The following is a 56797-nucleotide window of genomic DNA, read 5'->3' as shown; positions in this document are numbered from 1 at the left end:
GGCTATCTGGACGATCGGCGCCGCGCCCGGCGTTCGGACCGTGTCGTCGTCATTCTATCTGATCGTGCCGCCGTTCCGTGGCGGCGCGACGGAGGTTCTCACGTTCACCGACTGCGCCGTCATTCCCGATCCGACCTCCCGTCAGCTGGCGGACATCGCGATCGCGGCCGCCGCCGATCGCCGCCGGATCGTGGGCGATGAGCCTCGCGTGGCATTCCTGTCGTACAGTACGGTGGGCAGCGCCGATGGACCCAGCGTCAGCAAGGTGCGCGAAGCGGTCTCGATCGTGCGCGCCGAGGCACCGGGCGTGATCGTCTCGGGCGAACTCCAGGCCGATGCGGCGCTCCTGCCGGAAATCGCGCGTCGAAAGGCGCCGGGAGAGGGAGCGGCCGGGACAGCGAACGTGCTCGTATTCCCGTCGCTCGACGCCGGGAACATCGCCTACAAGCTGGTGCAGCGCCTGGCGCATGGCACCGCCATCGGCCCGATCCTGCAGGGGCTGGCGCGCCCGTGCAGTGACTTGTCGCGGGGGGCCACCTCGCACGACATTGTGCATGTTGCGGCGATTACCGCGTTGCAGGCTGGCAATCACGCTCGTTCCTCCACCGCTTCCTGAGCGCCTCATGAGCTTCATTCTGGATCGCAACGACGACGTGCTGCTGGTGGATGTGGAAGGGCAGCTGGTGGTGACCAATCGTCAGGAGTTCAAGCAGGCGATTCTCGACGCCGTCGAGCAAGGCGCCCGCACGGTGGTGATCGACTTCGCCCGGTCTGGTTATATCGACAGCTCCGGACTGGGGGCGCTGGTCTCGCTGAGCAAGCGCGTTCGGGATGCGGGCGGCGACTTGCGGCTCGCGGGCCTGAATGAGGATCTGCGCACACTCTTCGAGCTGACTCGCCTCGACCAGCTTTTCCCGCTCTACGCGACTCGGGCCGACGCGCTCGCGGCGCGCTGACCGCGTGGCGACTCGCCTCAAGTCGCAACCCCTGCGGGTCGCGACGGACCCCATGACCGGCCCCTCTGCGCAGCCTGTGGTGCACTCTCCGACGCCACTGATCCGTCGATGGACAATCGCGTCCGATCTGACCTTGATCGAGCCCGTCGTCGAAACGATCGTCGCGCTCTGCGAGGCCGCCGGCTTTTCGGCGCGTCACTGCAAGCTCAACGTGCCGGTGGCAGTCACCGAGGCGATGGCCAACGCGATGCTGCGCGGTAACCGCAGCGAGCGGTCGCGAACCGTGGAGGTACGCGTCGAGCTCGACACGCAGTCACTGCGTGTCGACGTCACCGATGAGGGCGTGGGATTCGATCTGTCGACGCTGCAACAGAGCCCCGATGAGGCCGACTGGTTCGAGCGCGAGGATGGCCGCGGTGTCTTTCTCATGCGCACGTTGATGGATCGCGTGGAAAGCTCGGGGCCCGACGCCGAGACCGGCCATTGCATCCGCCTGATTCTCCACCGGACATGATCGAGGTCGCTGCGCTCCTGGCCGCGTTTCTCGAGGCCACCGGACGCGAGGCGGCCATCTGGGAACGACGCGACGGCGGATCGCCGATCCTGCTCGGGACGTCATCGTCGGCGTTCGCAACTCGCACCGAGCCGGGTGTCGGGGCGTGGGATGCAATCACGTGGGCGCAATTGCACGGCCTGCGGGCGCAGTTGGTGACCACTGGCGAGAGCGTTGGCTGGCTCTTTTCGGAGACGGGCGACTCGCCTGACGCCGATCGATTGCTGGCGCGTCTCGTGCCGCAGGTGCGCCGTCTCACGCGCGAGCGTGACGGCGCCACCGGTGAGCTGATCGAGCGCTACGAAGAGATCAGTCTGCTGTACGCCATCGGTGAGCTATTGGGCGGCACCACGTCAGTGGAGAATGTCGCCGATACGTTGCTGCGCGAACTGGCGGTAACCGTCGGCGCCACGCGGGCGGTTTTCCTGCAGAACAATCGCAACACTGCCGCCCTTGCGCCGATCGCCACGCTCGGTCTCGACGACGTGGAGTATCCTACGATCTCGTTCGATCAGGTTGGCCATATCGCGGTGACGGCGTACGGGAGTGCGGGTGCGATCACGGAGGAGGGCGCGGCCGCGCGCGAGTCCGATCCCGTGCTCACCGCGCGTGGGGGCGCGTTGCTGGCCGTGGCGATCACGCGGCCCAGCACCGGGGTCGGCATCACCGGCACGCATCAGATTCCGGTGCGTCGTGGAAACGTCGTCGAGCCGCGCACGCCGGTACCGCTTGGCGTGCTGGTGCTGGGCGGACGCGCCAATGGGCAGCCGTTCAGTGCCGGTGACCGCAAGTTGGCCGTGGCGGTTGGCACGCAAATCGGGACGGCGATGCACAACGCGTCGCTCGTCCGGGCGGCCGTCGAACGGCAGCAACTCGTGCGGGAGATGCGGCTCGCGCACGATCTGCAGCTCAAGTTGCTCCCCAAGCCGGCCGTGGTCGGCCCCGAAGCGCGCGCGGCAGCGAGACTGGTGCCGGCCGAGAGCGTGGGTGGCGATTTCTTCCTGCTGGCGCGTCTCGACCGGGACCGCACCGGCGTGCTGATCGGCGACGTCTCCGGTCATGGCTATCAGTCTGCGCTGGTGATGGCGCTGGCGCTCAGCGCGGCGGCGATTCACGTGCAGGCCGCCTTCGATCCATCGATTGCGCTCGATGCCGTGCGGCGGTCGCTCGAGGACGAACTGACCTCCACGGAAATGTCGATCACGATGTGCTATGCGGTGATCGATACGCGGGCTGGTGAAGTACGCTTCGCCAACGCTGGTCATCCGCACGCGTTTCGTGTCGGTGCCGACGGGCAGTGCGTGCGACTCACGGCGGTCGTGCCGCCGATCGGCTTCAGCGATGCTCCCATCGAGGAGTGCGTGATGTCGTGGCGTCGCGGCGATCGGCTGGTGCTGTTCACGGACGGCATCACCGATGCCCGAGATGCGCTGGATCAGCGGCTGGGTGAAGGTGCCGTGCTCGGCATGCTCGCGACGATGACGCACGGCGAATCGCCCGACGCCATGCTCGATGCGCTGTTCACGCAGGTAGAATCACACACACGCCGCACGGCGTTGCGCGATGATCTCGCCGCCGTCATCGTGGATCGTCCATTTGAGGAACGCACGTGAGTCAGAAACATGGATTTGGAACGCGCGGCGCCCGGCCTCCGCGTCCCGAAGGGGCACTGCCCGCGGCGCGGAAGCGGTTCGGTCAGCACTTCCTCAAAGACGCACGCGTGCTCGACAGCATCGTGGAGGCGCTCGGTCCGCTGGACGGGCGCACGGTCGTCGAGATCGGACCGGGCCGCGGCGCGCTGACCGATCGTCTCGTCGAGCGTGCGGGGCGGGTGATTGCGATCGAACTCGATCGCGATCTCGTGCAGCATCTGCGCACCCGCTACGCCGACCTGCCGCACGTCGAGATCGTGGAAGCCGACGTGCTGACCGTGTCGCTGCCGACGGTCGCGGGCGGCCCGTACGTGCTGGTGGGCAACGTGCCGTATTACATCACGACGCCGATCATCTTCCATGCGCTCGAACTACCGCGCCCCGACGTCGCGGTGTATCTGGTGCAGAAGGAAGTAGCCGAGCGCATGGCGGCACCGCCGGGTGACAAGACCTACGGTGCGTTGAGCGTGAACCTGCAGGCGGTCGTCGACGTCGAGATGGTGCGGCGCGTGCCTCCGTCCGCGTTCAATCCGCCGCCGACCGTTGATTCGGCGGTGGTGCGGGTCACACCGCGCGCGGTGCCGTCGGTCGAGCCCGAGATCGAAGAGCGGTTTCGCAGCTTCGTGCTGGCGGCGTTCGGGTTGCGCCGCAAACAACTCATTCGCGTGGTGCGCACCGTCGCGTCACTCGATGCGGAACGCGCGGCGGCCGTTCTGCAGGAAGCGGGTCTGCCGAACGAAGTGCGACCGGAAACGCTGACGCCCGCCGACTTTGCCCGACTGGTGCGCGCGCTTACGCCGCGCCCTGACTCGCCATCGCGTTCGTAAGGGCGAACGAGAGTCCTTCCAGTTCCATCGCCATGTTCACCGACTTGAGTGACACATGTGGCGGAACGGTGATCTGCGCCGGGGCGAAGTTCAGGATCGCCCGAATGCCGGCACCGACGAGTCGATCCACGACGTCCTGCGCATCGTCGGACGGTATCGCGAGCACCGCGATGGGCGCTTCTTCCCGCTGAATATCCTGCGCGAGATCGGCCATGTCGCGCACGATCGCTTCGCCCCACGGCTTGCCGATCTTGGTCGGATCGTTGTCGTACACGCCCACAATCTTGAAGCCGCGCTGCCGGAAGCCACGGTAGTTCGCCAGCGCCGCGCCGATCTTGCCGGCGCCGATGATGACCACCTTCCATTCCCGCTCGAGCCCGAGAATCTCCCGAAGGTGCGCCGTCAGTTCATGGACCGGGTAGCCAAGGCCACGCTTGCCGAAGGACCCGAAGAACGACAGATCTTTTCGTACCTGCGCCGGGGTTGTCCCGCACAGGTGCGCGAGCTCGTCACTGGAGGCCGTTTGCTGGCCCTGAGTGTCGAGATCTTCGAGGTACCGCAGGTACATCGAGAGGCGTCGGACGGTCGAATCGGCGATGCGTTTCACGGCAGAGTCGGTGGCTTGTGAAATTCTTCACAAAGGTAGACCGCGAACGCACGATTTACCAGCGGGGCCCGGTCCCGTCGCTATCTTCCGCCGCATGTCTCGCCCCACCACGCTCTCGGCGCGCGCCGCTCAGCGATTGGCGTCCGGTCCCCTCGACCCCGTCACGCTCATGTGCGACGTGTGCAAGGTGGACCGCCTACACGCCGATGCCGCCGAACGCATGGCCGTCGCGCTGCTCTCGAGTCATCCAGAGTTCGTGCGGCTCCCCAGTGGCCATTGGGCGCTCGCGTCGACCACGGCCTCGCCAGGCGGCGTATCGGCTTACACCGTGCGGGACGTCGACTGCGCGGGCAGCACACCGTCGGGGTCGCTGCTCGACGTGGACTTTGCCGTCGTCGACGTGGAAACCACCGGCACGAGCCCGACAGCGGGCGACAAGATCACCGAGATCGCGATCGCGCGCGTACGGGGCGGCGAGGTCGTCGACGTCTTTGCGCAGCTGGTCAATCCGCAGCGACCGATTCCGCCGTACATCACACAGCTCACGCGGATTTCATGGGAGATGGTGCGCGACCAGCCCACGTTCCGCGAGATCGCGCCCGCCGTGGTGGATCGGCTGGCTGGCCATGTGTTCACGGCCCACAATGCGGCCTTCGATTGGCGCTTTGTCGGCGAGGAACTCGACCGAGGCATCGGGCATCTGCTGGCCGGCCCAAAGCTGTGCACGGTGCGACTGGCGCGCGTCCTGCTGCCGGCGTTGCCGCGCAAGTCGCTCGACCACGTCACGCGTTACTTCGGCATCGAAATCGAAGCGCGGCACCGGGCCGAGGGCGATGCGGTGGCCACGGCGCAGGCGCTCGTCCGCATGCTGCGCATTGCCGAAGACGAGGGCGTGCGTTCCTGGCCCGCGCTCGAGAAAATGCTTTCCACGCCCACGGCGAAACGTCGGTCGACGGCGAGCGATCGCCGACGCCGTGCGTTTCCTCTTCCCGCCTCCGAGGACCACATCGCGTGAGTTTTCCGCATCCGCTGCTTGACACCCGTACGCTTGGTCGCTGGCGCATTCACGCCATTCAGGCCGGCGGACAGCAACTCGATGGCGGCGCCATGTTCGGCGTCGTCCCCAAGACCTTGTGGGAACGGCGCCTCGCGGCCGATGGCAAGAACCGCATACCGCTCGGGATGCGCTGTCTGCTCGTCGAACACGATGATGGCCTGGTCCTGATCGACACGGGGCTGGGCAACAAGGAGAATCCGAAGTTCCACGAGATCTACGGTGTGGAGAACGACGGCTCCGAAGGACGCACGGCCTTGGAGGATGGGATCCGGGAAGCCGGCTTCACGCCGGACGACGTGCGGCTCGTCATCAATACGCATCTTCATTTTGACCACGCGGGCGGCAACACCTGGCGAAATGCCGCCGGTGAAGTGCAGTCGACGTTCCCCAACGCGCGATTCGTGGTGCAGGCCGGCGAGCGCGCCTACGCCGAGCATCCGAATGAGCGGACCTCGGCCAGCTACTTCCCGGCCAACTGGGCGCCGATCGTGGCCGCCGACCGTTTCGATTGGATTACTGGCGACCGGGAGATCGTGCCGGGCATCTCGGTGCGGCTCACACCGGGACATACGCCGCACCACCAGAGCGTCATCCTGCAGTCCGGCGGCGAGACGGCGTGCTTTCTCGGGGATGTCGTTCCGACGTCGCATCACCTGCCGCTGCCATGGATCATGGGGTACGACGTGGAGCCGCTGGTCACGCTCGAGTCCAAGCGGTCCTTGCTGGCCGACGCCCTGCGCGACGACTGGCTCCTGATCTTCGAGCACGATGCGACCGTGGGGTTCGGGCGGGTGATGCACGACGGTAAAAGCTACCGGCTGGCAGAGTGAATCGCGCACGGAACCGGTGGCGCCCCTTGACGTTGCGCCCTGGGTGTCTACGTTTCTGAGGTTATCTCTGCCCTAGCAGCTCTTGGGCAGGTCCGAACACGGAAGTCGTTCCGTGTTCACAATTGAGAAGTGGACCGGCAGCGACGCCGGTCCCACCCTTCGGCCCTCACGTCAGGTTCAATCCTGCGGAGGTGTGCTGCTGGAGTCGATCGACACCGTGTCCCTCGTTCGCGCCCGTATTGGGTGTTGGACTGGGAGCCACACGGTGTGCGACGCGGACTCCTCCAGGGGTTCGCGTTTTCTGTTTCTTCTACTGGAGCACGGCCTATTCAGGATTCGACGAAGCGTCCGCCACGGGTGAACCGGCAGATCCGGATCAGCCCCGTTCGCGTGATCGGCGCCGACGGAAGTCAGCTCGGTATCATGGAAGTCGACGTGGCGCTCGCCCAGGCAGTCGAACAGGGGCTGGATCTCGTCGAAGTGGCGGCTGCCGCGCGGCCGCCCGTGGTCCGAATCATGGACTTCGGGAAGTTCAAGTTCGAGCAGGCCAAGCAGGCACGAATCGCGAAGAAGAAGCAACATGTGATTCATCTGAAAGAGGTCAAGTACCGACCGGGCATCGATGATCACGACTTCGAAACGAAGACCCGCCACGCGCGGCGCTTTCTCGAGGAAGGCAACAAGGTGAAGGTGACGCTGATGTTCCGCGGTCGACAGATCGCCCATCCTGAGCTTGGCAGGCAGGTGGTCGATCGGGTGTCTCAGGAACTCGCCGATCTCGCAAAGGTCGAGAGCGCGCCGTCCATGGAAGGAAAATCGATGACGATGATTCTCGCGCCGAAGTAAACAGCGCGTGATCGCATGCAGAGCCGCTTCCGCATCGGAGCGGTTGACCGTAGCCGTGAGCAGAACATGCCAAAGATGAAGACCCACAGTGGCGCCAAAAAGCGCTTCTCCGTGACGGGATCGGGGAAGATTCGGCGTCTGAAGGCGTACAAGAGCCATATCCTGACCAAGAAGACGTCGAAGCGTAAGCGCAATCTCCGCCGTCCGACTATCGTCGCGACCAACGGCGAAGTGAAGCGTATCAAGCGTCTCATCTTGTCATAAGGAGCCACCATGCCTCGCGTAAAATCCAACGTCGTCCGCCTCAAGCGGAAGAAGCAGATTCTCAAGCACGCCAAGGGTGCCTTTGGTGGCCGGTCCAAGCTCTGGAAGGCCGCCAAGGAAACCGTGGAGCGTGGCTGGCGCTATGCGTACCGCGACCGCAAGAACAAGAAGCGCGACTTCCGTCGCCTCTGGATCGTGCGTATCAATGCCGCGGCGCGCATGCACGACATGTCGTACAGCGTGTTCATCAACGGGCTCCACGCCGCTGGGATCGAGATCGACCGTAAGGTCCTCGCCGACCTCGCCGTGCGCGAGCCGGAAGCGTTCGCGCTCATCGCTGAGCAGGTGCGCAAGGCGATCGAAGCCAAGTCGGCCGCCGCGTAACGAATTCGTGCAGCACGCCGTGAACGGCCGCGCCGTTCGTGGTTAAGTTGCAGGGCCGACATCGACGCGATGTCGGCCCTTCGTGCATCCGCGGCGGACCCGTTCCGCCATCCGTCGCGATTCCCCGATTTCCGATTTCGTCTCGTGCAACTTTCCGAGTACCTCGCCCAGGCGAATGCCCTCGCTCACGACGCGCGCGCGCTCCTTGATGGGCTCGATCCCGACACGCGCCTCGACGTGGCCAAGGGACAGCTCAACGCCCTCAAGGATGACCGGCTCGCCGCCCTGCAGGGCGCGCTCCGCGCGCTGCCCGCCGACGATCGCCGCGCGGCCGGCACCGCCTTCAATACGCTCAAGCAGGGCATGCAGGAAGCACTCGACGTCTTCGCGGCGCGACAGGCCTCGGCAGCCGGTGCCTCGACGTTCGATGCGACCATGCCGGCGCGCAGTGTGTGGCGTGGCTCGCTGCATCCGGTCACGCTCGTAATCGACGAGATCTGCGAGATCTTCCGCGAACTCGGATTCACGATCGCGCTCGGTCCGGAAGCGGAGACGGAGTGGTACAACTTCGGTGCGCTCAACTTCCCGCCTGACCATCCGGCGATGGAGCTGCACGACACGTTGTATCTCGGCAAGGACACGTTGCTGCGCACGCATACGTCGCCCGTGCAGGTACGCACACTGCAGCAGTACAAGCCACCGGTGCGAGTGCTCGCGCCGGGGCAGGTGTATCGCCGCGACTTTTTCGATGCGACGCACGCGCCGGCCTTCATGCAGCTGGAAGGACTCGCTGTGGATGAAGGTATTTCCTTCGTGGATCTCAAGGCCACGCTTGCCGAGTTCGCTCGTCGCTTCTACGGGGCCTCGCGTCGCGTGCGCTTCGGCCCCTCGTATTTTCCATTCGTCGAACCCGGCGCGCAGATGGATGTCGAGGTCGATCTGAACGACGGAAAGGGCCTGCGTTGGGTCGAGATTCTGGGCTGCGGCATGGTGCATCCGCACGTGCTCGATGACGCGGGACTCGATAGCGAGAAGTTCATGGGATGGGCGTTCGGTATGGGACCGGCGCGCATCGCGATGTCGCGCTACGACATCAGCGACATCCGCGTGCTGTACGATTCCGACGTCCGTTTCCTGGAGCAGTTCGCGCGATGATCGTTTCTCATGAATGGCTCAAGCAGTTCGTGCCGCACACGCGCTCCGCGCAGGACATCGGCGATGCGCTCAGCCGCCACTGCGTCACGCTCGACAACATCGAGCGGCTGGGTGCCGAACTCGCGTCGTTCGTCGTCGCGCAGGTCGTCGAAGCGGGTCGGCATCCCAATTCCGATCATCTCTGGGTGACCAAGGTAGACGACGGCAGTGGGACGCTGCTCGATGTCGTCTGCGGCGCGCCAAATGTCGTCGTGGGCACCAAGTATCCCTTCGCACGGACTGGCACGGTCATGCCGGGTGGCCTCAAGATCGAAAAGCGCAAGATTCGCGGGGAGACGAGCAACGGCATGCTCTGCTCGTCGCGGGAACTCGGCCTTGGTCAGGAGCACGACGGCATCCTGGCGCTCGAGACCGACGCGGTGCCGGGCACGGCGCTGCTCGACGTGCTGCCGATCGCCGATGCCCGATTGGATCTCGACGTGTTGCCGAACCGCCCTGATCTTCTATCGCACGTCGGCGTGGCGCGCGAAGTCGCCGCCGTGCTGGGCGTGCCGATGTCCGAGCGACCGGCCGAGATCTCGCCGGCGGCGCCGAACGTGCCGGTGCACAGTGCGCCGTCGAGTGCTGCCGGCGCGCACGCGACCGTACGGATCGACGATGCCGTCAGCTGCCCGCGGTACGTTGCGGCCGTGATCACCGGCGTACAGGTCGGGCCGAGTCCCGATTGGCTGCGCCAGCGTCTGGAGAGCATCGGCCAGCGCAGCATCAGCAACGTGGTCGATGCCACGAACTATGTGCTACACGGCCTCGGACAGCCGGTCCATGCCTTCGATCTCGCCAAGCTGTCGGGCAAAGGCATCGTAGTCCGGCCAACGGTCGATGGCGAATCGATTGTGACCCTTGATGGCACCTCGCGCGCGCTCGCGGCCGGTACCACCGTGATCTGCGACGGTGCACGCCCAGTCGCTCTGGCTGGTGTGATGGGTGGCCTCGACAGCGAAGTCACCGCGTCGACCACTGACGTGCTGTTGGAAGTCGCCGTGTTCGAGCCGAGGTTCGTACGTCGCGTGCGTCGTGTCGTGCATTTGTCCACCGATGCGTCGTATCGCTTCGAGCGCGGTGTGGACGGTGGCAACACGCTCGAGGTGGCGCGCACGGCTGCTGCACTTATTGCGCAAGTCGCCCATGGACAGGTGGTCGAGTTTATCGATGTGGGCGTGCCGACGGCCGCGCGGAATGCGGTGACGGTGCGTCCGTCGCGGCTCGCGCGCGTGCTCGGCGTCGTCGTCGCGCCGTCGGAGATTCGCCACCGCCTCGAGTCGCTGGGCTGTACCATCGTCGAGGACGCCCACGGGTTGGTCGTCACGCCGCCAACGTGGCGACATGACTTGCTCATCGAAGTCGACCTGATCGAAGAAGTCGCGCGACTGGTGGGATTCGACACGCTGCCCGACGAACTGCGGCCGTTCCGACCGGGCAATGCACCTGATCATCCGTTGCATCTCGCCGGTCGTCGCGTGCGCGATCTATTGGTGGGTATGGGTCTCGCTGAGACTCGTCCGATGCCGTTCACCAGCACCGGCAACGAGCACACACCGCGCGTGCGCAATCCACTGGCGGATGACGAACCGTTCTTGCGCGCGTCGATTCTCGACACGCTCGCCCGTCGTGCGGAGTACAACCTCACGCGTATGCAGGGCAATCTGCGCCTGTTCGAAGTCGGAAACGTGTTCATCGGCACGTCGGACCGACTTCCTCGTGAGGAGGTCCGCGTCGCGGCGCTGATCATGGGCGGTCGTCGTCCGGCCCATTTCACCGAGCCACAGCCGCCGGCGTTCGACGTGTGGGATGCGAAGGAGATCGCCGTGCGCGTGCTGGCCGCGGCGTTCCCGGGCAAGGCGGCTACAGCAACGGCTGGCGCCGGGCCGGCCATCTGGACGCTCGCGGTCGAGGGCCTGGGGGAAGTTGGTACGGTCGAAGCGGTCACGCTGGACCGTCCGGTCTGGGCGAGTGAGGCATTCGGTATCGAGGTCGTCTTGGGTGTGATGCCGTCGGCCGACGTGGCGCCGCCGCGCGCCCACGAACACACGGCCGCTCCGATCGAGCGGGAATCTCCGGCCTCGGCCGGGATCCGATTCACGTCGCTCCCGACCACGCCAGCGGCCGAGATCGATCTGGCCCTGCTGGTGCCGGACGGCGTCGCGGCCGCCACGGTCGAGCAGGCGCTGCGCCGTGCCGGTGGTGAACTGCTCGAGCAGGTCGCGCTGTTCGACGAATTCCGCGGAGCCGGCGTGCCAGAGGCGCATCGGAGCCTGGGTTGGCGGTTGACGTTCCGCCATCCGGAGCGCACCCTGCGGGACAAGGAAATCGAAGGTCGGCGCGCCCGCCTGCTGGATCTCCTCGATAAGGAACTCGGTATCCGTCCACGTGCGTCCTGAAACTGCCGCGTTTCGCGAACTCGATACGCTCGTTCGTAACCTCAGCGACCAGCTGGCGGGGTACCGCCGGCGGGCGCTGTCGGCTGAGTCGCGCACGCGTGAACTCGAACAACTGGTGGCCGAGCGGGACGGGACACTGATCGAGGTGCGGGCGGATGCCCAGCGATCGAATCAGACGCGGGCGCTGCTCGAAGCCAAGGTTCGAGAGCTCGAGGCCAAAGCTGAGCTGGCCAGGGCGGAAGTGGTGCGTGTGCAGGCAGCCTTCGCGGCGGCGGCGGAGGCGGCCACGCCGCAGGCGGTCGACAGTGAACTGGCCCGTGAAAATGAGCGGCTGCGGACCCGCCTCGCCGAGGCTGGGGAAAAAACCACCCAACTGGGCGAGCGCGTGCGCTTTCTCCGTCAGCAGATCGGCCACGGAGCGGAGCGATGATCGACAGCAAGCTGGTGGTCAAAGTCCGGATCGTCGGCGAGGAGTACACGCTTCGAACCGAAGCCTCACCGGAGCATACCAAGGCGGTGGCGGAACACGTCGATCGGACAATCCGAGCCATCATGGGCGGGAGTTCCACGATGGAAACGCAAAAGGCGGCGATCCTGGCCGCGCTGCAGATCACCGACGAGCTGTTCCGCGAACGCTCGGCCGTTGAGTTGCTGACCACGGACATCAAACAGCTGGCCACCGATATTCGACCGCTGCTGCCTCCCGCCAAGCGTGGCGAGGACGGCAATCTGGTCTGAGCAGCGGCCCGTCAGCCGACAATGCGTGGGCGAGACGGTGGTCGTCTGGTGCTCCCCGTTGCGGGTCCCCCGACGCGTCCGTACGTTCTGAAAGTCAATGGCATGCGCGCACCCCTGTGCCGCGGCAGCGGAGGTCGCTCCCTCTCCGCCGGCCGCGGCGCATCGTGATAGTCGCCCGTGCCGTGCGCACGATAGATCTGCTGGAAAACGATCAAGAACCCGCGATCAACCGCGGTGGAGCATAGATCCTCATGGGCGAGATTCCCGCAGCGGCGCTAGTTGGCGCCCTTGGGTTTATCGCGGCTGTCGTCGCGTACGTTGTCGGACGACAGTCGTGGCGTAAAGTGGAGACGACCGAGCAACAGCGCGCCCTCGTCGTCGCCGAAGAGGGTGCAGTCCGCGTCATCGATGAGGCGAAGCGCGAGGCGGAGACGCTGAGGCGGGGCGCGATCGTCGCCGGTAAGGAGGAAGTCCTCCAGCTGCGGGAGTCGCACGAGCAGGATGTGCGGCAGCGCCGCGTCGAGCTCGAACGCGAGGAAAAGCGGGTACTCGAGCGCGAAGCCCAGCTGGATCGTGCGCGCGAGTCGCTCGAGAGCCGCGAGCAGGAAGTGCAGCGTCGGGGATCGGAGCTGGGGCGACGAGAGGCGGTCGCTACGTCAAAAGAACAGGAAATCGACAAACTCGTCGCTGACGAACGGCGCAAGCTCGAGCAGTTGGCGGGTCTCAGCGCGGATCAGGCGAAGGCCGAGCTGATTCGCCGGCTTGAGGACGAAGCGCTGGCGGATGCGGCCAGTCGGCTGCGCGAGATTCGCGAGTCCGCCAAGCGCAACGCGGACCGGGAGGCCAAGAAGATCGTGGCGCTCGCCGTGCAACGTGTCGCGGCCGAAACCACGGCCGAGACCACGGTATCGGCTGTATCCCTGCCGAATGACGAGATGAAGGGACGTATCATCGGCCGCGAGGGGCGGAACATCCGCGCCTTTGAATTGGCGACCGGTGTGGACGTGATCATCGATGACACGCCGGATACGGTGGTGGTGTCCTGCTTCGATCCGGTCCGTCGCGAGACGGCGCGCCTCGCGCTCGAGAAGCTCGTGAGCGACGGGCGCATCCATCCGGGGCGCATCGAAGAAGTGGTCGCGAAGGCTCGCAAGGAAGTCGAAGTCGCGATCATCGAGACCGGCGAGCAAGCCGCGTACGATGTCGGAGTGGCGGGACTGCACCCCGAGCTCATCAAGCTCATCGGCCGCATGAAGTGGCGTACCAGTTATGGCCAGAACATTCTGTCGCACTCCAAGGAAGTCGCGTGGCTGGCCGGCATGATGGCCGCGGAACTCGGGCTCGATGTCGCGCTCGCGAAGCGTGGCGCGCTGTTGCACGACATCGGTAAAGTGCTCACGCATGAGCACGAAGGCACCCATGTGCAACTCGGCGTCGAAGTCGCCACCAAATACGGAGAGAATCCGTTGGTGGTGAATTGTATCGCGGCCCACCACGACGACGTGCCGCACGAGAGTGAAGTGTCGGTGCTCGTGCAGGCCGGCGACAGCATTTCCGGTTCTCGCCCCGGTGCGCGGCGCGAGGCCTTCGAGACCTACGTGAAGCGGCTGGAGGGACTGGAGAAGATTGCGTCGAGCTATCGCGGTGTGGAGCGAGTGTTCGCCATCCAGGCCGGCCGGGAGATTCGCGTCGTCGTCACGCCGGAACAGGTGGACGACACGCGCATGACAGCGCTTTCGGAAGAGATCGCGCGTCGCATCGAGTCCGAGCTTCAGTATCCTGGGCAGATCAAAGTCGTGGTCATTCGAGAGAGCCGGGCGGTGGATTTTGCCCGCTGAACTGATCGACGGCAAAGCGATTGCGGCGAACGTGCGCGCCGATGTGGCGCGCGACGTGGTCGCGTTGCGCGCGCATGGGGTGGTGCCCGGGCTCACCGTGGTCCTTGTTGGCGACGACATGGCCAGCGCGACTTATGTGGGAGCCAAGGAGAAGGCGTCTCGCGAGGCCGGCATGACGGGAGGCACCATTCGTCTCCCGGCTGACACGACGCAGGACGCCTTGCTCGCGCTCGTGGCGCAGTTGAACGCGGACGAGGCGGTGCACGGGATTCTCGTGCAGATGCCCCTGCCGAAGCACATCGATCCCGATACGGTGATCCGGCATATCCGTCCCGACAAGGATGTCGATGGCTTCCACCCGGAGAACGTCGGCAAGCTGCTGATTGGACACACCGACGGCTTCGTGTCCTGCACCCCGGCGGGTGTGATCGAGCTGTTACTGCGCAGCGGCGTGCAGACGCGCGGCGCCGAAGTGGTGGTGGTCGGTCGCAGCAACATCGTCGGGAAGCCGATGGCTGCGCTGTTGGTGCAGGCGCGGGCCGGTGGTGACGCCACGGTCACGGTCTGTCACAGCCGCACGAAAGACTTGGCATCGCACACGCGTCGCGCCGACATCTTGATCGTGGCGGCCGGCCGCGCTGAAATGATCAGGGGGGACATGATCAAGCCCGGCGCGGTGGTGATCGACGTCGGCATGAACAGCGTGCCCGATGCCACGCGCGCCAAGGGCAGTCGCTTGTGCGGTGACGTGCATTTCGCGAGCGCCGTAGAAGTCGCGTCGCGGATCACGCCCGTTCCCGGTGGTGTCGGGCCGATGACCATCGCGATGTTGCTCCGCAACACCGTGCGTGCGGCCGAACGCACGGTGAGCTGAGTCTCGTGGCCGGGCGCCGCACGAGCGGATATCAGAGTTACGGTCCACCGGTGCCCTCCGACGAGGCACCGGGAAGCGCGCCGGAGTCGGCAATTGCCGTGCACACGCTGACCAGTGCAGCCAAGGATCTGATCGAGGGCGCCTTCCCGCCATTGTGGGTGCGCGGTGAGGTCAGTGATTTCAAGGCGCACCGGAACGGGCACTGGTATTTCGCCCTGCGCGATGCCGAGGCGCAGGTGAAGTGCGTCATCTGGAGTTCGGCCGCCAAGCGTATTCCGGCGCCGCCCGACGACGGCATGCAGGTGCTCGCCTACGGCCAGATGACGGTCTGGCCCGTGCGTGGAGACCTGCAATTTTCCGTGCGCGCGCTCGAGGCCGAAGGGGATGGCCTCTGGCGAAAGGCGCTCGAACGCACCCGGCTCAGCCTCGAAAAGGACGGCCTGCTCGATCCTGCCCGGAAGCGCGCGCTGCCGCCGTTCCCGCGGCGAATCGCCGTCATCACGAGCCCCGATGGCGCGGCGATGCACGACATCATCACCGTCGCGCGAGCCCGCAGCGCCGACGTGGAGATCGTGATCGTGGCCGCCAAGGTGCAGGGCGAGGGCGCGCCGGAATCGCTGGTGGCCGCGATCGAGCGCGTGAGCCGGTGGCAGGACGCCGACGTGCTCATCATCGGGCGCGGTGGGGGGGCACGGGAGGATTTGTGGGCCTTTAACGACGAGCGCGTAGCGCGGGCGCTGGCGGCGTGTCCGATCCCCACAGTCTCGGCCGTCGGCCACGAGGTGGACGTGACGATCTGTGATCTGGTTGCCGACGTCCGCGCGGCAACGCCGTCGGCGGCGGCCGAGCTGGCGGTTCCGTCGCGTCGTGAAGTCATCGCCCGGGTCGAGTCGCTCGGTAGTCGACTGGCGGCGGCGGCGAGGCGGCGTGAGGAGCGCGCCATCGCCGCGCTGGCACAGGTGCAGAAGCGGTTGGGGCTCGCGGCGACGCGCATCGTGGAGCGCCGTCGTTCCCGCGTGGAGTCACTCGCCGGTCAGCTCAACGCGCTCTCGCCATTGAGCACGTTAGCGCGTGGGTTTGCGGTGGCGCGAACGCCCGAGGGCGCTACTTTGAGCGGACGGGATCAGTTCGTGCCGGGTGCCCCATTTGACCTGTGGCTGCGGGACGGCATCGTGTCGGCGATCGCAGGGGCGGGGCGTCCGCTCCCCGAGTCGGTTCCGGGATTTCCATCTGAGGAGGGCGTATGAGCTTCGAACAGTCACTGACCCGCCTGGAGGAGATCGTGCGCGAGCTCGAACGCAACGACGTCGATCTCGAACAGGCACTTCGCCTCTTCGAGGAGGGCATCACGCATCTGCGTACGGCGGGTGAGGCGCTCAAGATGGTCGATGCCCGTGTACAGCAGCTGGTCGAGGCGGCCGACGGGTCGTTCTCGGTCGTCGAGCTGGGCGGCTGACGCGATGACGCCGGTCGGAACCAGTACCGAGACGTCGGCGCCGTCGTTTGCGACCGAACGCGCCGCGGTGCAGCAGGCGCTCGACGCATTTTGCGCACGCTGGCTCGGCGAGATCGCGCCGCTGACCGCCGAGGCGATCCGGTACTCGCTCCTCGGGGAAGGGAAGCGGCTACGCGCCATCCTGCTGATGGAGGCCTACCGCGCCTGTGGCGGGGCCGGCGATGCCAAAGATCTCGCCGCCTCGGTCGAGGTCGTCCACGCGTACTCGCTGGTACACGACGACCTGCCGTGCATGGACGACGATGACGTCCGGCGTGGCCGGCCCACGGTGCACCGGGTCTACGGGGTTTCCGTGGCGACGGCGGCCGGATTGGCGATGGTGCCGATGGCAGCGCGCAGCGCGTGGCACGCCTCGAAAGCGATGGGACTTTCCGACGCCGTCTCGGGCGATATCGTGCGCGATCTGATGGACGCGTCTGGTGCCGGGGGGATGATCGGCGGACAGCTCCTCGATCTCGAGGCCGAAGGTGTGCACCTTACCCTCGAGGCGCTGGAGCGCGTGCACCGCCTCAAGACGGGTGCGCTGATCATGGCGTCCGTCACGCTGGGGGCAAGAGCCGCGCTGGCGCCCGAGTCGCGCCGTCGGGCGCTCGCCCAGTACGGTGCGGCCATCGGTCTGGCGTTTCAGATCGCCGACGATGTGCTGGACATCACGGCGACAACGGACCAATTGGGAAAGACGGCCGGGCGCGACATTGCCCTGCACAAGAGCACCTATCCGGCCCTGCTGGGTGTGGATGGAGCGATTGAGCGTGCTGTGGCGTTGGTCGAAGAAGGATGTCGTGGCCTGGCGGACGAGGGGCTGCTCACGCCCACGCTCGATCAGTTGGCTCGCTATATCGTGGAACGGCGTTCGTAGGCTGGCGCCGGTGGTCGAGAAGTCCGTATTGCTGCCGTTTCGCATTTCCCCGTACCTGCTGGTCGTACCTGATCGCCGCGGATGTCTGCCGCGACGCACATCCTGACTCCGTCATGTCAATTCTCGAAGGCATCAACTCACCCGCGGATCTGCGCGGCCTGTCGCGCGACGAGCTTCGCACTCTCGCGCAGGACATACGCGAGCGCCTGATCGACGTCTGCTCACGCACCGGCGGCCACATCGGCGCGGGTCTCGGCGTGGTCGAGTTGACGATCGCGCTGCACACCGTCTTCGAAACTCCGAAGGATCAGCTGGTGTGGGACGTCGGACATCAGGCGTATCCGCACAAGTTGCTGACCGGACGGAACGCGGACATGGAGTCGCTGCGACAGGAAGGCGGATTGTCCGGCTTCCTCAAGCGCACCGAAAGCGAATACGACACCTTCGGCGCCGGTCATGCCGCCACCGCGATTTCGGCGGCGCTGGGAATGGCCGCTGGACGCGACGTGCTTGGCGAGCAGTTCAAAGTGGCCGCGATTATCGGCGACGGCTCGATGGGCTCCGGACTGGCCTACGAGGGCCTCAACAACGCCGGCCATTCGGATCGCGACATCATCGTGGTGCTCAACGACAACGAGATGTCGATCGCGCCGAACGTCGGCGCGATGCACAAATATCTCACGAGCATTCAGCGCAACCCGCTCTACAACCGCTTGCGCTCGCGCATCGGTGACATCGTCGACAACGCACCGGCGCCCTTCGCCGGCGTAAGCACGCTGGTGCGGAAGTGGGAAGAAAGCGTGAAGTCGCTGCTGACGCCCGGCGTGCTCTTCGAAGAGCTCGGCTTCCGCTACTTCGGCCCGATCGACGGACATGATCTGGACGCATTGCTGGAAACGTTCATGGCCGTGCGTGCCATGAATACGCCGCGACTGGTGCACGTGATCACGAAAAAGGGCAAAGGATTCCCGGCTGGCGATCACGGGGAGAAGTGGCATGCCCTGCCGCCCGGCCACGACCCGGCCACCGGCAAGCAGCTGGCGGTGTCCACGGCGAATCCCGCGTACACCACGGTCTACGGTAAGGGCCTCGCCGAACTCGGTGACGAGCGGAAGGACATCGCCGTGATCACCGCGGCCATGCCGACCGGTACCGGCACGGTGCCGTTTGCCAAGGCATTCCCCGAGCGCTTCTTCGATGTCGGTATCGCCGAAGGACACGGCGTCACGTTCGCGGCCGGTCTCGCGACGCGCGGCGTCCGTCCGATCGTGACGATCTACTCCACGTTCCTGCAGCGCGGCTACGACAACATCATTCACGATGCGGCGCTCCAGAAGCTGCCGGTGGTGTTCGCGATGGATCGCGCGGGACTCGTTGGCGAAGACGGCGAGACGCACATGGGTCTCTACGATATCGCGTACATGCTCACGATTCCGGGCATGACGGTGACCGCGCCGAAGAACGGTGCCGAGATGCTCGGACTGCTGCGCGCTGCCGTCGACCACACGGATGGGCCGTTTTCGTTGCGCTATCCGCGTGATGCCTCGCCCGACATTCCTGGCGCGATGTCGCAGATCGCCGCTACGCCGTACGCGACCTGGGAAGTGCTACGTCATGGCCGTGATGTCGCGATTCTCGCCGTTGGTACGATGGTGAATCAGGCGCTCGCTGCCGCCGACCTGCTGGCCGCGGACGGCATGGACGTGACCGTCGTGAACTGCCGCTACCTCAAGCCGTACGATGAAGTCACGTTGAACGCGATTCTCGCCAGCCACACGCACGTGCTCACGGTTGAGGAGGGTACGGTCGTGAATGGATTCGGCGCATTCATCAGCTCGGTCATTCACCGACAGGCACCGACGGTTCGCACGGCGGTGCACGGCGTACCTGATCGCATCATCTACTCCGCGCCACGGCAGAAGCAACTGTCGTCGCTCGGACTCGACCCGGCTGGCATCGCGGATCGCGTGCGCGCGCTGCACGAATCCGAAGCACTCGCCGGTTGATGCGCGTCGGCGTCATCGGCCACAAGGGATACGTCGGACTTCCTGCGATCCTCGGCACACTGCTCGACATCGCGCCGGACCTCGGGCTGACGTTGCTCTTCGAACAGGATCTCTGGGAGATTGCTGAGGAGGGGGAAAAGCTCGAGACGCCCGAGCAGGTCGACGCGCTCTTCACGCTCGGCGGGGACGGTACGCTCCTGCGCGGCGCGAGATTCTTGAACGGCCGCACGGTGCCGATTCTCGGGATCAATCTCGGTCGACTCGGCTTTCTCACGGCGTGCAGCGGTGAAGAGTTCGAAACAGGCGTACGCCGCTTTGCGGCCGGGGATTTCGTCTCCGAGCCGCGCATGGCGCTCGAGTCGTGTGCGCTCGATCGTGATGGTGTCGAACGGTGCAGCTGGCTCTCGTTGAATGACGTTGTCCTGCACAAGGGCGGCTTCGCGCGCGTGGTGAAGTTCACGGTGTTCGTGGACGACGAAGCCATTGGGTCGTACTCGGCTGATGGGCTGGTGGTGTCTACGCCGACCGGCTCTACGGGCTACTCGCTGTCCGCAGGCGGGCCGATCGTCGTGCCGACCGTGGAAAGCATCGTCCTGACGCCGGTCTCACCGCACACGCTGGCCATGCGGCCGCTGGTGCTGCCACCTCATGTCGAGGTCAAAGTGCGTGCGGATGATGGGCCTGAAGAACTTTTGGTGACGATCGACGGGCAGGTCGGGACTACGTTCACCGGTGGTGAGACGTTGGTCGTCCGCAAGGCGCGCAGTGCGGTACAGATTGTGCGCTTTCCGGGCACGACGTTCTTTACGCGATTGCGCCGGAAGCTCGGGTGGGGCGGACTGTCCGAGCGCGACGGCGAGACGATTTGAGGAGGTAGGGCATGCTCGTCGAGCTGCGCATCCGCAACGTGGCGGTGATCGACACGGTGGCGTTGCCGCTGGCGGCGGGGCTGAACGTGCTGACGGGCGAGACGGGCGCCGGGAAGTCGCTCATCGTCGGGGCCTTGGGCATGCTGCTGGGCGAGCGCGCCGCGACCGACCGCGTTCGCAGCGGTGCCGACAAGGCAACCGTTGAGGGCGTATTCGAGCCGGGATCCATGCCAGCGTTGCGGGCGATGCTCGACGAGCGTGGTATCGACGCCGACGAGGACACGTTGGTGCTCAAGCGCGAGATCGGCAGCAACGGGCGATCGCGCGCGTGGATCAACGGGTCACCGGTGACCGCGGCCGTGCTGGCCGAGGTTGGGGCGCAGCTGGTGAGCGTACTCGGACAGCATGACTCGCGGCAGCTGGTCGATGCTGAACATCAACGCGATGTACTCGACGCCTTTACCGGCGCGCTCGACATTCGGGCGCGCGTCGCCGACGCATTCGCGCAACTCGGCGCGCTGCGATCCCGCGAGCGCGAGCTTGACGTGCGCCGTCAGGATGCGGCCAAACGCGCGGACTATCTGCGTTTCGTTGCGCGTGAGATCGATGACGCGAATCCGGTGGTCGGTGAAGACGAGACGCTCGATGGCGAGATCCGACGCCTGTCGCACGCCGAAGAGTTGCAGACGCTAGCGGCGCAGGCCGCGACCGCGATTTCCGGTGATGAACGCGCGGCGCTCACGCGTCTCGCGAGCGTGCGTCGTGCGCTGGTCTCGCTCGAGCGCATCGATCCTGACACCGGACGCTGGCAGGTCGGCTTCGACGCCGCTGTCTACGCGCTCGATGAGTTGGTCCGTGAGCTTGAAACGTATGCGGAGTCGATCGAGGCCGATCCGTCGCGGCTGCGCACGCTGGAGCGGCGTCGTGATCAGCTCTTGTCGCTCATGCGGAAGCACGGGCCTACGCTGCAGGAAGTGATCGATACGGGATCGCAGGCCCGCGCCGAACTCGATCTGGTGGACGGCGGCACGCTCGATCTCGCCGCCATCGCGGATGCGCGCGCGGCAGCGGAAGGTGCGCTGGTGGAAGCCGCGGCCGAACTGACGCGCCGCCGGCAGTCGGGCGCGCAGCAGCTCGCCCGTGCGGTCACGCAGCTATTGCCCGAACTCGGTATGCCCGAGGGACGCTTGCAGGTGGTGCTCACGCCGGTCGACCAGATCGGCGCGTTCGGGGCGGAGCAGGTCACCTTCGTGGCCGCGCTGAATGCCGGCGGCGAGGCGCGTCCGCTGGGACGTCTCGCGTCGGGCGGAGAGCTTGCGCGCGTGATGCTGGCGCTCAGCACCGTGCTGGCGCGCCTGCAGCAGGTGCCGACTCTGGTGTTCGACGAAGTGGATGCCGGCATCGGCGGCGCGGTGGCGTGGCAAGTCGGTGCGCTCATGCGACGGGTGGCCAAGCATCACCAGGTGCTTGCCATTTCGCATCTCGCCCAGATCGCCGCTCGCGCGCATCATCACGTCGTCGTGCGCAAGAGCGCGATCGGTACGGTCACCACAGCGGATACCACGGTCGTTCGCGACGAGCCGCGCGTGATCGAGATTGCGCGCATGCTGGGCGGCGACGCCGAGCGTGAGATCAGCCGGGCACATGCGCGGGAACTGCTGGAGCGCGGTGAGGATGAGGATAGCAACGGGTCGCCAAACGCGGCCCCGGTGCGTCAGCGACGCGGAAAGCCCGTATAAATCCGAAGTTCGAGCCGGTCGCTGGTGGCCGACGGAACCGTCCCTCCCGAGCCCGACACCGGAATGGTGTGCGAATAAATGACTTCGGCGGGGAAGCGGGAACGACCGCGCACATAGCTCGCCAGCGTCGAGAAGCTCGCGCCGAATGCGGCCGCCTGCATGGTGCGCGACGGCATCGCAACATCGCTCATGAGCGTCGCGCTCGACATTGGATCGCCGCCCTCGTACCGGTCGGCCCCCCATCGTCGAACCAGATAGGCGGCGGAGAGTCCGAAGAACTGTCCGATGGACACGCGCGGTGCGACCTCGAGCTCGAGTCGGGTGCCCAGGGATCGCGTGGCCGTTCCCACGGTGAATGCGTCGAAGACGTTTGCGTCGGTTCGGAAGGGGAGCGCCACAGCGATCTGGTCGGACAGCGGCTTGACCGCACGTACCGTCGTGCTCATCCAGAAGGCCTTCGTCAGCACGAGATCCGTGGTGCTGCGCACCAGAAGCGCGTTCGCGCCCTCGCCGATCGGCACATCGAACGGATCGTCGGTACGGTCAGCGCCCGCGGTGCCAAAGCGCCAGCCGGCGGTGAGCATACTGCGTACGCCGCGCGACGGCGTCAGCAATCGACGTACTTGATCCGCCTGAAAGCTGTCGAACAACAGGTATGACGCCGTGAGGTCGATGTCGCCGATACCGGCGCGACGGGTGTTGCCCAGTCGGGTGTAGCCCAGCTTCCACGCCGTGTCACTGACGATGCGCGTCATGCCGCCCGGGCCGTAGACGGTCGTGGCGCCAGCGGGTGCGGCTCCCTCCACGATGTTGGTGATCCCCAAGGCGGCGAACTCGGAGCGCAGGGTGGCGATCGTGGTCCGCACCGCGGCTTGTGCGCTCCCGTTATCGATCGGGACCACCGGCGCGCCTCCCTTCGTCGCATCGCCGTACACCGACGCAATGGTGGTGCGCGTTGTTCCGGCGCGGATCAGCAATGACTGCGCGGCGGCGCCGTTGGCGCGGATGGCGTCGCATCCGGTGGCTGTCCCTAATGCGCACCGAGCGATCTCGGCGGTGAGCTGCGTCCGCGCCAGATCGAGTTGTGACAGCACCGCACCGTTCGCGGAACGCGCCGCGGCGCCTGTACCCGACGCATACGCGGGGTTTATGCCGACATTCGCCGTTGAGCCCACGCGATTCAGCAGGAGCTGCGACACATCGCGCGACTCGACGTACGGTACGAGGAGCCGCAACGACAAGCGGCGCGTCAGTCCGAGGCTCACACCAAGTGGGGCAATGCTCTGACGCACTTCGCCGGCAGCGTCGAGCGCGCCAAGCGAAAGCGCGAACGCAGACTGGCCGGTCAGCGTTCGGACGCCCGCCTCGGCGGACACGAGCTGGGGGAAAATCGCCACGCCCGCCTGCGACGTGGCCAATGACGCGAAGAGCGGCCGCGTGGTCGTGCCGCCACTCGCGGTCGGCGCATACACGGCATCCCAGTCATTCCACAGCCCCGAGATCAGGAACCGCTTGCTCCCCTTCGGCAGGGGAATCGCGTCATCCCCGAGCCCCGCCACGGTCTGCGCATGTACGGAGCGCGGTCGCGCGACAGCGCCGGCCAGCAGTGCACCGCCGAAGGCGACCAGCGTGCGGAGCGAAACGGCGAAGCGAAACGCGGACGGCAATCGGTGTAAGGCCAAGGCGAGTTGTCATGTACGAGGTGAAGCAGCGCGTCTCAGCCGGACGCCCTCGTCAGGCATCGGTCGGAAGCGTCGTGCGCCGAACCGGCTAGATTAGCCCTGATCAGAGGGGGCGTCAACGAAACCCCTCGTCCCGTCACTTGAGAGCGTGCTGTGCATCTTCCTCCTGTCCCTTGGCAACTCACCGGAAATCACTGGCTGACCCTGCCTTGTATCAACCCGACGGACGGCGCGATTCACGCGGTCGGGCTGCTGCATCGTGGAGCACGGGCCGCGATCGAGTTCGCCGGATCGCCGGATTTCATGTCGGGGCAGGGTACCCCGCTCATGGGGCCGGTGTTGCGTGTGGACGGAAATGTCCGTGTGCTCGCGGCCGAAGGCATCGCCTGGGAGCGTGCGGTGGGCTGGCTGCCGACGTTCACCTGCACGATCGGCTCCCTGGTCGTGCGCGGGACCATCTTTGCGCCGTACGGCCGCGACGCCGACATGGCGGGCGCCGTGTACACGTTCGCCGTGGAGAATCGTGGGGCGACTGACGTCGATTTGGAGATCGCGCTCGAGGGAGCACTAGGCCATCGCCAGCAGCGCGTGCGGACCCCGCGCCCCTTCGACGACGACCATCTGGTCAGCATTGGTCCCGATGATGTGGTGTTGCTCGAGGGGGCGGCGATTCCGGGTCTTGCCGCCATCGCGATCGGCAGCGACGGACCCGCGACACTCGAGGTTCCCACCGAAGCCTCGCGCGATTCCCGGCCGTTCGCCATTCGGCGCACACTCATCGCGCCGGCGAATGGAGCCGTGCAGGCCGCGTTCTACATTGCGGTCGGCCCCGAGCGTGACGGGGCGCAGGCCACGGTTGCGGTGTTACGGCGCCGCGGATGGCGTGCGTTGCTGACGGCGACCCGCGAAGCGCTGTCGGCGCTCGAACAGACGACCGGCAGCGATGTGATGGATCGCATCGTAAACCGGAATTTGCTGTTCGCGTACTTCTACGGCGTGGGGCGCGGCCTCGATGATGCACACTATTACCTCGTGCGGTCGCGGGCTCCCTGGCACTCGATGGGCTGCACGGTTCGCGACTGGGAAGCGCTGATGTGGACGCTCCCCGCGGTCCAGTTGGCCGATACGGGCTTGGCGCGTGAACTGTTGGTGCGCGCCTGCGAGCTGCATGGCTACGCCCCCGGTCAGGGCGTGCATTACATCGACGGCACACTGTTTCAGCCGGGATTCAGCATTGAGGGGCCGGCGGCGTTTGCCATTGCCACCGATCGCTACATCCGCGACTCGGAGGACGACCAGATCGTGGAGGATCCTGTCGTCGCGGATACGTTGTATCTCGCATCGGAGGACATCACGGCGCGCCGCGATGAACGGGTTCCGCTGTATTCCACCGAAGTGATGCCCTCGGGCGCGCCCGCCAAGTATCCCTTCACGTTGCACGGGAACGCGGTCGTTGCCCTCGCCTTGGATGTGTTTCGCCGGACCCTCGACGAGGAAGCGGCGGCGGGCGTCGAAGACCCGGCCGCCGTACGCGCGGCCATCCGACGGCATTTTGCCGTCGATCGCGGTGAGAAGGCGCGGCTGGCCGTCGCAGTCGACCTCACGGGCAACGCGTCGCTCGACGACGATGCCGTCGGCTCGTTGCTCTGGTTACCGCTCTACGAAGCCCTCGATCGGGATGATTCGCTGTATCGCCGCTCGGTCCGCGCGCTGCGCGCCGAGGGTGCCGCTCCCGAAGCGACGGCGCTGTTACCGCAGATCGCGCGTCTACTGGGCCCGGAGGCACAGGAGGTGTTGGCGTGGCTCCGTCGGGCACCCCTCGACAACGGGATCGCCGCCGAATTCGTGGATGCCGAGGGACGTGCGCTCAGCAATGGCGGTGACGCCGCGCTGGCCGGACTCCTGGCTCACACCGTCTGGTACGCCGCACACGCACTGGGACTTCGGGCGTGATTGCCTCGCGCCGCTTGTCCGCGTCAGGCCACCCTGCTAAAATCCGGTCTGTGCGGGAATAGCTCAGTTGGTAGAGCACAACCTTGCCAAGGTTGGGGTCGCGGGTTCGAGTCCCGTTTCCCGCTCTGATCGGTGTTGCTGGTGCACACGGCACCCTGCAGTGTCGTAAAACGGGAGCGCTTCGGCGTTCCCGTTTTGCGTTGCACCGCCGGGCGCACTAAGCTCTGAGGATCACCCGCGCAGTACGATCGCAGTGCGGTCGTACTGCGACGGGGAGCCGACGACGGCGCGATACCCGGATGGCGAAACCGGTAGACGCGTGAGACTTAAAATCTCCTGCCTCACAAAGGCGTGCGGGTTCGAGTCCCGCTCCGGGTACGTTGCCGTCGTCACTCTCACGCGCGCTGTATGTCGTCGCCCGTGCGAGATTTTCGCGTAGACCGAGTACTCCCAATGGCCTGGAGCCCAGATGCGAACAGTGCGCGACCCGCGCGGTACCACATGGATTTGCCTCGAATTGCCGGAAGTGCCGGTCGATCAGCGCGACGCGGCCTCGGCGCTCCCCGCCGACACGGTGGCGATCGAGTGCAACTCAGGGGCCGAGCGGGTGATTGCACTGGTGGCCCCGGGCTGGGACGACGACATGGACGACGCGACGCTGTCTAAGACGATCGCCGAGTTCATGCAGTAGGAGGCGAGCGGCGTCGATTGTATGTTTCGGCTATGTCCGACGTCGTCACGCTCGCTACCGAATTACTCTCCGTCGAATCCACCACCGGCCGCGAACGGGACGCGGTGGATCTCGTCGCGCGCTGGCTCATCGCGCGTGGCTGGAACGTGTCACTCCAGGAAGTCGAGCCGGGTCGCTCGAATGTCTGGGCCACCCTCCGCGGTGGCGGGGTGACGCTCTCCACGCACCTCGACACCGTTCCGCCCTACGTACCGCCTCGACTCGAGGGCAATCGGCTCTACGGTCGCGGGTCCTCCGATGCGAAAGGCATCGCGGCGGCCATGATGATCGCCGCCCAGCGATTAGCCGATGCAGGCGAGGAGCGCGTCGACTTGCTCTTCGTGGTCGGTGAGGAGAAAGGGTCGCCAGGCGCGCGCGCCGCGAACCGCCTGCCAGCCACCAGCAGATTCCTGGTGAATGGCGAGCCGACTGAGAGCAAGCTCGCGTCGGGTTGCAAAGGCGCGCAGCGCGTCATCGTGCGGGTGCGCGGACGCGAGGCGCACTCCGCCTATGCGCACTTGGGCAGCAGCGCGCTCGAACCGCTGCTCGATCTGCTCCCGCAACTGCGCGATCTGGAGCTTCCCGTCGATCCCATTCTCGGCGAGACCACCTACAACATCGGCGTCCTGCGCGCGGGCACCGAGGCCAACATCGTCCCGGGACTCGCTGAAGCCGAGATCATGATTCGCCTCGTTGGCGACATTGCCCCGGTGAAGCAGGCGTTCACCGAGTGGGCAGGCACACGCGCCGAGTTGATCTGGGGCTCGCACATCCCTGCGCAGTATTTCCACGTGCTCAACGGCTTCGAGGTGATGCCCGTTGCATACACGAGCGACATCCCGCTACTCGATCGCTGGGGGACGCCGCTGTTGTTCGGCCCGGGATCCATCCACGTGGCCCACACGCCCATCGAATACATCGATGTGGTGGAACTCGAAGCGTCCGTCGGCGCTTACGAACGAATCGTCCGCACTCTGCTCGCATGAACACGCCCGTGACACGCTGGCCGGTCGCCGTTCTCGGCGCGACCGGCGCCGTCGGCCAGGCCTTCATCCGCCTGCTCGAAGGCCACCCCTGGTTCGATCTCGTCGAAGTCGCAGCTTCGGAGCGCAGCGCCGGCAAATCGTACGCCACCGCGACCCGTTGGCTCGAAGGCACGATGCCATCGGCGGTCGCTGGTCTCGAGGTGAAAGCGTGCACGCCGGAGCAGGTGAGCGCGCCAATCGTGTTCTCTGCGCTCGACTCGTCGGTCGCCGGTGAGGTGGAGGCTGCCTTTGCGGCCGCAGGGCGGCTCGTGCTCAGCAACGCGAAGAACTACCGGATGGAATCCGACGTGCCGCTCGTGATTCCCGAAGTGAACGGGGATCACCTCGAGCTGCTCACCCAGCAGCGCGCCAACCGCGGATGGCCCGGAGGCATCGTCACCAACGCGAACTGCGCGGTCACCGTCGCGGCACTGGCGCTGGCGCCGTTGCATGCGGCGTTCGGTGTCACGAAGGTGTTTATCACCACCATGCAAGCCGTGTCGGGCGCCGGGTATCCGGGCGTGCCGTCGCTCGACATCCTTGGCAACGTCATTCCGTACATTGGCGATGAAGAGCCGAAGATCGAGACGGAACTCGTGAAGCTGCTCGGCACGTACAACGGCGAGACGATCGTATCCGCGCCCATCGTAACGAGTGCGCATGCCAACCGCGTCGCGGTTGAACACGGCCACACCGTGTGCATGTCGGTCGCCTTCGAACGCGCGCCAACGCCGGAGCAAGCCCTCGAGACGTTGCGCTCCTGGAAGGGCTTCTCCGCCGTGCAGGGACTGCCGTCGGCGCCAGTGCCGGCCCTGATCGTGCGCGACGAGCAGGATAGGCCGCAAGCGCGTCGCGATGTCAACGCCGGCAACGGCATGGCCGTGACTATTGGCCGCGTGCGCGCGGACACGCTGTTCGACCTGCGACTCGTCGCCATGGCGCACAACGTGGTGCGTGGTGCCGCCGGCGGATCGATACTCAACGCCGAACTATTGGTGACCACCGGTCAGCTCGACGGGCTGGTCGCGTCGTGATCGTCGCCAAGTTCGGCGGCACCTCGGTGGCCGATGCCGCCGCGATCAACCGCGTGGTCGACGTCATCGTCAGCAAGCAGTCCAGCGGTCCAGTGGTGGTGGTCTCGGCGCTGGGTGGCGCCACCAACGTCCTGCTCGATGTCGCGCACAAGGCGGCGGGTGGTGAGTTGCTCGGCGCGCTGCAGCTGGTCGAACAGCTACGCGATCGCCATTTGCGCGAGGTACAGGCGCTGCTGGGCGGTGCGCCGGAAGCCGTCGAGTTGGCCCTCGAGATCAGCGCCAGCTTCGATGAGCTGGCGCATCTGGCGGAAGCCTTCCGGACGCTGGGTTATCTCACGCCGCGCTCACTCGATACGGTGGCGGCGATCGGCGAGCTGCTCTCGTCGCAGATCGTCGCCGCGGCATTCCGACAGCGTGGGTATCCGTCCGTCTGGATCGATGCGCGCGATGTGATGAAGACAAACGATTTTTTCACGCGCGCCGAGCCCGATGTCGAGGCCATCGCGCTCGCGACGCAGGAACATCTCCTCCCGCTCCTGCAGCAGGGAAAGATTCCTGTGATGGGCGGCTTTGTCGGGTCGGCACCCGGGCGCGTGACCACGACGCTGGGCCGCGGTGGGTCGGACTATACGGCGTCGCTGATCGGGGCGGCCATCGACGCGACGGCGATCGAGATCTGGACGGACGTGGACGGCATGTTGACGGCCGATCCGCGTGTCATTCCCGGTGCGCAGCTGATCGAGCGGATCAGCTTCGACGAGGCGGCGGAACTTGCCGCGTTCGGCGCGAAAGTGCTGCATCCCGCCACGATTGCGCCGGCGGTGCAGCGTGGTATCCCGGTGTTCGTGTTCAATTCGCGCAAGCCGGAAGGGAAGGGTACCATGATCGCATTCGACGCCCCCCGACTTCCTGTGCGTGCGATCGCGGGCAAGCGCAGCACGACGCTCGTGAAGCTTCGCTCCTCGCGCATGCTGCTGGCACCGGGCTTCCTGCGTCGTGTGTTCGAGGTGTTCGAAACGCATCGCACCTCCGTTGACGTGGTGACGACCTCAGAAGTGTCGGTGTCGGTGACGCTCGACGATGCCACGAATCTTGGCGCCATTCTGCAGGATCTCGCGGCGTTCGGCGACGTGGCGGTGGAACGTCGTAGCGGCATCGTGGCCATTGTCGGCGCCGGGATTGCCGACGGCAGCCGGGCGATCGCCGACGCGCTGATCGCCCTCGGACCGATTCCGGTGTACATGGCGTCGCTCAGTGCCACCGGTATCAACTTCACACTGGTGATCGACGACGAGCAGGTAGTGCCGGCCATGCAGCGACTGCACGCCGCATTCTTCGAGCGGTCGTCATGAGCATCCCATCCACAGTCGGCGCACCGACCGTCGGTCTGCCGGTGCGCGTGGCGCTGATCGGCATGGGACGCATGGGGCACGCGCTTGACGCGCTGGCTCCCGAGCGGGGCTGCACGGTCGTGGCTCGCCTTGATGCGGCTGAGATGTCGAACGGGATCACGGCCGCCGATCTGCACGGCGCGCAGGTCGCCATCGAGTTTACGACGCCGGAGTCGTCGGTAGCCAACGCCATCGTGCTGCTTGGTGTGCGGTGCCCTGTGGTCATCGGCACCACCGGATGGTCGGCGCAATTGCCGGCGGTCGAGGCCGCGGCGCGTGAGGCACAGTGTGCCGCCCTGTGGTCGCCAAACTTCAGCATCGGCGTGCAGCTGTTTCTCGCGATGGCGGAAGACGCGGCCCAACGCGCGCGACAGGTGTCTGGGTTCGACGCGCACGTGATCGAGACGCACCACATGGCGAAGCTCGATGCGCCCTCGGGAACCGGCATCGCCATCGCCGACCGTTTGCGCGAGGGGCTCGGGCGTGAGGTGCCGATCACCAGCGTCCGCACCGGCTCGGTGCCGGGCACGCACGAGATCATCTTCGATGCTCCCTTCGAGCAGATTCGTCTCGTGCATGAGGCGCGCGATAGGCGCGTGTTCGCCGACGGCGCGCTTACGGCAGCCCGGTGGCTCGCGGGCGCGCGCGCGCCCGGGGTGTACACGATGCGTGACGTCCTGGCATCGAGCCAGGCGATGTCCTGACCTCTCAGCGCGGAACGACGATGGCGCAGCGGCTCTTCGGGTGCGGTACCGCACTCGTCACGCCATTCCTGGCGGATGGTTCCATCGACGAAGTGTCCCTCCGGGCATTTGTCGAGTGGCAGGTCACGGAAGGGGTGCACATGGTGATACCGTGCGGCTCGACGGGGGAGGCGGTCACGCTCGCGCCGGCGGAGCATCGTCGCGTGGTCGAGATCACCGTGGAGCAAGTGAACGGGCGCGTGCCGGTGATTGCCGGCGCCGGCTCGAACGATACGCAGCGCGCGATCGCGACGTCGCTCGAGATGAAATCGATCGGTGCCACGCACCTGTTGCATGTCACGCCGATGTACAACAGGCCGCCGCAGCGTGCGATGCTCGCGCACTTCCGCGCCATCGCCGACGCGTGCGACCTGCCGATCGTGATCTACAACGTGCCCGGTCGCACGGCGATCAATCTCGAGGCCAGCAGCTGTCTGGAACTCGCGGCAGATCCGCGCTTCGTCGCCGTGAAGGAAGCATCGGGCAACCTTGCGCAGATCACGCAGATCCTTCGTGAACGACCCGAGCATTTCGCCGTGCTGTCCGGCGACGACGGGCTCACGCTCAGTGTCATGGCGCATGGAGGCGACGGCGTCATCTCGGTGATTTCCAATGTTGTTCCGGCCGTGATGTCGGCTCTCTGCGAGGCAATGGCGCGTGGCGATCTGGCGGACGCTCGGCGTCTCGATGCCGTGCTGGCGCCGGTCACGCATGCCGCCTTTATCGAGTCGAATCCCATTCCGGCAAAGGCGATGCTCGCGATGATGGGACGTATGCGGAACCAGCTGCGCCTGCCGCTGGTTCCGCTGCTCGCGACACACCACCCACTGCTTCGCGCGGCGCTCGTGCAGGCCGGCGCCCTCGCGGCGTAACGTCGCACCCGTCGATCTTCACTTCTACCCGATTCTGTTCTCATGGCCTTCTCGCTGACCGATCTCGAATCGCGCTTCAACGATCCGCACCTGCTCGATGGCGGCGCGGCACTACCGTCCGACGCGCAGACGCTGTTCGATCACGCATTGGCGCTGATGGAGCGCGGTGAGATTCGAGCGGCGCGGCGCGACGCAGACGGGACATGGCACGCGGTGCCGTGGGTGAAGCGCGCCATCCTCCTCGGCTTCCGCATCGGTCGTGTGATCGAGATGCCAGGGCAGGCGCCGTTCCACTTCCTCGACAAGCACACGTATCCCACGCGTGAGTTCCGCGTCGAGAATCAGGTGCGCATCGTGCCCGGTGGTTCCACGGTGCGGCGTGGTGCGTACCTCGCGCCGAACGTCGTCTGCATGCCGCCGATGTACATCAACGTCGGTGCATATGTCGGTCGCGGCACGATGGTCGATTCGCACGCCCTGGTTGGATCATGCGCGCAGATCGGCGAGCGGGTGCACCTGAGTGCGGCGGCGCAGATCGGCGGCGTGCTGGAGCCGATCAACGCGTCCCCCGTCGTCATCGAGGACGATGTGATCGTCGGCGGAAACTGCGGGGTGTACGAAGGCACCGTGGTGCGGGCGAAAGCTGTGCTGGGCGCCGGCGTGATTCTCACGCGCGGCACGCCGGTGTACGACCTCGTGAAAGAAACAGTGCACCGCGCCACCGCCGACCAGCCGTTGATCATTCCCGAAGGCGCGGTGGTCGTGCCCGGTGCGCGTCGCGTCAGCTCGGCGTTCGGCGAGGCGCAGGGGCTGTCGCTGCAGACGCCCGTGATCGTGAAGTACCGCGACGACAAGACCGACGCCGCGACCGCGCTCGAGGCGTGGTTGCGGTGAGCACGTCCCGCTCGCCATTGGCGGTACGCGGTATCATCCGCGCTCCGGGTGACAAGTCGATCAGCCATCGGTCGCTGATCTTCGCCGCCATGGCGAGCGGTCCCACCCGTATTCGCGACATCCTCGCGTCGGCCGACGTGCACGCTACGGCCGGCGCCTTGCGCGCCATGGGCGCAGACATTCCGGCACTCAGCGACGACTTTGTGGTGCAGGGACGTGGTGTCGAGGCGTTGCATTCGCCCGAGTCCGCACTCGACTGCGGCAACAGCGGTACCACGACCCGGTTGATCGCCGGACTCGTAGCCGGACTCGCCGGTCGTGTCGCGCGCTTCGAGGGCGACGCGAGCCTGAGTCGTCGCCCCATGCGCCGTATCGCCGCGCCGCTCACGCAGATGGGCGCGCGAGTCGACTTTGAAGGCGCGAGTGGACATGATGGGTTGCCGATGCGCGTGCATGGCATGCCGCTCTCGGCGATCACCTTTGTGAATACGCACGCCAGTGCGCAGGTGAAGGGGGCGCTGATGCTCGCCGGACTCGCCTCTGGGTCGGGCGTTACGGTGCAGGAGCCGCAGCGCTCGCGTGATCACTCGGAACGCATGCTGATCGCACGTGGTGTGCAGCTGGCCGTCTCCGACGACGGTGTAATGCTCCCACCGGGGCAGACACTCACGGCGGTCGATGTCGTGGTTCCCTCCGATCCGTCGTCGGCGACGTTTTTCGCCGCACTGGCCGCACTCGCCGACGAAGGGGAGCTGCGCCTCGAGAATGTGTGCCTCAATCCGACGCGCACCGGTGCCTTCGACGTGCTGCGGCGCATGGGCGTGCGGATCGACACCGAGGAGGCGCGGACGATCGGCGGCGAGTCGATCGGTACGCTCGTGGTGTTTCCGGCGTTGCTGCGGGCGACGTCGATCGGCGGTGCGGAAATTCCGCGGTGTATCGACGAGTTGCCGATGCTGGCCTGTGTCGCGGCGCGGGCCGTGGGCGAAACGCGCATCACCGATGCCGGCGAACTGCGCGTGAAGGAAAGTGATCGGATTCGCGCCGTGGTCGAGAACTTGCGCCGACTTGGCGTGGACGCCGAGGAGCTCCCCGACGGCATGCGCATCGTCGGGTCGCAGGCGTCATTGTCCGGACATGTGGTCACGCATGGCGATCACCGACTGGCCATGGCCTTCGGAATTCTGGGCGCGATCCCAGGAAATCGCATCACCATCGATGATCCCGGTTGTGTGTCGGTATCGTATCCGACGTTCTGGCGTGATCTTGCGCAGGCGATTGGCCCGGCCACCGCGAACGCCGACCAAGCGCCATCGCCCCCCGGCGGCCCGAGGCCGTTGGTCATCGCCATCGACGGGCCGGCGGCCAGCGGCAAGAGCTCCACGGCACAGTGGGTCGCGCAGCTCCTGAACGTGCATCACGTCGATTCCGGGGCGTTCTACCGTGCGGTCACGCTCTTGGCGCTCGGCACCGGCGTGGCCCCGGACCAGTGGACGCCGGAGGCCGTACTGGCGCAGGCATACCGGATTACCTGGCGCCTGACGGAACGGTCGGTGCTGCCGGTGGTCGACGGCACCGTGCAGGACGAGGCCATGCGTGACGCGCCGGTCACCCGGCAGGTGTCACGCGTGGCGCAGATGGCGGCGGTTCGACACTGGGTCAACGATCAGGTTCGGGCGGCTGGCGCGGCCACCGATGTCGTGGTCGATGGTCGGGATATCGGCACGGCGGTGTTTCCGACGGCGGCGCTCAAGGTGTTTCTGGTCGCCGATCCTTGGGAGCGCGCGCGACGCCGGCTCATTCAGCGGCTCGGCCGCCGACCGAATGACGCCGAGATCGCTGAGGAGACCGAGGCGCTCGTGGCCCGGGACGCCCTCGACGCGGCTCAGAGCGCCCCGGCGCGGGATGCCATCACGATCGACACCACGACCGTGACGCAGGAAGAGCAGGTAGAGCGAATTGTGGCGCTCGCCAAGGCCACCCGGGACCGGCTGCGCGGGCACTGAGCGCGCGGTCGCCGTGAGACGGAACGGGGACCCCATTGCCGCCGGGGCTTGATCCCTCTACGTTTCTGGGTTCCCGCTGTTAATCCGTTCCACCCTCATCTCGGCGCGGCGAGTGCAGTTCCGCGATTCGGAGATACCCACAAGTATGAGCACTGAACTGAGCCCTGAGCTCGCCGCCGAGCTGAACGCCGCCCTCAACGCGGACATGGACGAACTCGACGCGGAGCCGGCGCACAATAAGCTCACGCCGCGCGAAAAGCGCGACTTGCAGAAGAGCCAGCTCCGCCCCCTCGCGAACCGTCGCCCGGAACTCTACGAAGAAGACGAGTTCACGTCCGACGAATACGAGCGGATGTTGGAGCTGTACAACGGCACGCTGGCGTCGATCGAAGAAGGTGAGATCGTCAAGGCGCACGTTCTTGAGATTCGCGAGAACCTGGTCGTCCTGGATATCGGCTTCAAGTCCGAAGGGACGATCCCGCTCGAAGAGTTCAAGGACATGCCCGACCTCAAGGTCGGCGACGAAGTCGAAGTGCTCCTCGAGCACCTCGAGGACCAGGAAGGATCTGTCGTCCTGTCCAAGAAGAAGGCCGACTTCATGCGCGTGTGGGAGCGCATCCGCGTGGCCTACGAGAGCGACATGCCGGTCGAAGGCACGCTCGTCAAGAAGATCAAGGGTGGCGTGGTCGTCGACCTCATGGGCGTCGATGCATTCCTTCCGGGTTCGCAGATCGCGCTCCGTCGCGTGCCGAACATCGACGAGCTGCTCGGGCACAAGTACGAGTTCAAGATCATCAAGCTCAACAAGCGTCGCCGCAACATCGTGGTGTCGCGTCGTGTGATCCTCGAGCAGGAACGCGCCGGCAAGCGCGAGAAGCTCATGAAGGAGCTCTCGAAGGATCAGGTGCGGAAGGGCGTCGTCAAGAACATCACGGACTTCGGTGCATTCATCGATCTCGGTGGCGTGGACGGCCTGTTGCACATCACGGACATGTCGTGGGGCCGTATCTCGCATCCGAGCGAGATGGTCCAGATCGGCATGGAGCTCGAGATCAAGGTCCTGGATATCGATTGGGAGCGCGAGCGCATCTCGCTCGGCCTCAAGCAGCTCCAGAGTTACCCGTGGAAGGACGTGGCGGCCAAGTACCCGGTCGGCACGCGCGTGAACGGCAAGGTCGTGTCGATCACGAACTACGGCGCGTTCATCGAGCTCGAGCCGGGCATTGAAGGCCTCGTCCATATCTCTGAAATGAGCTGGACGCGCAACGTTCGCCACCCGTCGAAGATCGTGTCGATCGGCGAAGCGATCGAGGCGGTGGTGCTCAAGGTCGACGAGACCGAAGAGAAGATTTCGCTGGGTATGAAGCAGACCGAGCAGGATCCGTGGGTTATCCTGCCGCTCAAGTACCCGGTCGGCACGCGTATCAACGGCAAGGTCCGCAACCTGACCTCGTTCGGCGCGTTCGTCGAAATCGAGCCGGGCATCGACGGCCTCATTCACATCTCCGATATGTCCTGGACCAAGCGCGTCCAGCATCCGTCGGAAGTCGTGAAGAAGGGCGACGCGGTGGACGTGGTGATCCTCAACATCGACAGCGAAAACAAGCGCATCTCGCTCGGCCTCAAGCAGGCCGAGGAAGATCCGTGGCTTCGCATCGGTGAGACGTATCCGGTCGGCACCGAGCTTCCGGGCAAGGTTGTCCGCCTGATGGACAAGGGCGTAGTCGTCGATCTCGGCAACGACATCGAAGGCTTCGTTCCGGTGAGCCAGCTCAACCCCGAAGGCACGGTCACGAACCCGGCCGACTTCGCGTGGGAAACGATGAACCTGGTGATGCGCGTGTTGGAGGTGGATCCCATCCACCGCCGTATCGTGCTGGCAGTGACGTCGGTCCCGGAAGAGCAGCCGCCCAAGCCGGCCGAGCCGAGCAAGGTGCATAGCTCCGAAGACGAGATCGGACTGTAAACCGCACGCGGTGAGCAGAAGGACGAAGGCCCCGGCAGCGATGCCGGGGCCTTCGTGTATTCGGGCGTTGCCACGCGGCGGGATGCAGAAAGCCCCGCCTTGCGACGGGGCTTCTGTGCACGACTTCGCTCAGCTCGTAGTGTTACGCGTTACGGTTGCGGCGACGTGCGAATCCGAAAATGCCGAGAAGGCCAGCGCCCATGAGGGCGTAGGTCGACGGCTCGGGAACGGTCTGGATGTTGGGGGACGAGACCCTACGGAACTGGCCACAGAGCTTACCGCCGATGGCACCGCTGGTCGCATCTTTGTAGGAACCGGAGTTGCTGTTTGCACTCGCTGCAGTCGGAACCGCGTCATAGCTCGAGCAATACTCTGACGAACTACCCGGGTGCGGCCAATCGTAACCCACGACGGCGAACTCGAACTGTTCAGCACCGACAGTGAAGGCGCTTGACCAACCTGCTCCGGTGAACTTGTACCGCTCGTCTTGATTCCCTTGATACAGCCAATTCACGGTCAATGCGTTGTACGAGACGCCGACACTGGCGCTGTTGTTCAAGTAAAGGTCGAAGGTAAGCTTCGCGGTCTGATTTGCCGTCGTCGTCCAGTCCGATCCATTGTCGAGGCGGAACCAGCCGAGGTTGAACACGTTGGACGTGTTTCCGGAAAAGGAGATTCCCTTTTGGCTTGAAGTGCCCTGTCCTTGAATGTCGGGCGCGCGATCAAACATGAACTTGTCGTTGGGAATGGTCCATGACGTCGAGTTGGAATTACACCCGGCCACGCTGCCGGCCGTCTGTCCGGAGAAACAGGCGTTGATGCCGTTCACCGCGGTGATTTGCGCCTGTGCCGGAGCCGTAACACCCGCCAGCGCGATCGCTGCGCCGACTGCCATCGAAATCTTTTTCATAGTCACCTTGCGCTGCGCGCCGGGGAGTGAGGGGAGGATTTCCGTCTCCCCTCACATGAGGCAGTCTTCATGCCAGTGATGAAGAGCACGCCACCCGCTTGAATCCCGCCTTTTCTCGAGAGAAGTCGCGATTCATCCCCATCTTGAAGATCAGCTCGCCAGACTTGTCGCGGGCGAGTGTGGCAGGTGAACAACACTTCATAATTGGTCCAGCCACGTCGCAGTTGTGATTCAGGCGCCTCGCACGAGTCCCGCCACGACTAAATCCGCGCGGTCGAGGATCGGGTGATCGCTCGCCGATTGCCGAGGTTGTGACAGGTCCAACGCACGCCTCGGCTCAAATCGACCGCTGAAGCCGCGCACAGCCCGTCACAGCCGCAAAACGATGAAGCCCCCGAGTGCAGAGCACCCGAGGCTTCTCATTCGATCTGCCGGGCAGCAGGGGCGGGTAGCCCCCGCGCGGTCGTTACCGGCCTACGATCAAGCCGACGCCTTCTTCCGCCTGCTTTTCGCCCTTTCTCGCGGGTGCCGCCTTGCTGGTCCGCGGCGTCTTGAAGCACGCAAGCGCCATCAGCGAAAACGCGATCAGAAACAGCGTAGTCACCAGACCCACTCGCACCGAGGTCGTATTGAAGGTGTTCATCATCGCCGAGTTCACGATCTTCTTGAGCTGCAGGGCGTCAAGGGCGAAGAGCGCCAGTGAGCCCAGCAGGCCGAGCGTGAACACGGCCGCGGTCACGCCAACCGTGCGGGCCAACGCCCGACTGTCGAGCGCACGCGACATGAGGACCAGCAGCGTCATGCCCAAATAAGGAAGCAGGAGCACACTCGAAAGGGCGTTCGCTGCGCCGAAGCGCCACTGAATGTTACTCAGCTGCAGCGGCCACAGCTGCGACCCCGCCTGGAGAAACGGAACGGCGACCAGAAGGATGGCGCCGAGATACAGCACGCGGCGGACAGAGGGATCGTCGTGAAGATCGAGGAATTCGGCCATGGCGGGTGTGGGAGCGTCGGCAAGGGAAGGCTTCAATGGCACCGCATCAGTGCAAACCGCGTTCCAGCAAACTCGACTGGATGACTCGGTGCGTCACGTAATACGAATAGTGTTCAAGGACGGCAGCAAGGTGAAGCCCGTCACACACGCCGCGTCACGAAACAGCATGCGAAAGCTTAGCCTATGGGCTGCCCGAGCCGCGAGGGCCGGGGGTGTGACGGAACTAGCAGAATTTGTGAGGAACGCTTCAGAGTCCGGGACCATGGACCGATAGAAAGGGGGTGCCGATTCGAGCCGCGCGCCACGCGTGGCGACGAGGCAATGGCTCATCGCCCCGATGACGGGGCCGATAGCATAACGAATGCCCATCATCTCGCACCCGAGAATCGCTTCCATGTCGCTGACCCTTCGCCGCTCCCTGATCCCTGCTATTGCGACGCTCCTGTTCGCCGGTCCGTTCGCTCGTACCGCCGCGGCCCAGGACGACAAGGTGTATCCCATCTCCGAGCTGACCAATCCGCCGAAACTCTCGTCGGCGGTGCAGGCGGCCCGTTTGATCTCCGAGTCCTATCCGGCCGATCTCAAGAGCCGTGGTGTGGGCGGCATGGTCGAACTGCAGTTCGTCGTTGACAGCAAGGGCAAGGTTGAAGCGGGTAGCGTCGAAGTGGTCGACGCGACGCAGACCGCGCTGGGTGAAGCCGCGAAGAAGGTTGTCGCCAGGCTCGACTTTCAGCCTGGCAAATTGAATGGCGCAGCCGTGAAGACCAAGGTTGTGCTCCCGATCATCTACAAGCCGTAACGGTCCATCCCTGGAAGGTCGAGGAGCCGGTCCCCTATCGGGGATCGGCTCCTCGTTTTTCTGTGATTACGCGCTAGCTTCCCGCGCCATGTCACAGTCTTCGACCATGCGCCAGAAGCTCGAGCGGTTGGCCATCGCCCGCGATGCCTCCGAACAGGGAGGCGGCGCCGTTCGCCTCGCCGCTCAACACGCCAAGGGTAAGCTCTCCGCCCGCGAGCGTCTCGATGTCCTGCTCGACGAGGGAACCTTCGTCGAGATCGACCGGTTCGTTACGTCCCGTTCGCTCGCCGACGGCGAGGCACCGATTTACGGTGACGGCGTCGTGGCCGGTCACGGGCGGATCGAAGGCCGGATCGTCTACGTCTTTTCGCAGGATTTCACGGTCTTCGGCGGCTCGCTGTCTGAAGCACACGCCGCGAAGATCTGCAAGATCATGGATCTCGCAGTGCGAAACGGCGCCCCGGTCATCGGTCTGAACGACTCGGGCGGCGCACGCATTCAGGAGGGTGTCGTGTCGCTCGGCGGATACGCCGACATCTTCTTGCGCAACACCATGGCGTCGGGCGTGGTGCCGCAGATCTCGGCCATCCTCGGACCGTGTGCGGGCGGTGCCGTGTATTCACCGGCAATCACCGACTTCATCTACATGGTGCGCGGCACGAGCTACATGTTCGTGACCGGACCAAATGTCGTGAAGACGGTGACGCACGAAGACGTCACGATGGAGCAACTCGGTGGCGCCGACACGCACGCGGGGACGAGCGGGGTTGCGCATTTCGCCTGCGATTCGGAGTTGGCTTGCCTGCAGCAGATTCGGGAGCTGTTCCGCTTCGTGCCGTCGAATAACGTGGACGATCCGCCACGTGGATCCGGACGCGATCCTCGCGATCGACGCGAAGAGTCGCTGCTCGACGTGATCCCGGACAATCCGAACAAACCGTACGACATGCACGAAGTCATTGGGCGCATCGTGGACGACGGCGAGTTCTATGAAGTGCAGCCGGACTACGCGGGTAACATCCTCATCGGCTTCGCGCATCTGGGCGGCTACAGCGTCGGGATCGTGGCGAACCAGCCGGCCGTGCTGGCCGGTGTGCTCGACATCAACGCGTCGCTGAAGGCGGCGCGTTTCGTCCGCTTCTGCGACTGTTTCAATATCCCGCTCGTGACGTTCGAAGACGTTCCCGGGTTCCTGCCTGGTGTAACGCAGGAGCACGGTGGCATCATCAAGCACGGCGCGAAGTTGCTGTACGCCTACTGCGAAGCGACCGTGCCCAAGCTCACGGTGATCACGCGCAAGGCATATGGTGGCGCCTACGACGTCATGAGTTCAAAGCACATTCGCGGCGATTACAACGTGGCCTGGCCCACGGCGGAAATTGCCGTGATGGGCCCCAAGGGCGCCGTGGAAATTCTCTACAAGAAGGAGATTGCCGAGGCGAGTGATCCGCAGGCGGCGATGGACGCGCGCGTGGCCGAGTACACGGAGAAGTTCGCGAACCCGTACAACGCGGCGGCACGCGGCTATGTGGACGATGTCATCGATCCGCGCGACACGCGTCCACGGCTGATCGACGCGCTTGATGCGCTGCGCGGCAAGCGCGATCGCAATCCGCCGAAGAAGCACGGAAACCTCCCCCTGTGAGGCCGCCGATGTTCAGCAAAGTGCTGGTGGCCAATCGCGGAGAGATTGCGCTGCGCGTGATCCGCGCCTGTCAGGAACTCGGCGTGCAGACGGTCGCGGTGTATTCCGAAGCCGATGCCCGCGCGCCGCACGTGCGCGAGGCCGATGAGGCCGTGCTCGTTGGTCCGCCGCCGTCGAGTCAGAGCTATCTGGTCGGCGAGCGACTTATCGAGGTTGCGCTTCGCAGCGGCGCGCAGGCGATTCATCCTGGGTACGGCTTCCTCTCCGAACGGGCGTGGTTCGCGCGGGCGGTGCGCGACGCCGGCCTCGTATTCATCGGACCACCGGCCGAAGCGATTGACGCGATGGGATCGAAGACCGCGGCGCGTCAGCTGGTGATCTCGGCCGGCGTGCCGGTCGTGCCGGGCACGACGGAAAGCGTGCGCGACGCCGACGAAGCCATCGCCATTGCCGAAACGTTCGGATTCCCGGTACTGCTCAAGGCCGCCGCTGGTGGCGGTGGCAAAGGCATGCGCATTGTACGCGCGGCTTCCGAACTGGCCGACGCGCTCGCGTCAGCCAAGCGCGAAGCGCAGAACGCGTTCGGTGACGATGCCGTGTACATCGAGAAGTACATCGAAGGCCCGCGCCACGTCGAGATTCAGATACTGGCCGACACGCACGGCAACGTCCTCCATCTCGGCGAGCGGGAATGCTCGGTGCAGCGTCGTCACCAAAAGATGATCGAAGAAGCACCCAGTGTCGCCGTGTCGCCCGAGCTTCGCGCGCGGATGGGTGCGACGGCCGTGGCGGCGGCGCGCGCGGCCGGCTACGTGAATGCCGGTACGTGCGAGTTCCTGCTCGACAAGGATGGGCAGTACTACTTCCTCGAGATGAATACGCGCATTCAGGTCGAGCATCCCGTGACGGAACTCGTGATGGGGCTTGATCTGGTGCAGTGGCAGATTCGCGTGGCCGCCGGCGAGGCGCTGCCGTTCGCGCAAAAGGACTTTGCGCCGCGCGGCTGGGCCATGGAATGTCGGATCACGAGTGAGGATCCGTCAAACGGCTTTCTGCCCAGCACCGGCCGCATCGAGTACCTGCATCTGCCGACCGGCCCCGGAGTGCGGTGGGACGGCGGCATCGAGTCGGGCAGTGAGATTGGCCTTCACTACGATCCGATGCTGGCGAAGCTGATCGTGCACGCGCCGACGCGCGCACTCGCCATCTCACGCATGCGACGCGCGTTGCGCGAACTCACGATCGATGGCGTCGAGACGTCACGCAGCTTTCATCTGCGCGTAATGGATCATCCGGATTTCCAACGTGGCGATATCAGTATTCAATGGCTCGAACAGAACCTGCCCGTGCTGACGGCGCCAGCCACGGATCGGGAATCGATCCGACTCGCAGCGATTGCGGCGGCCTTGGTCGCGCATGAAGAACGCCGGGCGGGCAGCGGTACGGCCGCGACGGCCGCGACACGTGATGCCTCGTCCGCAGCCCTCGAGGCGGATCGCGATCCGCCTCGCGGGCCGTCCTGGCGCGACGTCGCGCGGCGTGAATCGCTGCGGTCCTCGTGAAGAAAGAACGACCAGATCGTCGCGCTGGGCGCGGGTCGCAATCTGGCGCGTCGCGCCCGGGCTCCTCGTGGCACGGCGCACGCCGTGTGTCGGAGAAGCCGGCCGTGGAGGAGATCGCCACCCTGACCATCGACCGGATCGCCAAGGGGGGCGATGGGGTCGGCCGGGCAAACGGATTGGCGTGTTTCGTGCCGCGCACCGCGCCGGGTGACGTCGCGCAGGTGGCGTACGTCGCGCATGCACGGCACGGTCGCGGCCGCGTGCTGCAGATCGTGGCGCCGTCAGCGCATCGTGTCGACGCGCGCTGTGCGCACTACGAGCGTGACCGGTGCGGGGGATGCCAGTTGCAGCATCTTGATGACGAGGCGCAGCGTGACGCGCGTCGCCACATCGTGCAGGACGCGCTCTCCCGGATCGGGAAGCGCACGATCGAACTGCCCGAGCTGATCACCGGTGAATCCTGGGGCTATCGAGGACGCTTGACGCTGATGCTCTTGCCGCGCGGTCGAGGCTGGACCGGCGGGTTGCATCCGCACGACGATGCCGCACGCGTCTTCAATCTCCAGGAGTGCCCGATCGCGAATCCGGTGCTCGTGCAATGTTGGCGCGACATGCGTGAGCGACTGCATGGAATGCCGACGGATCGATTTCTTCGTGTATCGTTTCGACTGTTGTCGGCCGAGTCCGGGCAGGAAACCGTCGCCGTCGTCGTGCAGGGCGGTGAGGCGTGGAGCGGTGCGGCCGAGTGGGCCGCGGCACTGCTGCGCGCGTCGGCGCCGGTCCGGGCGGTGTGGTGGCTGCCCCGCGGCGGTGAACCGGTGGGATTGGCTGGAGACGTGAACACCGACGTCGCAATGCTCGGCGCTGCGTTGCAGGTGGAGTCGGCCACGTCGGACGGGAACGCAGCGCTCGACGAGGCCGCCGAGGCCGGACGCTACGTGCCGGACGCGCGCGAAGCCCTGGCCTTCGCGCAGGTGAACTCGACGGTGGCCACGGCACTGCGCGATTTCGTCTACGCGTCGGTGCAGTCGTTTTCGCCCAAGCGGGTGGTCGATGCGTATGCGGGCAGCGGCGAACTGACCGAGCGGTTCGCCCGCGATGGCGCGCAGGTCGTGTCGATTGAAGCGGATGCGTCGGGCACGGCCGCCACGCGGCGGCGTGTGGACGAGGCAGGGCTGACCGATCGTGTACAGGTGATCACGGCGCTCGTGGAATCAGCGCTGTCTGCGGCGCTGCCGGCCGATGTCGTCGTGCTCAATCCGCCGCGCGCCGGAGTGGCGGTGGGTGTCACGTCGTTGCTGGAGCAGGCGTCGAGCCGCGGCGTGCGCGGCATCGTGTATGTGAGTTGTGACCCGGCTACGCTGGCGCGAGATCTCGCGCGCGTGCCGGGCTGGCGCATCGACGCGGTGCGCTGTTTCGACATGTTCCCGCAGACCGCGCACGTCGAGACGGTGTGCGTCCTGCGCCCGGAGACAACGGCATGAAGTACATCGTGGATGTGAATGGCGAGCGCGTGATCGTGGATCTTGATGGCGCGCACGCGGAGGTGGATGGCGAGCGAGTGGCCGCATCGCTCTCCTCAATCGAGGGGACGCCGGTACGGCTGCTGCGCATTGGCGAGCAGGTGCATCGGTTGGTCGCGCGGCGTGGGTCGTCCAAGGGGCGCTGGACGCTCGATTTGGACGGTCAGCGCGTGGACGCGGAAGCGCTTGATGAACGGATGCGATCGATCCGCGATCTGACCGCCGCGGCGGCGGAGGCCAGTGGGCCGGCACCGCTGATGGCACCCATGCCAGGGCTCGTGGTGCGCGTGTCGGTGGCCGTGGGCGACACCGTCAGCGCCGGGCAGGGGCTGGTGGTGGTCGAAGCCATGAAAATGGAGAACGAGCTGCGGGCGTCGGTGGCCGGGGTGGTCATGGCCGTGCGGGCCGTGCCGGGACAGGCCGTCGACAAGGGCGCGTTGTTGGTGGAGCTGGGGCCGATCCCGTCGGCGTAAGCCGGCGGTCGAAATCGGCCCCGATCGGGCATCAGACCGTAGCGGGCGGCGCGTTCCGGCGCATCCGGTTCACGCCCTTGATCACCATGAACAGGGTGAAGGCGACGATCACGAACGTCAGGATCTGGTTGATGAACAGGCCATAGTTCAGGGTGGCGACGCCCGCCTTCTTGGCCTCCTCGAGAGTGGTGAAGGGGCCGCCTTGCAGCGCCAGGAAGCGGTTGGAGAAGTCGACGCCGCCGGTCGCCAGGCCCACAATAGGCATGATGATGTCGTTGACCAGGCTATCGACGATCTTCTGGAAGGCGCCGCCGATGACGACGCCGATCGCCAGGTCCATGACGCTGCCTTTCATGGCGAATTCCTTGAACTCCGATGTCATCGACATGCACACTCCTGGAGGGGGGTATTGGGGGCTCGTCGCCCGCCAAGGCACAGTCTGGCTGCTGGACTACCGAACCGGCAAGCGAACTCGAGCATTGGAATTCGGGTGGAGCGAAGCCGAAACGACCCCCAACCCTCGGATTGACACAGACTTCAAAGCTGAGTAACCTACGGGTCTGTCCCGTTTTCCGGGCGATTTGGCGTTCAGTAGTGCGATCAGCAGTGCCTGTTTTCCCTTCGTAGTTCCTTTATCTCTTTCTGAGCGCCTCTGGTGGCGTCTCCGAATCACGCACGGATCACGTTAGCATGAAGACCTACAGCGCGACCCCGAAGGATATCGACCGTCGGTGGTACATCGTCGACGCGGAAGGAATGGTCCTGGGCCGTCTCGCGTCGGAAGTCGCGAAGATCATCCGCGGCAAGCATAAGCCCATGTACACGCCGCATATGGACACGGGTGACTTCGTCATCGTGATCAATGCGTCGAAGGTACAGGTGACCGGCCGCAAGGCCGAGCAGAAGACCTACTTCAGCCACACCGGCTACATGGGCCACGAGAAGCACACGCCCTTTGCCTCGGTGTTGGCGAAGCATCCGGAGCGCGTGATCGAGAAGGCCGTGTACGGCATGCTCCCGAAGACGGCGCTGGGCCGTCAGGTACTGCGTCGCAAGTTGCGCGTGTTCGCGGGTGCCGAGCATACACACGTCGCGCAGACGCCGACGGCGCTTTCGTTCTCCTCCGCCGAGGCTAAGTAATGTCAGAGCAGATTCAAACCATCGGTCGTCGGAAGCGTGCGGTGTGCCGCATGTACATGACGCCGGGTTCGGGCAAGTGGGACGTCAACGGCCGTACGCTGGGTGAATACTTCCCGCGTCCGACGCTCGTCTCCGCGATTCAGCAGCCGTTCACGCTGACCGACACGCTTGGCAAGTACGACATCAAGGCCGTCCTCGACGGTGGTGGCGTGGCTGGTCAGGCCGGTGCCGTGCGTCTCGCGATCGCCCGTGCCCTCGTCAAGATCGACGAGAGCAACAAGAAGAAGCTTCGCGAATACGGCCTCATGACGCGTGATGCGCGTGAAGTCGAGCGTAAGAAGCCGGGCCGCGCTGGCGCCCGTAAGCGGTTCCAGTTCTCCAAGCGCTAGTCCACGCGGTTCGCCGCGTCGTCTTGCGTATCTCTCACGCTGTCCGAGTCGGCTGCGGGTACCGAGCTCCTTCTGGAGCCGGTCGCAGCCGACGGTGACGACAGCGGACGAATTCCAAAACCTAAAAACACGCTTCACATGACGACTCCGTCCCTCGAGCAGCTGCTCGCCGCGGGCGTTCACTTCGGGCACCAGACCCGTCGTTGGAACCCCAAGATGCGCCGGTTCATTTTCGCCGAGCGCAATGGCATTCACATCATCGACCTGCAGAAGACGCTCCGCCAGATCGAACTGGCGCAGAAGCTCGTCCGCGAGGTCGTGTTGCGCGGTGAGAACGTCCTCTTCGTCTGCACCAAGCGCCAGCTCGCCGCCATCGTGAAGGCCGAGGCCGAGCGCTGCGGTGGCATGTTCGTGACTGAGCGTTGGCTCGGTGGCATGCTCACGAACTTCCAGACGGTCAAGAAGCAGGTCAAGAAGCTCAAGGACCTCGAGGCCGGCACGGAAGACGGAACGCTCGCGAACTACACGAAGAAGGAACAGCTTCTCATGTCGCGTCAGCGCGAGAAGCTCGGCAAGTACCTCTCGGGTATCAAGACGATGAACCGCCTCCCGGGGCTGCTGTTCATCATCGACTCGAAGAAGGAGCGCATTGCCGTCTCCGAAGCCAACAAGCTTGGCGTGCCCATCGTCGCCATCGTGGACACCAATGCCGATCCCGACCTGATCACGGTGCCGATCGCCGGTAACGACGACGCTATCCGCTCGGTCGAGCTCATCGCGAAGGTGATCGCTGATACCATCGACGAGGCGCGCCGTGAGGCGCCGGCTCGTCCGAGCGACGAAGAGCAGGAGAGCTACACGTTCTCGAGCGACCGTGGTACGGAGCCGGCGGGTCGCGGTGAGCGTGGTGGCCGTGGCGGAGATCGTGGTGGCCAGGGTGGAGATCGTGGTGGGCAGGGCGGACAGGGTGGCGGCCAGGGAGGTGGTGCCGGTAATCGTCCGCGCCGTCGCCGCGCCAAGCCGGAAGCCATTGCCGCACGGTTGAAGCCGGGCACCGAGGGAACGGCCGCTGAAGGCGCCGCCCCGGAAGCCGCTGGTGACGCCGGAGAAGCGGGAGCGGAGTCGGCCGGACAGGAGTAACCGTCGGTCTGTTTCCTGACCGCCGGATCAGGCTTCCACTGCAGCACCGCGACGCCGCCGGCTCAACACCGGCGGCGTTCGTACGCAGTAGCTCGGCATTGTTCGCAGTACCATCGCATCGCAGATACTGACACTCAGCATATACAGGGCTCGAAGATGACCACGGTGATCACCGCGAAGGCTGTTTCGGAACTCCGCCAGCGCACCGGCGCCGGCATGATGGATTGCAAGAAGGCGCTCGAGGAGAATGGCGGCGATATGGACGCCTCCGTCGAGTACCTCCGCAAGAAGGGTATTGCAAAGGCCGAGAAGCGTGCCGATCGCTCCACGAGCGAAGGCATCATCGGCGGCGAGATCTTCAACCACGGCCGCTCCGGCGTGCTCGTCGAAGTCGCGTGCGAGACGGACTTTGTCGCGCGCAACGAAGATTTCGGCAAGGTCGTCGCGCAGCTCGTTGCGCAGCGCGTGCATTCCACCGCGGCCGATGTCGAAACCTTCCTGAGCGAGCCGTTCGCGGCTGATGCGTCGCAGACGGTGGCCGAGTTCGTGAAGATCGCGTCGTCGAAGACGGGCGAAGCCGTAAATGTCAAGCACGTCGCGCGCTTCGATGCCGGCGAGAATGGCGTGGTCGGCATGTACCGCCATCACAATGGCAAGCTGGCCACGCTCGTCCAGGTGACGGCCTCGACGCCGGAAGTCGCGGCCCACGAGTCCACGCTGCAGCTGGTCAAGTTCATCGCCGAGCACATCGCGGCGTCGGCACCGCTCGCCGTCGATCGCAACGGGGTACCTGCCGAGAAGATCGAGAGCGAGAAGCGCATTGCCGAGGAGCAGGCGCGTGAGACGGGCAAGCCGGAAGCGATGATCGAGAAGATCGCGACGGGCAAGATCGAAGCGTTCCTCAAGGACGTGACGTTGCTTCCACAGGCCTGGGTGCGCGATCCGGCCATCACCATCGCGGCGCTGGTCAAGGACCACGCCGAGCGCGCGGGTGGTTCGATCACGGTCGATCGCTTCGCTCGCCTGCAGCTCGGCGCCGAGTGAGCGCCGTGGGCGCCGCGGACAGGAAGTACACGCGCATTCTGCTCAAGCTCTCCGGTGAAGCACTCGCCGGAGATCGCGGCGTCGGTTTCGATTTTGAACGCATCGGATCCTTCGCGGACCAGATCGTTGAAGTGGCGCGCATGGGCGTGCAACTCGGTCTGGTCATCGGAGGCGGCAACATCGTGCGCGGCACGCAACTCTCCCAGATGGGAATGGATCGTGTTGGCGCCGATTACATGGGCATGCTCGGCACGGTCATCAATGCGATGGCCATGCAGGATGTGCTCGAGAAAAAGGGGCTCGACACGCGCGTCATGACGGCGATCCGCATGGAAGAGTTGGCCGAGCCCTACATTCGCCGGCGCGCACTGCGCCATTTCGAGAAGGGGCGTACGGTCATCTTTGCCGCCGGCACGGGTAATCCGTATTTTTCGACGGACACGGCGGCGGTGCTACGGGCCATCCAGATGAAGGCGGATGTCATCATCAAGGCCACCAGCGTCGACGGCGTGTATTCGGCGGACCCGAAGAAGGATCCGAACGCCACGATGTACGAGTCGATCAGTTATCGCGATGTGATGCTCGAAGAGCTCCGCGTCATGGACCAGACGGCCATCACGCTGTGCAAAGAGAATCAGTTGCCGCTGATCGTGCTGAACCTTCACACGCCAGGCGCGATCGCACGCGCCATCAACGGCGAACGCGTGGGGACACTGGTTTCATGAGCACTATTGCGCAGATCCTGAAGGACACGAAGAGCGGGATGGAAAAGGCCCTCGAGGCCTCGAAGCGCGACTTCGCCGGCATTCGCACCGGCAAGGCGTCGCCGAACATGTTGGACACCATCAAGGTCGAGGCCTACGGCTCGCTGGTGCCACTGAATCAGGTGGCGCAGGTGTCCGCCCCCGAACCGCGTATCCTGCTCGTCACGCCGTTCGATAAGGGCCAGGCGAAGGTGATCGAGAAGGCGATTCGCGAGTCCGAACTTGGCCTCGATCCGGCGCACCAAGGCGGCGTGATTCGCGTGCCATTGCCCTCGATGAACGAACAGCGCCGCAAGGAGCTGGTCAAAGTGCTGAGCAAGCTGGCGGAAGATGGCCGCATCGCAATCCGTCATGCCCGTACCGACGCCCGCGACAAGGTCAAGAAGCTTGACGGCGTCTCTGAAGACGACAAGAAGCATGCGGAGAAGGACCTGCAGAAAGCGCACGACGAGTGCATCGGCAAGCTTGAGACGCTGCTGAAGACGAAGGAAGCCGAGATCATGGAGGTTTGAGGCCGCTCTGCGGACCGCTCGCTGATATGCCCCTTGCCCCCGCCCATCATGGCTGACACCGAAACCGATCTGCTGGCGCGCATTCGCGTGCATGGCGCGGTGCCGCGGCATATCGCGATCATCATGGACGGCAACGGTCGCTGGGCGCGTGAACGTCACATGCCCCGGCCGTTCGGCCATCGGTCCGGGATGAAGGCGGTGCGCGCGGTGGTCGAGGGATGTCTCGAAGCAGGTGTCGAGTGGTTGTCGCTCTTTGCCTTCTCGCAGGAGAATTGGCAGCGGCCGGAGACGGAAGTTTCGGCCCTCATGTCGCTGCTGGAAGAGTTCATTGCCCGCGAAGCGGACGACCTGCACCAGCAGGGCGTTCGCGTTCGTGTTCATGGCGATCTCGATCGCCTGAGTGGTCCTGCCGCCGCCGCGGTCGAGCGCGTTATGCGTATCACCGAGACCGGGACACGACTGGGTCTCAATCTGTTCATTTCGTACGGCGGTCGCGCCGAGTTGGTGCGCGCGGCGCGTTTGATGGCGGAAGATGTGCAGGCCGGTCGGCTCTCGCCGGACGCTATCACTGAAGAAGAATTCCGCGCACGCCTGTTCACGGCCGACTGTCCCGATCCTGATCTCCTGATCCGGACGTCGGGAGAACAGCGGCTCTCGAACTTCCTGCTCTGGCAGGTCGCCTACGCCGAACTATACATCTCCGCCGTGCTGTGGCCGGACTTCGGACGCTCGGCGTTGTACGAAGCCATTGGCGATTTTCAGCGTCGTGATCGACGCTATGGGCGCGTCAGTACCTGATGCGCCGGTACGCGTTCCCTACCCCCCTCGCGTGAACGAACTGGCCCGGCGCGCCGTAGTCGCCCTCATCGGAGCGCCGATCGCGCTCGGAATCATCTGGCTCGGCGGCGCGCCGCTCGCTACCCTGGCCGGCGCGCTCTCTGGCGTCGCGGCATGGGAGTACTATCGCATCGCCCGTGAGGGAGGCACCACGCCGATGAGCGTGGTCGGCATCGTGCTGTCGGCGCTCATCCCGATCGCCGTGCACGCGCAGCATCTCGGCGTGTTTGCGGTGCCGCTCGTGGTGTGGATCCTCGTGCCGCTGTTCGTGTTGGCGCTGTCGATCTGGATGCGTGGCGTCGGCGGCAAGCCACTTGGTGCCGCCGCCACGACAATCTTCGGCGCGCTGTATACTGGCGGCACGCTGAGTTATGTCTACGCACTGCGCTACTTCGGCTACGCGGTCGGTGACACGGCGGGTGCGCTCGTGGTGATCATGCCCGTCGTGCTCACGTGGGCCAGCGACACGGGTGCGTACTTCACGGGTCGCGTTTTCGGTGGTCCGAAGCTGATCCCGTCGGTGAGCCCGGCCAAGACCGTTTCCGGCGCCGTCGGTGCGGTGATCGCCACGGTTGGCGCTTGTGCCGCGTTCGTGCATTTCCTGCTCAAGCCGCAGGCGCAGCTTGCCTTCAGTCCCACCGGGCTGATTATCTTCGCCGTCTGCATCAGCGTGACGGCGCAGATCGGAGATCTCACGGAGTCGTTGCTCAAGCGCGAAGCCGGCGTGAAGGACAGCGGTACGCTGTTCCCGGGCCACGGTGGCGTGCTCGATCGCCTCGACTCGCTGTTTTTTGTGCTGCCCGTAACGTACGCGCTCTACTACGCGCTATTGCTCCCGGCTCCCGGCGCATGATGCCCGAGGGCCGTTCCGCGGCGACGAGGGAGACACCGGCCGGCGTCGCGATTCTCGGATCGACCGGATCCATCGGGACCAGTGCGCTTCGGGTGCTGGCCCGCCAGCGTGAGCGCTTCGTGCCGGTGGCGCTTACGGCCAACGCCAACATGGCCGCGCTCGCTGAGCAGGTCGCGACGTGGCTGCCAGCCTTTGTTGGTCTGGTGCAACCGCACACGGACGCGCCGGATGGCTGGGGGGTTGGCGCGGAATGCCTCGTGGCGGCGGCGACGCACCCCGATGCCCGGATCGTGATCAATGCCGTGGTGGGCGCGGCTGGTTTGCCCGCCACCTTGGCTGCCCTTCGCATGGGGAAGCGGGTCGCCCTGGCGAACAAGGAGACGCTGGTCGTGGCTGGCGCGATCGTGACGGACACCGCGCGCAGATATGGCGGCGAGTTGGTGCCGGTCGACAGCGAACATTCGGCCATCCTGCAGTGTCTGGCGGGCCGTCAGCCGCACGAAGTCCGTCGACTGGTGCTCACGGCCTCCGGAGGCCCATTTCGCACGTGGCCGGCCGAACGCATCGCGGCCGCCACGGTCACGGACGCGCTCAAGCATCCGACGTGGCAGATGGGCAGCAAGATCACCATCGACAGCGCCACCCTCGCGAACAAGGCACTCGAGGTGATCGAGGCGCACCATTTGTTCGGCGTGCCGTACGACCAGATCGATGTCGTGGTACATCCGCAAAGCATCATCCACTCGTTTGTGGAGTTCGTAGACGGCAGCGTGCTGGCCCAGATGGGCGTCCCGTCCATGGAACTGCCCATCCTGTACGCCCTCACGTATCCGGAACGCGTTCCGGATTCCGGCGTACCATCCTTCGATCCTGTCGCGCTTGGCAGCCTGAGCTTCGAAACCGTGAGGTATAGGGATTTCCCTATGCTGCAGCTCGGAATCGACGCCGGCCGGCGTGGCGGGGCCGCGCCGGCGGTGTTCAATGCGGCCAACGAGGTCGCTGTCGCACATTTTTTGGCCGGTCGACTCAGCTTCTCGGGAATCGCCGAGCGCGTGTCGGCTGCGCTGTACGAGTTTGCTGACGCGCCGGGCGCGTCCCTCGAGGAACTGCTTCGAGCGGATGCGGCGGCGCGCGACCACGTGAATGCCCAGGTGGGGTGCTGACACAGATGTCCTCGATTACGCCGTACATCGCACCGTTGCTCGTCTTCGGTCTGGTCGTTTTTGTCCACGAGCTCGGGCACTTCCTTGCGGCGAAACTGACGGGCGTCTACGCGCCGGTGTTTTCGCTCGGGTGGGGCAATCGGCTGTTCGGCGTGCGCCACGGAGAAACCGATTACCGCGTGTCGCTGATTCCGCTCGGCGGATTTGTGCGCATGGCCAGCCAGGATGACGAGTCCATGGCGGGGATCGAAGGTGGCACCGATCGTGGCTCGCTCGCCGCCGCGATCGAACGCCCAGCCGATGTGGCACCGGCGTTGTGGGATGCCAACTCCATGGCCCCGTTCGGCCCCAAGGCCGTTCCGGCCGATCGCTGGGTGGAGAACAAGTCCACGTCGGCCCGCGTGTTCATTTTATCGGCCGGCGTGATGATGAACATCCTGCTCACGCTCGTTGTCTCCACCAGCATCTACTACCGCGCCGGCAACACGTACGTGCCGGCGGTGATCGACTCCGTGGTCCCGGGCGCGCCGGCGGCGATCGCCGGACTCACTGGAGGGGATCGCATTGTCGGAATCAACGGGCATCCGATCCGCGCGTGGGATGAGGTGCTCGACGAAGTTGCCCCGGTCACGTCGGGCACGCTGAGCGTCGAGATCCAGCGCGGCGAGTCGCGTTTCACCAAGGAACTCACGCCGCAGACGGCGGTGATCGATGATCCCGTGACTGGCGCCAAGAAGACGGTCGGACGCATCGGCATTCAGGTGCGCGCCGCCACGGTGAATGAGAAGCTGAGTCTGGTCGGCGCGATGACGGCGGGCGGTGATGCGACGTGGCGCATGGCCAAGAGCGTCGCGTCGGTGTTGGGCGGCCTCGCCTCGGGACAGGTGTCCGCGAAGAACCTGGGCGGACCGATTCAGATCGCGCGCACGTCGGTGCAGGCCGCGAAGAGCGGTCCGGAAACTCTCTGGTCGCTCATCGCTTTCTTGAGCCTCAACATTGCCATCCTGAATCTCGTGCCGATCCCTGTCCTCGACGGCGGACAGATTCTCATGGTGCTCGCCGAACGCATAAAGGGCAGCGCGTTCAGCGCCCGTGTACGGGAGGGCTTTGCACGCGTCGGCGTACTGGCGGTGCTCGCCTTGATCGTGCTCGTCACGTTCAACGATCTGCGTAATCTGTTCACGAAGTGATCGCATGAACTCATCGGTTGCGGTGCGTCGCGCGGCGTTGGGGTTCGTGGCGCTGGTGACCGTGGCCGGCAGTGGGTGTCATCGAGCCGAACGGGCGCCGGCACCACTCATGCCCGTGCTGCCGCGGATTCCGCGCGATGCGGCCCGATACGAGATCGATGCCGTCGATGACAGCACTGCGACCTTTCGCGTATTCGAGAGCCGCGGGTTGCGGGCCGGACTCGCCGCGTATGCCGTCGATCCGGTGCATCGCGACGCGCTGGTCGCGCGACTGACGATCGTCCATCGCGACAGCACGACCGCGACGGCGCTGGTGACCTCGCAGGTGGCGCGCGTCACGACGGACCACGTGCTGCTCGTGCCGCCGCCGCCCCGAGCGTGGTGGCGCACCAGACTCTTTTGGGTCGGCGCCTTCGTGGGCAGCGCCGTCGGCGTGGGGACGAGCGCCGCGGTTCGCTGACACGTCGTCCTACGACGAATCGCGCACGCCTCGACCGGGCGCGAGACCGATGCGCTGCAGTCGCCGATAGAGTGTGCTGCGGGTGATCCCGATGGACTTCGCGGCGTCGCTCATCGTCGCATGTCCGGCGATCAGCGTGGCGTAACGCGCGCGCAGCGCCTGCCGATGGGATTCGACCGCGGCCGCCGTGTCGTCGAGGGCGTCGAATGCCGACACGTCGGTGACGTCGACCGCCGCTGGTGGTGCGGCGTCGACGACCTCACGCAGTGCAGCCGGCAAGATCTCCTCGGTAATCGTCGGGCCTTCGGCCAGGGCCGCCAACCGCTTCAGGAGATTCTCGAGCTCGCGCACGTTGCCGGGCCACCGATACCGCTCGAACGCGGTGCGAACCCGCGGCGAGAAGTCCCGGGCAAGCGTGCCGCGGGTCTGCCCGAGAAAATACTCGGCCAACAACACGGCGTCGCCGTGTCGCGTCCGCAACGGAGGCAACGCGATGGTGAGCACATTGAGTCGATGATACAGATCATCGCGCAGGGTGCCGCTCGCGATCGCGTTCGTGATGTCGCGGCTGGTGGCCGCGATGATACGCACGTCCACACGGCGTCCGGCGGTCGCGCCCAAGCGCGTAATCTCACCCTCCTGCAACACGCGCAACAAGGACGCCTGCGCCGCGGGCGGCAGCTCACCGATTTCGTCGAGGAACAGCGTGCCACCGTCGGCCGCTTCGAACTTGCCAATGGCGCCGTCGCGCCGCGCGCCCGAGAAGGCGCCAGCCACATGGCCAAACAGTTCGCTCTCGACCAGTTCGCGGGGCAACGCCGCACAATTCACAGCAACGAACGGCGCGTGCGCTCGCGGACTCGCCGCATGAATGCCTTGGGCGACCACTTCTTTGCCCGTGCCCGACTCGCCGAGCAAGAGGACCGGTAAATCGGTCCGGGCGCAGGCGCGGGCGAATCGCCGCACGTCGTCGAGCACCGCCGCGCGCCCGAACAGCGCGTCCATCGTGTAGCGCACGGTCGACGGGCCGCGCGCGGTCACGACCGGCGTCACCACCGCAGAAGGCGTCGTGGGATTCGCCACCGCCCTCGGTGAGCGAGCGACAACATTGCGCGCCGCCTCTGGTCGATGGCCGCGCGCTTGGCCGGCCGGCAGCACGACGCAGGCGCCGATGGGCGTTCGTCCATCGTGCATGGCATGGACGGCCGCCGTAGCTCCGAGCAGCGGATGCGTCGCGTCGCGCACCGTCGACTGGCTCGGCAGATTCCGACCGCGCTTGCGCGCCGTGCCATTCAGCGCGCGCCGGTCCACGTCCGATGCAGTGCTGATGCGGCGCAAGGCGTCGGTGGCATCGCGGCCGGATGCCGCCAGACGACGAACCAGTCGCTCGGCCGGCGACGACGACGCGATGATTTCCCCGGCGCGATCCACCACGAGGATCGCGTCTCCGGGGTACTGTCCGACGAGGGCACCGAATCGGCGGAGCAAGGTGACGCGACGTTCCGATTCGCGGGCCACGAGCCGCTGCTCGAGCGCCACGGCGATGGCGCTGGCCAACGACAGCGTGTGGGGATGCGCCCTCTCGCGCAGGCCGGAGAGGTCAAGGACGCCGAGCACTTCCTGCGTGAGCGGATCGCGAATGGGGGCAGCGGCACAGTGCCAGCCATGCCAACGTTCGCAGAAGTGTTCGGCCCCGACGATGTGCACGGCACGCGCGAGCGCGAGCGCGGTCCCCGGGCCGTTCGTACCGACGGCTTCCTCACTCCAGAGCGCGCCCGGCCGAAAATTGATCTCGGCCAATCCTTCGAGGGCGTTCGGGTCGCCGGTCGCGGCGAGCATGCGCGCATTGGCGTCGAACAGCGCGAGGATATGCCCATCGAGCGCCGAACCACCGGCGTGCGCCCGTACGGCGCGATCAGCATGCGGCAACCAGTCGATATCGTCACGCAGCGCAGCCAACGAGCGATCGTCGAGTGGCAGCGGGGCTCGCGGCAGCGAGGGGTGAATGCCGCGCTGCAGCGCACGGGCCTACGACGCCTTTACTGGCGCACGGACGGTATCGAGCTGTTCGAGTGCTTGGGCGCCGTCGCTCATCACCCGCTGCCACGCGGCGGTGAGGGATCGCTGGGCACTTCGTTCAACCGGCAACATCTCGTGCAGTCTCATCCCGCCCCCTGTGCCCGTGGTCATGCGAGAAGCATTGGAACCGGACCCCCGGGTCGCAAGAGACGCGACAGGTGTCGCAGCAGACCGACGCTTCGGTGCCGACCGTGGCCGGCTTCAGCCGGTGGTCAGCTGCAGATCAGGGGGAACCGACGCGAAATAGGGCTCCCGTCGGCCCTGTATGCCACCAAGAGCGTGTCGGTGCCCATCACGCAACGCGGAGCCTGGATCCGCACTTCATAGCGTCCTTCGGGCAATGAGAGGGCACGCGCGCTATCGGCGCGCAGTTCGACCGTCGGCCCGCCGTCGAGCGGCGTGAAGGAGACGCGAGCATCGCGCGGTGTCACGTCGTAGCTCACTACCGCGCAGCCTCGCACCGGCAGGCTTACGCTCGCGCGGTCGCCGCCCTTGAGCGTGACGACCGTGTCGCGCTCGGCGGTGATGCAGGACGTCGACGCGTTGGCAATGACGGCCCGCACCGCGAGCTTGGTGGCGACCGGGAAGTCGCCGCTGTAGCGTCCGATGCCCACGAGCCGGTTGTCGACATAGAGTCGCGCGGAGTCGGCCCCGACGATCTCCAGCCGCGCGGTGCGCGCGGCGAGCGTCCGGGCGGCGCGTGCGGCGGCAGCGGTGCGCTGGCTGTCGCGCGCCGACGGGCGCGTGGTGCGCGGCGTCGTCAAATCCCCGAGGGCCACGACGCGCGCCGCAAGCGCGCTATCGGCGAGCGGTCCGGTGTCGGCGGGCGGTGTGGCGGCGAGCGGCACCGAGTCGCCCGACGTGGGTCCGCCGAGCACCGTCGAGGGTGAGCGATCGCGCAGCGTAAACCACGTCAGCACGGTGCCGACGACGAGGAGCACCGCCACGAGTGCCGCGGGGGGCCTAGCCCCCCCCCCCCCGGGGCAGGGGGCGCCCCAATTGGGGCCCCCCGGAGG

At 65.8% G+C, this 56797-nt stretch carries 55 protein-coding genes, 2 tRNA genes and 1 pseudogene (1 of these 58 cut by a window edge); 50 read left to right on the top strand and 8 right to left on the bottom strand.

The window, feature by feature from the left end:
* The 5 genes in view from RMP10_RS11435 to rsmA are tightly spaced (at most 52 nt apart) and all read left to right on the top strand, a layout consistent with a single transcriptional unit that may run on beyond the window.
* On the top strand, window positions 1–616 hold the 3' portion of the coding sequence (locus tag RMP10_RS11435; protein WP_310570391.1) for a phosphate acyltransferase. It extends 422 nt beyond the left edge of the window; 616 of the gene's 1038 nt are visible here — the last part of the coding sequence; its start codon lies off the left edge, out of view; its stop codon occupies window positions 614–616.
* A 7-nt stretch (window positions 617–623) separates the two neighbouring features.
* Window positions 624–956: an STAS domain-containing protein gene (locus tag RMP10_RS11430; RefSeq protein WP_171224331.1), complete on the top strand. Its 333-nt coding sequence runs from the start codon at window positions 624–626 to the stop codon at window positions 954–956.
* A 52-nt stretch (window positions 957–1008) separates the two neighbouring features.
* The gene (locus tag RMP10_RS11425) at window positions 1009–1470 is read left to right on the top strand and encodes an ATP-binding protein (protein ID WP_310570390.1); all 462 of its coding nucleotides are present in this window, start codon (window positions 1009–1011) and stop codon (window positions 1468–1470) included.
* A complete protein-coding gene (locus tag RMP10_RS11420) occupies window positions 1467–3122 on the top strand; it encodes a SpoIIE family protein phosphatase (RefSeq protein ID WP_310570389.1) in 1656 nt (551 codons plus the stop codon). Before RMP10_RS11425 ends, RMP10_RS11420 begins: the two co-directional genes overlap by 4 nt.
* Window positions 3119–3988 (top strand): 16S rRNA (adenine(1518)-N(6)/adenine(1519)-N(6))-dimethyltransferase RsmA, encoded by an 870-nt coding sequence (rsmA, locus tag RMP10_RS11415; protein ID WP_310570388.1) that lies wholly within the window; start codon window positions 3119–3121, stop codon window positions 3986–3988. Before RMP10_RS11420 ends, rsmA begins: the two co-directional genes overlap by 4 nt.
* Here rsmA and RMP10_RS11410 read toward each other — a convergent pair.
* Complete coding sequence (locus RMP10_RS11410) at window positions 3954–4595, bottom strand: redox-sensing transcriptional repressor Rex (protein WP_309673255.1); 642 nt, start codon at window positions 4593–4595, stop codon at window positions 3954–3956. The genes rsmA and RMP10_RS11410 overlap by 35 nt on opposite strands.
* A 94-nt stretch (window positions 4596–4689) precedes the next feature.
* On the opposite strand from RMP10_RS11410, the gene RMP10_RS11405 reads away from it, so the two are divergent.
* From RMP10_RS11405 to recN, 17 genes are all read left to right on the top strand, one after another.
* Window positions 4690–5610 (top strand): exonuclease domain-containing protein, encoded by a 921-nt coding sequence (locus RMP10_RS11405; RefSeq protein WP_309673256.1) that lies wholly within the window; start codon window positions 4690–4692, stop codon window positions 5608–5610.
* Complete coding sequence (locus RMP10_RS11400) at window positions 5607–6482, top strand: MBL fold metallo-hydrolase (RefSeq protein ID WP_310570387.1); 876 nt, start codon at window positions 5607–5609, stop codon at window positions 6480–6482. The genes RMP10_RS11405 and RMP10_RS11400 overlap by 4 nt, the downstream gene beginning before the upstream one ends.
* Window positions 6483–6809: 327 nt before the next feature.
* Window positions 6810–7328, top strand: a complete 519-nt coding sequence (gene infC, locus RMP10_RS11395; RefSeq protein ID WP_345785795.1) for a translation initiation factor IF-3 — start codon at window positions 6810–6812, stop codon at window positions 7326–7328.
* Window positions 7329–7394: 66 nt separating this feature from the next.
* Window positions 7395–7592, top strand: a complete 198-nt coding sequence (rpmI, locus tag RMP10_RS11390; protein ID WP_309672297.1) for a 50S ribosomal protein L35 — start codon at window positions 7395–7397, stop codon at window positions 7590–7592.
* Window positions 7593–7601: 9 nt separating this feature from the next.
* Window positions 7602–7976 (top strand): 50S ribosomal protein L20, encoded by a 375-nt coding sequence (gene rplT, locus RMP10_RS11385; protein ID WP_310570385.1) that lies wholly within the window; start codon window positions 7602–7604, stop codon window positions 7974–7976.
* Between the two features lie 69 nt (window positions 7977–8045).
* The gene (gene pheS, locus RMP10_RS11380; protein WP_310570384.1) at window positions 8046–9131 is read left to right on the top strand and encodes a phenylalanine--tRNA ligase subunit alpha; all 1086 of its coding nucleotides are present in this window, start codon (window positions 8046–8048) and stop codon (window positions 9129–9131) included.
* Complete coding sequence (pheT, locus tag RMP10_RS11375) at window positions 9128–11569, top strand: phenylalanine--tRNA ligase subunit beta (RefSeq protein WP_310570383.1); 2442 nt, start codon at window positions 9128–9130, stop codon at window positions 11567–11569. Before pheS ends, pheT begins: the two co-directional genes overlap by 4 nt.
* Window positions 11559–11999: a hypothetical protein gene (locus tag RMP10_RS11370; protein WP_310570382.1), complete on the top strand. Its 441-nt coding sequence runs from the start codon at window positions 11559–11561 to the stop codon at window positions 11997–11999. The genes pheT and RMP10_RS11370 overlap by 11 nt, the downstream gene beginning before the upstream one ends.
* Complete coding sequence (locus RMP10_RS11365) at window positions 11996–12307, top strand: cell division protein ZapA (protein WP_309672302.1); 312 nt, start codon at window positions 11996–11998, stop codon at window positions 12305–12307. The genes RMP10_RS11370 and RMP10_RS11365 overlap by 4 nt, the downstream gene beginning before the upstream one ends.
* Before the next feature lie 251 nt (window positions 12308–12558).
* Window positions 12559–14145, top strand: coding sequence for a ribonuclease Y (rny, locus tag RMP10_RS11360; protein ID WP_310570381.1), 1587 nt, complete (start codon window positions 12559–12561; stop codon window positions 14143–14145).
* Window positions 14135–15019 (top strand): bifunctional 5,10-methylenetetrahydrofolate dehydrogenase/5,10-methenyltetrahydrofolate cyclohydrolase, encoded by an 885-nt coding sequence (locus tag RMP10_RS11355; RefSeq protein ID WP_310570380.1) that lies wholly within the window; start codon window positions 14135–14137, stop codon window positions 15017–15019. Before rny ends, RMP10_RS11355 begins: the two co-directional genes overlap by 11 nt.
* A 5-nt stretch (window positions 15020–15024) precedes the next feature.
* Window positions 15025–16266: an exodeoxyribonuclease VII large subunit gene (xseA, locus tag RMP10_RS11350; protein ID WP_310570379.1), complete on the top strand. Its 1242-nt coding sequence runs from the start codon at window positions 15025–15027 to the stop codon at window positions 16264–16266.
* Window positions 16263–16475 (top strand): exodeoxyribonuclease VII small subunit, encoded by a 213-nt coding sequence (gene xseB / locus RMP10_RS11345; RefSeq protein WP_310570378.1) that lies wholly within the window; start codon window positions 16263–16265, stop codon window positions 16473–16475. Before xseA ends, xseB begins: the two co-directional genes overlap by 4 nt.
* A gap of 4 nt (window positions 16476–16479) precedes the next feature.
* Entirely contained in the window at window positions 16480–17394 is a 915-nt protein-coding gene (locus RMP10_RS11340) for a farnesyl diphosphate synthase (protein WP_310570377.1), read from the top strand.
* A gap of 113 nt (window positions 17395–17507) precedes the next feature.
* The gene (dxs, locus tag RMP10_RS11335; protein WP_310570376.1) at window positions 17508–19400 is read left to right on the top strand and encodes a 1-deoxy-D-xylulose-5-phosphate synthase; all 1893 of its coding nucleotides are present in this window, start codon (window positions 17508–17510) and stop codon (window positions 19398–19400) included.
* Window positions 19400–20269 carry an NAD(+)/NADH kinase gene (locus RMP10_RS11330; protein WP_309672309.1) on the top strand — a complete coding sequence of 290 codons (870 nt, stop codon included), beginning with the start codon at window positions 19400–19402 and terminating at the stop codon, window positions 20267–20269. The genes dxs and RMP10_RS11330 overlap by 1 nt, the downstream gene beginning before the upstream one ends.
* Before the next feature lie 11 nt (window positions 20270–20280).
* On the top strand, window positions 20281–22008 hold the full coding sequence (recN, locus tag RMP10_RS11325) for a DNA repair protein RecN (RefSeq protein WP_310570375.1): 1728 nt from the start codon (window positions 20281–20283) through the stop codon (window positions 22006–22008).
* Here recN and RMP10_RS11320 read toward each other — a convergent pair.
* Window positions 21984–23675, bottom strand: a complete 1692-nt coding sequence (locus tag RMP10_RS11320; protein WP_310570374.1) for a hypothetical protein — start codon at window positions 23673–23675, stop codon at window positions 21984–21986. The genes recN and RMP10_RS11320 overlap by 25 nt on opposite strands.
* Before the next feature lie 168 nt (window positions 23676–23843).
* Between RMP10_RS11320 and RMP10_RS11315 the strand changes: the two genes are divergently transcribed.
* The 12 genes from RMP10_RS11315 (at window position 23844) to RMP10_RS11260 (ending at window position 36304) form a co-directional block, all read left to right on the top strand.
* Window positions 23844–25643, top strand: coding sequence for a hypothetical protein (locus RMP10_RS11315; protein WP_309672312.1), 1800 nt, complete (start codon window positions 23844–23846; stop codon window positions 25641–25643).
* 52 nt (window positions 25644–25695) lie between these two features.
* Window positions 25696–25768: transfer RNA gene (locus tag RMP10_RS11310), tRNA-Gly, on the top strand.
* Between the two features lie 168 nt (window positions 25769–25936).
* A tRNA-Leu gene (locus RMP10_RS11305) sits at window positions 25937–26021 on the top strand.
* A gap of 91 nt (window positions 26022–26112) precedes the next feature.
* On the top strand, window positions 26113–26334 hold the full coding sequence (locus tag RMP10_RS11300) for a hypothetical protein (protein WP_309672313.1): 222 nt from the start codon (window positions 26113–26115) through the stop codon (window positions 26332–26334).
* A 32-nt stretch (window positions 26335–26366) separates the two neighbouring features.
* Window positions 26367–27359 carry a M20/M25/M40 family metallo-hydrolase gene (locus RMP10_RS11295; RefSeq protein WP_310570373.1) on the top strand — a complete coding sequence of 331 codons (993 nt, stop codon included), beginning with the start codon at window positions 26367–26369 and terminating at the stop codon, window positions 27357–27359.
* The gene (gene asd, locus RMP10_RS11290) at window positions 27356–28432 is read left to right on the top strand and encodes an aspartate-semialdehyde dehydrogenase (protein ID WP_309672315.1); all 1077 of its coding nucleotides are present in this window, start codon (window positions 27356–27358) and stop codon (window positions 28430–28432) included. Before RMP10_RS11295 ends, asd begins: the two co-directional genes overlap by 4 nt.
* Window positions 28429–29784, top strand: coding sequence for a lysine-sensitive aspartokinase 3 (gene lysC, locus RMP10_RS11285; RefSeq protein ID WP_310570372.1), 1356 nt, complete (start codon window positions 28429–28431; stop codon window positions 29782–29784). The genes asd and lysC overlap by 4 nt, the downstream gene beginning before the upstream one ends.
* Window positions 29781–30527 (top strand): dihydrodipicolinate reductase C-terminal domain-containing protein, encoded by a 747-nt coding sequence (locus RMP10_RS11280; RefSeq protein ID WP_310570371.1) that lies wholly within the window; start codon window positions 29781–29783, stop codon window positions 30525–30527. The genes lysC and RMP10_RS11280 overlap by 4 nt, the downstream gene beginning before the upstream one ends.
* Window positions 30528–30547: 20 nt before the next feature.
* Window positions 30548–31438 carry a 4-hydroxy-tetrahydrodipicolinate synthase gene (dapA, locus tag RMP10_RS11275; RefSeq protein WP_310570370.1) on the top strand — a complete coding sequence of 297 codons (891 nt, stop codon included), beginning with the start codon at window positions 30548–30550 and terminating at the stop codon, window positions 31436–31438.
* A 42-nt stretch (window positions 31439–31480) separates the two neighbouring features.
* Entirely contained in the window at window positions 31481–32332 is an 852-nt protein-coding gene (locus tag RMP10_RS11270) for a 2,3,4,5-tetrahydropyridine-2,6-dicarboxylate N-succinyltransferase (protein WP_309672319.1), read from the top strand.
* On the top strand, window positions 32329–34338 hold the full coding sequence (gene aroA / locus RMP10_RS11265) for a 3-phosphoshikimate 1-carboxyvinyltransferase (RefSeq protein ID WP_310570369.1): 2010 nt from the start codon (window positions 32329–32331) through the stop codon (window positions 34336–34338). The genes RMP10_RS11270 and aroA overlap by 4 nt, the downstream gene beginning before the upstream one ends.
* Window positions 34339–34483: 145 nt before the next feature.
* On the top strand, window positions 34484–36304 hold the full coding sequence (locus RMP10_RS11260) for a 30S ribosomal protein S1 (RefSeq protein ID WP_309672321.1): 1821 nt from the start codon (window positions 34484–34486) through the stop codon (window positions 36302–36304).
* Window positions 36305–36446: 142 nt separating this feature from the next.
* Here RMP10_RS11260 and RMP10_RS11255 read toward each other — a convergent pair whose 3' ends face one another.
* Window positions 36447–37214 (bottom strand): PEP-CTERM sorting domain-containing protein, encoded by a 768-nt coding sequence (locus RMP10_RS11255; protein WP_310570368.1) that lies wholly within the window; start codon window positions 37212–37214, stop codon window positions 36447–36449.
* A 466-nt stretch (window positions 37215–37680) separates the two neighbouring features.
* On the bottom strand, window positions 37681–38208 hold the full coding sequence (locus RMP10_RS11250) for a hypothetical protein (protein WP_310570367.1): 528 nt from the start codon (window positions 38206–38208) through the stop codon (window positions 37681–37683).
* A 361-nt stretch (window positions 38209–38569) separates the two neighbouring features.
* Here RMP10_RS11250 and RMP10_RS11245 point away from each other — a divergent pair, with 361 nt between their 5' ends.
* From RMP10_RS11245 to RMP10_RS11225, 5 genes are all read left to right on the top strand, one after another.
* On the top strand, window positions 38570–39007 hold the full coding sequence (locus RMP10_RS11245; protein WP_310570366.1) for an energy transducer TonB: 438 nt from the start codon (window positions 38570–38572) through the stop codon (window positions 39005–39007).
* 88 nt (window positions 39008–39095) lie between these two features.
* The gene (locus RMP10_RS11240; RefSeq protein ID WP_310570365.1) at window positions 39096–40652 is read left to right on the top strand and encodes an acyl-CoA carboxylase subunit beta; all 1557 of its coding nucleotides are present in this window, start codon (window positions 39096–39098) and stop codon (window positions 40650–40652) included.
* 8 nt (window positions 40653–40660) lie between these two features.
* On the top strand, window positions 40661–42214 hold the full coding sequence (gene accC / locus RMP10_RS11235; protein WP_310570364.1) for an acetyl-CoA carboxylase biotin carboxylase subunit: 1554 nt from the start codon (window positions 40661–40663) through the stop codon (window positions 42212–42214).
* 86 nt (window positions 42215–42300) lie between these two features.
* A complete protein-coding gene (locus RMP10_RS11230) occupies window positions 42301–43698 on the top strand; it encodes an RsmD family RNA methyltransferase (RefSeq protein WP_310570363.1) in 1398 nt (465 codons plus the stop codon).
* Window positions 43695–44210, top strand: coding sequence for a biotin/lipoyl-containing protein (locus RMP10_RS11225; protein WP_309672328.1), 516 nt, complete (start codon window positions 43695–43697; stop codon window positions 44208–44210). The genes RMP10_RS11230 and RMP10_RS11225 overlap by 4 nt, the downstream gene beginning before the upstream one ends.
* Before the next feature lie 61 nt (window positions 44211–44271).
* Here RMP10_RS11225 and mscL read toward each other — a convergent pair.
* Window positions 44272–44592, bottom strand: a pseudogene (gene mscL / locus RMP10_RS11220) (large conductance mechanosensitive channel protein MscL); the annotation flags it as partial.
* A 308-nt stretch (window positions 44593–44900) separates the two neighbouring features.
* On the opposite strand from mscL, the gene rplM reads away from it, so the two are divergent.
* The 11 genes from rplM (at window position 44901) to RMP10_RS11165 (ending at window position 53702) form a co-directional block, all read left to right on the top strand.
* Window positions 44901–45350, top strand: a complete 450-nt coding sequence (gene rplM / locus RMP10_RS11215; RefSeq protein ID WP_309673200.1) for a 50S ribosomal protein L13 — start codon at window positions 44901–44903, stop codon at window positions 45348–45350.
* The gene (rpsI, locus tag RMP10_RS11210) at window positions 45350–45739 is read left to right on the top strand and encodes a 30S ribosomal protein S9 (RefSeq protein WP_309673199.1); all 390 of its coding nucleotides are present in this window, start codon (window positions 45350–45352) and stop codon (window positions 45737–45739) included. Before rplM ends, rpsI begins: the two co-directional genes overlap by 1 nt.
* 138 nt (window positions 45740–45877) lie before the next feature.
* The gene (gene rpsB / locus RMP10_RS11205) at window positions 45878–46879 is read left to right on the top strand and encodes a 30S ribosomal protein S2 (RefSeq protein ID WP_310570362.1); all 1002 of its coding nucleotides are present in this window, start codon (window positions 45878–45880) and stop codon (window positions 46877–46879) included.
* 156 nt (window positions 46880–47035) lie between these two features.
* Window positions 47036–47923, top strand: coding sequence for a translation elongation factor Ts (gene tsf, locus RMP10_RS11200; protein WP_310570361.1), 888 nt, complete (start codon window positions 47036–47038; stop codon window positions 47921–47923).
* A gap of 5 nt (window positions 47924–47928) precedes the next feature.
* Window positions 47929–48648, top strand: coding sequence for a UMP kinase (gene pyrH, locus RMP10_RS11195; protein ID WP_171224371.1), 720 nt, complete (start codon window positions 47929–47931; stop codon window positions 48646–48648).
* Window positions 48645–49199 carry a ribosome recycling factor gene (gene frr, locus RMP10_RS11190; RefSeq protein WP_309673196.1) on the top strand — a complete coding sequence of 185 codons (555 nt, stop codon included), beginning with the start codon at window positions 48645–48647 and terminating at the stop codon, window positions 49197–49199. Before pyrH ends, frr begins: the two co-directional genes overlap by 4 nt.
* A gap of 48 nt (window positions 49200–49247) precedes the next feature.
* Window positions 49248–49997, top strand: coding sequence for an isoprenyl transferase (locus RMP10_RS11185; protein WP_310570360.1), 750 nt, complete (start codon window positions 49248–49250; stop codon window positions 49995–49997).
* A gap of 31 nt (window positions 49998–50028) precedes the next feature.
* Window positions 50029–50889 carry a phosphatidate cytidylyltransferase gene (locus tag RMP10_RS11180; RefSeq protein ID WP_310570359.1) on the top strand — a complete coding sequence of 287 codons (861 nt, stop codon included), beginning with the start codon at window positions 50029–50031 and terminating at the stop codon, window positions 50887–50889.
* Window positions 50886–52052 (top strand): 1-deoxy-D-xylulose-5-phosphate reductoisomerase, encoded by a 1167-nt coding sequence (gene dxr, locus RMP10_RS11175; RefSeq protein ID WP_310570358.1) that lies wholly within the window; start codon window positions 50886–50888, stop codon window positions 52050–52052. The genes RMP10_RS11180 and dxr overlap by 4 nt, the downstream gene beginning before the upstream one ends.
* 5 nt (window positions 52053–52057) lie before the next feature.
* Complete coding sequence (gene rseP, locus RMP10_RS11170) at window positions 52058–53242, top strand: RIP metalloprotease RseP (protein ID WP_310570357.1); 1185 nt, start codon at window positions 52058–52060, stop codon at window positions 53240–53242.
* 4 nt (window positions 53243–53246) lie between these two features.
* The gene (locus tag RMP10_RS11165) at window positions 53247–53702 is read left to right on the top strand and encodes a hypothetical protein (RefSeq protein ID WP_310570356.1); all 456 of its coding nucleotides are present in this window, start codon (window positions 53247–53249) and stop codon (window positions 53700–53702) included.
* A gap of 9 nt (window positions 53703–53711) precedes the next feature.
* On the opposite strand, the gene RMP10_RS11160 is transcribed toward RMP10_RS11165, so the two are convergent.
* From RMP10_RS11160 to RMP10_RS11150, 3 genes are all read right to left on the bottom strand, one after another.
* A complete protein-coding gene (locus RMP10_RS11160) occupies window positions 53712–55661 on the bottom strand; it encodes a sigma 54-interacting transcriptional regulator (RefSeq protein WP_310570355.1) in 1950 nt (649 codons plus the stop codon).
* A gap of 69 nt (window positions 55662–55730) precedes the next feature.
* Complete coding sequence (locus RMP10_RS11155) at window positions 55731–55892, bottom strand: hypothetical protein (protein WP_310570354.1); 162 nt, start codon at window positions 55890–55892, stop codon at window positions 55731–55733.
* Window positions 55893–55993: 101 nt separating this feature from the next.
* Window positions 55994–56728 (bottom strand): hypothetical protein, encoded by a 735-nt coding sequence (locus RMP10_RS11150; RefSeq protein WP_310570353.1) that lies wholly within the window; start codon window positions 56726–56728, stop codon window positions 55994–55996.
* Between the last annotated feature and the right edge of the window lie 69 nt (window positions 56729–56797).

The organism is Gemmatimonas sp., assembly GCF_031426495.1.
Classification (GTDB): Bacteria; Gemmatimonadota; Gemmatimonadetes; order Gemmatimonadales; family Gemmatimonadaceae; genus Gemmatimonas.
The sequence above is the reverse complement of the archived record's forward strand: the minus strand, read 5'-3'. Positions and strand labels throughout refer to the sequence as shown.

Excerpts from the sequence above, each read along its gene's own strand:
- rny (WP_310570381.1), top strand. The coding sequence starts at position 12,559 with ATGGGCGAGATTCCCGCAGCGGCGCTAGTTGGCGCCCTTGGGTTTATC.
- rpsI (WP_309673199.1), top strand. The coding sequence starts at position 45,350 with ATGTCAGAGCAGATTCAAACCATCGGTCGTCGGAAGCGTGCGGTGTGC.
- xseB (WP_310570378.1), top strand. The coding sequence starts at position 16,263 with ATGAGCTTCGAACAGTCACTGACCCGCCTGGAGGAGATCGTGCGCGAG.
- dxs (WP_310570376.1), top strand. The coding sequence starts at position 17,508 with ATGTCAATTCTCGAAGGCATCAACTCACCCGCGGATCTGCGCGGCCTG.
- RMP10_RS11225 (WP_309672328.1), top strand. The coding sequence starts at position 43,695 with ATGAAGTACATCGTGGATGTGAATGGCGAGCGCGTGATCGTGGATCTT.
- RMP10_RS11240 (WP_310570365.1), top strand. The coding sequence starts at position 39,096 with ATGTCACAGTCTTCGACCATGCGCCAGAAGCTCGAGCGGTTGGCCATC.
- rplT (WP_310570385.1), top strand. The coding sequence starts at position 7,602 with ATGCCTCGCGTAAAATCCAACGTCGTCCGCCTCAAGCGGAAGAAGCAG.
- RMP10_RS11250 (WP_310570367.1), bottom strand. The coding sequence starts at position 38,208 with ATGGCCGAATTCCTCGATCTTCACGACGATCCCTCTGTCCGCCGCGTG.
- tsf (WP_310570361.1), top strand. The coding sequence starts at position 47,036 with ATGACCACGGTGATCACCGCGAAGGCTGTTTCGGAACTCCGCCAGCGC.
- rpsB (WP_310570362.1), top strand. The coding sequence starts at position 45,878 with ATGACGACTCCGTCCCTCGAGCAGCTGCTCGCCGCGGGCGTTCACTTC.
- recN (WP_310570375.1), top strand. The coding sequence starts at position 20,281 with ATGCTCGTCGAGCTGCGCATCCGCAACGTGGCGGTGATCGACACGGTG.
- RMP10_RS11245 (WP_310570366.1), top strand. The coding sequence starts at position 38,570 with ATGCCCATCATCTCGCACCCGAGAATCGCTTCCATGTCGCTGACCCTT.
- frr (WP_309673196.1), top strand. The coding sequence starts at position 48,645 with ATGAGCACTATTGCGCAGATCCTGAAGGACACGAAGAGCGGGATGGAA.
- rpmI (WP_309672297.1), top strand. The coding sequence starts at position 7,395 with ATGCCAAAGATGAAGACCCACAGTGGCGCCAAAAAGCGCTTCTCCGTG.
- RMP10_RS11280 (WP_310570371.1), top strand. The coding sequence starts at position 29,781 with ATGAGCATCCCATCCACAGTCGGCGCACCGACCGTCGGTCTGCCGGTG.
- RMP10_RS11365 (WP_309672302.1), top strand. The coding sequence starts at position 11,996 with ATGATCGACAGCAAGCTGGTGGTCAAAGTCCGGATCGTCGGCGAGGAG.
- RMP10_RS11430 (WP_171224331.1), top strand. The coding sequence starts at position 624 with ATGAGCTTCATTCTGGATCGCAACGACGACGTGCTGCTGGTGGATGTG.
- RMP10_RS11405 (WP_309673256.1), top strand. The coding sequence starts at position 4,690 with ATGTCTCGCCCCACCACGCTCTCGGCGCGCGCCGCTCAGCGATTGGCG.
- RMP10_RS11255 (WP_310570368.1), bottom strand. The coding sequence starts at position 37,214 with ATGAAAAAGATTTCGATGGCAGTCGGCGCAGCGATCGCGCTGGCGGGT.
- RMP10_RS11155 (WP_310570354.1), bottom strand. The coding sequence starts at position 55,892 with ATGACCACGGGCACAGGGGGCGGGATGAGACTGCACGAGATGTTGCCG.
- RMP10_RS11300 (WP_309672313.1), top strand. The coding sequence starts at position 26,113 with ATGCGAACAGTGCGCGACCCGCGCGGTACCACATGGATTTGCCTCGAA.
- asd (WP_309672315.1), top strand. The coding sequence starts at position 27,356 with ATGAACACGCCCGTGACACGCTGGCCGGTCGCCGTTCTCGGCGCGACC.
- rplM (WP_309673200.1), top strand. The coding sequence starts at position 44,901 with ATGAAGACCTACAGCGCGACCCCGAAGGATATCGACCGTCGGTGGTAC.
- pheS (WP_310570384.1), top strand. The coding sequence starts at position 8,046 with ATGTCGGCCCTTCGTGCATCCGCGGCGGACCCGTTCCGCCATCCGTCG.
- dapA (WP_310570370.1), top strand. The coding sequence starts at position 30,548 with ATGGCGCAGCGGCTCTTCGGGTGCGGTACCGCACTCGTCACGCCATTC.
- RMP10_RS11185 (WP_310570360.1), top strand. The coding sequence starts at position 49,248 with ATGGCTGACACCGAAACCGATCTGCTGGCGCGCATTCGCGTGCATGGC.
- rseP (WP_310570357.1), top strand. The coding sequence starts at position 52,058 with ATGTCCTCGATTACGCCGTACATCGCACCGTTGCTCGTCTTCGGTCTG.
- RMP10_RS11270 (WP_309672319.1), top strand. The coding sequence starts at position 31,481 with ATGGCCTTCTCGCTGACCGATCTCGAATCGCGCTTCAACGATCCGCAC.
- RMP10_RS11330 (WP_309672309.1), top strand. The coding sequence starts at position 19,400 with ATGCGCGTCGGCGTCATCGGCCACAAGGGATACGTCGGACTTCCTGCG.
- accC (WP_310570364.1), top strand. The coding sequence starts at position 40,661 with ATGTTCAGCAAAGTGCTGGTGGCCAATCGCGGAGAGATTGCGCTGCGC.
- pheT (WP_310570383.1), top strand. The coding sequence starts at position 9,128 with ATGATCGTTTCTCATGAATGGCTCAAGCAGTTCGTGCCGCACACGCGC.
- RMP10_RS11260 (WP_309672321.1), top strand. The coding sequence starts at position 34,484 with ATGAGCACTGAACTGAGCCCTGAGCTCGCCGCCGAGCTGAACGCCGCC.
- RMP10_RS11165 (WP_310570356.1), top strand. The coding sequence starts at position 53,247 with ATGAACTCATCGGTTGCGGTGCGTCGCGCGGCGTTGGGGTTCGTGGCG.
- dxr (WP_310570358.1), top strand. The coding sequence starts at position 50,886 with ATGATGCCCGAGGGCCGTTCCGCGGCGACGAGGGAGACACCGGCCGGC.
- RMP10_RS11420 (WP_310570389.1), top strand. The coding sequence starts at position 1,467 with ATGATCGAGGTCGCTGCGCTCCTGGCCGCGTTTCTCGAGGCCACCGGA.
- RMP10_RS11340 (WP_310570377.1), top strand. The coding sequence starts at position 16,480 with ATGACGCCGGTCGGAACCAGTACCGAGACGTCGGCGCCGTCGTTTGCG.
- RMP10_RS11425 (WP_310570390.1), top strand. The coding sequence starts at position 1,009 with ATGACCGGCCCCTCTGCGCAGCCTGTGGTGCACTCTCCGACGCCACTG.
- RMP10_RS11295 (WP_310570373.1), top strand. The coding sequence starts at position 26,367 with ATGTCCGACGTCGTCACGCTCGCTACCGAATTACTCTCCGTCGAATCC.